This window comes from Calidithermus chliarophilus DSM 9957, from assembly GCF_000430045.1.
GTDB classification, from domain to species: Bacteria; Deinococcota; Deinococci; order Deinococcales; family Thermaceae; genus Calidithermus; species Calidithermus chliarophilus.
The window spans coordinates 207,432-262,998 of sequence record NZ_KE387027.1 but is presented as its reverse complement, the minus strand read 5'-3'; the positions used below and the strand labels follow the sequence as shown (position 1 = coordinate 262,998).

Below are 55,567 nucleotides of genomic sequence, written 5' to 3'. Positions count from 1 at the left end.
GCAGCCCCCGCGGGCGCTCCCGCCGCCGTCCCGGCCCCGGCCCTGCCCGACTTCGGCAAGTTCGGCCCCACCCGCCGCGAGGCCATGTCGGGCATCCGCCGGGCCACGGTGCGCTCGATGGCCCAGGCCTGGAGCCTCGTCCCCATGGTCACGCAGTTCGACAAGGCCGACGTGACCGAGATGGAAGCTTTGCGCAAGAAGTACGGCCCCCGCGCCGAGAAGAAGGGCGGCAAGCTGACCATGACCGCCATCCTGCTCAAGGTGGCCGCCGCCGCGCTCAAGGCCTTCCCCAAGTTCAACGCCTCCATCGACACCGCCTCCAACGAGGTCGTCTTCAAGGACTACATCCACATCGGGGTCGCGGTGGACACCCCCACCGGCCTGCTGGTGCCGGTGATCCGCGACGTGGACAAGAAAGGCGTCATCCAGCTCGGCCTCGAGCTCGGCGAGATCGCGGCCAAGGCCCGCGACCGCAAGCTCACCCCCGAGGAGATGCAGGGCGCGAGCTTCACCATCTCCAACCTCGGCGGCATCGGCGGCACCGGCTTCACCCCCATCGTCAACTGGCCCGAGGTCGCCATCATGGGCGTCTCGCGCAGCTCGATGGAGCCGGTGTGGAACGCCGAGAAGGGCGAGTTCGAGCCGCGCAACATCATGCCCTTCAGCCTCACCTACGACCACCGCCTCATCGACGGCGCCGACGCCGCCCGCTTCTGCCGCTTCGTCGCGGAGATGCTGGAAGACCCCTTCCTGCTGGGCTTCGAAGGCTGAAGCTCGGGCTCGAGGAAGCCCTCCCCGCGGGGAGGGCTTGGCTTTTCCCCCCGCCCATTTCCCCCAGGGGCACGAATCCCCGAGAATGAGCGGGTGACCGACGCGCCACCCCCCTCGAGCAAGCCCGAATGGCGAAAGTGGGCCCGTGAGCGGCGCAGGGGCCTCCCCGTCGCCGAGCTCTCGCCCCGGATGAACGCCCACCTAGCCACGCTGCTGGCCCAGCACGGCGCGCGGCACGTCCTGCTCTACAGCGCCTTCGGCCACGAGCCCGACCCGGCCGGGGTGATGGAGGCTCACCCGGCGCACTACTACCTCCCCCGCACCGAGGGCCGGAGCTTGCGGGTCCACCCCCTCCCCGCGCCCATGGTGCAGCACCGCTACGGCTTCCTCGAGCCCTCCCCCGCCGCGCCCCAGGTCGAGCCCGGCGTGCTCGAGGCGGTGGTGCTGCCGGGGCTGGCCTTCGACCGGCGCGGGTATCGCCTGGGCTACGGCCAGGGCTTCTACGACCGCTTCCTGCTCGAGGCACCCCACGCCCTGCGCGTCGGGTTCGTCCCGCAGGATTTGATCGTCCCGGAGCTGCCTACCGACCCCTGGGACCTGCCGATGCACTACCTGGTCAGCGAGCAGGGCGTGACCCCTTGTTACCCTCCCCTTCCCTAGCGCCGACCGGCCCCGCCGGGTCGTGAAGCTCCGTTCCGGACAACGAAAAGGGTTACACACAACCTATAGGCTTGTCGAGGAGGCCACCCCCAAGCATTGGTAGGAGCGCTTCCTACCAGATAACGCCCTCGCTTGTCAAATCTCACAGCGGAGGGCAATTGTGACCCACTACACTGGCGGGGATGGTGATTCGTGGCGTCCTCTTCGACCGTGATGGGGTTCTTCTCGAGCCCAACGATGAAACCTACGACCACTTCGTGCAGTGGCTCGCCAGCTACGGGCCCACGCCCAGCCAGGTGCTGCGCGAAGTCAGGCGGATGGCGGACGAGCAGCTAGAGAAGATCCGCAAATTGGAAATTCTCTCCCCCGAAGCCGAGAAGCAGCACTGGCTGGCGGCGGCCCAAACCCTGCTGGACAACCTGGGCATCAGCCCCAAAGGGCCCACCCCCCAGGAGATCGCGGTGCTGTGGCCGTACTACCGCTTCCTCAAGCCGGTGCGCGGCGTGGCCCGGGTGCTGCGCGAACTGCGCGGCCAGGGCCTGATCCTGGGCGTGCTCTCCAACACGCTCCCCTCCCTGCGCGACAGCCTGGCCTACCATGGCCTCGACCTGAGCTTCCAGCACTTCTTCGCCTCCAGCCGCATGGGCGTCGCCAAGCCCGACCCCCGGGCCTACGAGATGGCCGTGGCCCAGATGGGCCTGACGCTCAGCGAGGTGATCTACGTGGGCGACAACCCGCACCACGTCGAAGCAGCCCGGCGGCTGGGCATGCCCGCTTACTCCATGCAACTGCAAGGCCTCCCCGAGCCCCGCGACGGCCGCTACCTGCTGTGGCAGCTCGAGGACCTCCTCCCCCTGGTCTCCTGAAGCCGCCACGAGACGGCGGGAGGCCAAAGGCCTCCCGCCGCACTTTTCCCGGCCTTAGGAAGAGGGCTGGTCCGGGGTGAGGTCCACGGGCAGCTTGGCCTCCTCCTCGTCGCTGACCATGTAGATCTGGGTGTAGAGGACGGCGGCGATGGCCGCCCCCGCCAGCGGGCCTACCCAGTAGATCCAGTGGTCGGCCCACCCCCCGCCCACGACGGCGGGCCCCAGGGCCCGCGCCGGGTTCATGGCCGCGCCCGAGATGGCGCCCCCGGCCAGGATGTCCATGGCGATGGTCAGGCCGATGGCGAAGGCGGCCACCGGCAGCTTCTGGTGCAGCGCGGTCGCGAAGATCACCAGCACCAGGAAGAAGGTCAGGACGATCTCGGCCACCAGGCCCTGCGGGGTGCTGAAGCCCAGCCCCACCGCCGGGGTGCCCTTGAGCACCGCCTCGCTGCCGTAAAGCCCGGCCAGCAGCGCCGCCGCGGCCAGGCCGCCCAGCAACTGGCTCACCCAGTAGCCGACGGCCGGGACCAGCTTGATGTTGCCGGTGATGAGCATGGCGAAGGTCACGGCCGGGTTGAAGTGCCCGCCCGAGGCGTGCCCCACCGCCAGGATCATGAGGCTGATCGCCAGGCCGTGGGCCAGGGCCACCGCCACCAGTTCCCCGCCTTCGGTGACGTGGATGGCCCCGATACCCGCGAAAACCAGGGCAAAAACACCGATGAACTCTGCTACGAACGCCCTCATCGTGGTCCTCCTTCATAGGTCGAGCCCGCTGCCGGGCTCATCGGCTTAACGTCCCAGCGGAACTATATCATGAGAGCGTGATCGGGCGATTCCGTCGGCTGCTACGGTCCTTTCTCCCCGCCCTGTGCCGGCCGGACGATGCCTGGGCCCTCGAGCGCCTCTCCCCCGAAGAAGCCCCGCTCTACCGCGCCATGGACGTGCGCGACCGCGAGCACGCCCTCGAGGTCGCCCAAACCCTGCTGTCCCGCCACCCCGACGCCCCGGGCTACGCCGTGCGGGCCGCCCTGCTCCACGACAGCGGCAAAGCCTTGAGGCCTTATTACCCCCTCGAGCGCATCCTGGCCGGCCTCTACAGCCCGAAGGTCCCCGCCGAGCCCCTCAAGGGCGGCCTGTACGGCGCCTGGCAGGTGCGCCGGCACCACCCGGAGTACGCCGCGCGGCACATCAAGGACGAACGGGTGGCCGCGATCGTGCTCGAGCACCACCGCCCCCAGAGCCTGTGGGGCAAGCGCCTGCACGAGGCCGACCAGGAATTTTAGAGGCACTGCCATCTAGCAAGAGGTCGGCGCGGATAAAAATGCCAATTCTTGCGTTTCGAGCTTGCCAATACAGTGAGGTTCGGGTAATTTATTGTCGGAGCTCCAGAATATCCCAATCGTGAGGTTGGCATGTTTGAAGAAGACCGCATACAGCAGGACTCCCCGGCCTGGGTCGCCTTCGTCCAGATCTGCTTCGCCATATCGCTCGGCAGCACCGCTTTGGGCGTGATCTTCCTGCCCGTGAACCTGTGGGTCAAGGGCTACCTGGCCATGGGCCTGCTCTTCACCGTCGGCTCGACCATCATCCTCTCCAAAACCCTGCGCGACCAGCACGAGGCCCGCAAGCTGATCAAGCGCATCCGCGACGCCAAGACCGAGAAGATCCTGACGGAGTTCGAGAAGGTGAGCTAACGGCCGAGGGCTCAGGGTAGCCCGTGGCTTGCGAGAACCCCCTTCCCTAACTCTCCCCGTGTGTAGAAAGGGAGAGGGGCCGGGTCTGAGACCCGGCCCCTCGACGTTTTGCGTTTTGCGTCTTGCGTTTAGCTATCAGCTATCGGCATTGGGCGTATCACGTACGACGTACGACCCGCGTTAGGCGTTCGACGTTCAGCGCACAACACCCCCCGGCCCCATCAGTACCGCTCGGTGACGCTCTTCATCTGCAGGAAGTTGAGCAGGTAGTCGGGGCCGCCGGCCTTGGTGTCGGTGCCGGAGAGGTTGAAGCCGCCGAAGGGCTGCACGCCCACCAGCGCGCCGGTGATCTTGCGGTTGAAGTAGAGGTTGCCCACGTGGAACTCGCGGCGGGCCCGCTCGAGCCGGTCCCGGCTGCGCGAGTAGACGCCGCCGGTGAGGCCGAAGCGGGTGCCGTTGGCGACCTCGAGCGCGGCGTCGAAGTCGGGGACGCGGATCACCGAGAGCACGGGGCCGAAGATCTCCTCCTGGGCGATGCGGGCGTCGGGGGCGACGTGGTCGAAGACGGTGGGCTCGAAGAAGTAGCCGCTGCCCTCCAGGCGGTGGCCGCCCAGCGCCAGCTTGCCCTCGTCCTGGCCGATGTCGAGGTACTTCCTGACGGTGTTCTCCTGCTGGGCGCTGGCGACGGGGCCCATGTCGGGGTTCTCCTCGGCGGGGCCCACGCTGAGCTGGCGGGCCCGCTCGACCACGCGCTCGACCACCAGGTCGGCCACCTTGTCCACCACGATCAGGCGGCTGGCGGCGCTGCACTTTTGCCCCTGGAAGCCGAAGGCGCTCTGCACGGTGCCCAGCGCGGCGGCCTCGAGGTCGGCGGTCTCATCGACGATCAGGCCGTCCTTGCCGCCGAGCTCGAGGAAGACCCGCTTGAGCCAGAGCTGGCCGGGGGCGAGCCTGGCGGCGGTCTCGTTGATGCGCAGGCCCACCTCGAGCGAGCCCGTGAAGTTGACGAAGCGGGTCTTGGGGTGGGCCACCAGGTGCGCCCCCACCTCCGAGCCCTCGCCCGGCAGGAAGTTGACCACGCCCGCCGGAACCCCGGCCTCCTCGAAGATCTCGAAGAGCTTGGCCGCGATCACCACGGTGTCCTCGGCGGGCTTGGCCACCACGGTGTTGCCCACCGCCACCGGGCCCATGATCATGCCGCAGAGGATGGCGAGGGGGAAGTTCCAGGGCGCGATCACCACGCCCGCGCCCAGCGGGATGTAGAAGGCCTCGTTGTCCTCGCCGGGGAAGTGGGTCACGGGCGCACCGGCGGCGTACTTGAGCGACTGGATGGCGTAGTAGCGCAGGAAGTCGATGGCCTCGGCCACCTCGGCGGCGGCCTCGACGTAGTTCTTGCCGATCTCGTAGACCAGCCAGGCCTCGAGCTCGCGCTGGCGGCGCTTCATGACGTGCGCGGCCTTCATCAGCAGGCGGCTGCGGTCCTCCTGGGGCCACTTTTTCCAGCTCGCGAAGGCCTTCCAGGCGGCCTCGAGCGCGGCGTCGGCCTCGGAGGCGGAGGCCATGGCCGTGGTGCCCACCACCTGCGCGGGGTCGGAGGGGTTGGTGGAGACCACCTTGCGGGCGGTGTCCACCTTCTCCCCGCCGATGATGAGGGGGTAGTGGCGGCCCAGTTGGGCCTTCACCTCCACCAGCGCCTTGTGCATGGCGGCCAGGGGCTCGGGGCTCAGGAAGGTCTCTACGGGTTCGGGGCGGTAGGGTTCGGGGGTCATGGTTGGCTCCTTTGAGTCATGTCGAGGGCTGAGGACCGAGGCGTCTTGCGTTTGGCGTTTGGCGTCTTGCGTTTGGTGTTTGGCGTCTTGCGTCTGGCGTCTTGTGTTTTGCGTTCGGCGTACGACGTACGACCGCGTCCAGCGTTCGGCGTTGGGCATTCGGCGTTAGGCACCGCTCACCCCTGCACCAGGCTGCGGGCCACGAAGACCAGGTTCTCCGGGCGCTCGGCGATGCGGCGGGAGAGGTAGGGGTACCAGTCGGTGCCGTAGGGGACGTAGGCCCGCACGGTGTAGCCCTCGGCGGCGAGCTTCTTCTGCTCGTCGCGGCGCACGCCGTAGAGCAACTGGAACTCGAAACCCTCCTTGCCGATGCCCCGCTCGGCGGTCCAGCGCTTCATCTCCTCGATGATGCGGGGGTCGTGGGTGGCGACGGCGGTGTAGAGGCCGTGCTCGAGCGCCTTCTTGGCGAGCAGCAGGTACTGGCTGTCGATGATGCGCTTGTCCTGGAAGGCCACCTCCGCCGGCTCCTTGTAGGCCCCCTTGACGATGCGCACGGCGGGTTTGAGGGGCAGAAGTTCCTCGAGATCGCGCTCAGTGCGCTTGAGGTAGCTCTGGAGCACCACCCCGGTGTTGTCGAAGCCCCCCTCGCGCAGCCGCCGGTAGACCCGCAACGTCGCGTCCACGCGCGGGCTGTCCTCCATGTCGATCCGCACGAAGCAATCGGCCTTCCGGGCCTCGATGAGGATCTCGGTCATCAACGAAAAAGCCAGGTCTTCGGAGAGGTCGAGACCTAGCTGGGTGAGCTTGAGCGCCACGTAGCGCGGGTAAGGTCGGGTGCCGAAGGCCCGCACCAGCCGGACGATCTCGGCCTGGAACTCGCGCGACTGCGCCTCGGAGGTCACCATCTCGCCCAGCAGGTCTAAGATGGCGTGCACGCCGTCTTGCTCGAGCCCTTCCACCGCCGCGAGGGCCTGCTCGAGGGTGTCCCCCGCGACGAAGCGGCGGGCGAAGTTCTTGCCGCGGGTCATGACGAGCTTCTTGAAGGTCTCGTTCTGGGCGATGGCCAGCACGAACGAGCGGTAGCTTTGGTTCAGGTCCACTGCTGTCCTCCCTGCCGCTGGGCGGCCTCGAGTACGACTTCCATGAAGTAGAGCACGTGGGCCTTGGCGGCCCTCGCGGCCCGCTCGGCCTCGCGCGCCTGAAGGGCTTGCAGGATCTGGCGGTGCTGCTCGCGGGTCTTGGGGTGCTGGGAGAGGGTCTGCTGGTGCGCGCGCACCAGCGCCAGCCCGGAGCGCAGGTCCTGGTAGACCCGCGCCAGGGTGCGGTTGTGGCTGGCCTCCATCAGCAGGCTGTGGAACTCGAAGTCCACGCGCATCTGCTCGGGGTACTGCTCGGCGGGGATACGGTCGAGGGCCTCGAGCCGCTGGGCGAGGGCCTCGAGCTCGGCCTCGCTGGCCCGCTGTGCCGCCAGGCGGGCGCCCTCGGCCTCGAGCAAGGCCCGCACCTCGTAGACCTCGCGCACCTCCTGGGGCGTGATCACCCGCACCCGCGCCCCCTTGTTGGGCGAGAGCTCGACCAGGCCCTCCTGGCTCAGCCGCTGCAAGGCCTCGCGCACCGGCGTGCGGCTGATGCCCAGGCTCTCGGCCAGCCCCGGCTCCGAGATGCGCGTCCCCGGCAGCAGAGTCCCGCCCAGGATGGCCTCGCGCAGGTGCAGGTAGGCCGCCTCGCGCACCGAACTGGGGCGTTGGAACTCGGTCACGTGTATACTGTATACAGTTTCCCCGCCGGGCGCAAGCTCGTCCTGTCGAGCACCGCCCGGGGCGTAGAGTTGTGGGCGATGAGCCTCTACCTCTTCTCCATCGGGCTGGTGGTCGCCAGCATCGTTCTCTACCAGATCGCCCAGCGCTCCATGCCCCACGCGCTCAACCCCTTCTACGCCCTGATCTTCGTGTACGCCCTGGGGATCGTGGTGTGTACGGTGGCGCTGTTGTTCTACCCTGCTGACCGCTCGTTGGGCGGCTTCCTCAGGGGGATGAACTGGGCCCCGGCGGCGCTGGCTCTGGCGGTCGTGGGCCTCGAACTCGGCTACTTGCTGGCCTACCGCGCGGGCTGGAACCTGGCCCTGGCCCCCATCGTCGCCAACGTGGCGGCCCTGTTCTTGCTGGTGCCCATCGGCCTGATCTTCTTCCGCGAGCAGCTCACCCCCGTGCGGGCGGTGGGACTGCTGCTGTGCCTCGTCGGCTTCGTGCTGGCGACCCGGCGGTAGCCTGCACTTTCTCATGGCGCTCCCGGGGCCCCTCACACCAAGGGGTGGTATGCCTGGGGCATGGACCCCGAGGTGCGCCGCTGGCTGTGGCTGCTGGTAACGGTCAAGCTGCTGGTGCTGGGGCTGTACCTGTTGGGGGTCTACCTCATCGGCAAGGGCTGAGGCCGGTCGGGGATCAGCGCGACAGCCGGCCCGCGCAGGATGGGCGTCAAAGCCCCTCGAGCCGCAGCCGCACCCGGCCCTTCAGGCTCTCCCCCGGCCCCAGCACCACCACCCCGTGCCCCTCCACGCCCTGCGCCATCAGGTTGAAGCCGTCGGTGGCGTTGGTGACGGGCTCCACCGCCAGCGTGCCGTCGGGCGCGGTGAAGACCACCAGGTGAGAGAACACCGGGTCGGCCTCGAGCCACATCCGCACCCCGCTGCCGGGCCACTCGAGCCTAGCCCGCCCGTCCCAGCCCCCGTAGACCCCGTTGACCTTCTGCTCGCCCAGTGCGCGGGAACGGCTGAAGTCGAGCTCGGCAGGCACCGCCCCCATCGGCCCGTCGGGGATCAGGCTCGCGTCGGTCCGGTAGTAGCCCTTCGCGCTGAACTGAAGCTCCACGTCCCGCGAACCCGGCAAGCGCCACACGAAGTAGGGGTGCAGCCCGAACCCCGCCGGCATCGGCTCATCCGAGGCGTTGGTCAGCTCGAGCACCGTGTCGAAGGTGTTGCCCTCGAGGCGGTAGGTCTTGAGCAGCGTGAAGGCCCAGGGCCAGTTGACGTCTTCGAACCACCCCGACTCGAAGCTACAGACCAGGGTGCCAGGGCCGGGCTTTTCGACCTGCCAGGACCGGTTGCGCACGTCCCCGTGCTGGGCGTTGCCCTCCGGGGTGTTGGGCTGCAGCCGGTACTCCCGCCCCGCGAAGCGAAACCGCGCCCCCCGGATGCGGTTGGAGTAGGGCGCGAGGGTGAAGCTCGAGTAGGGACTGGACCTCTGCGGCAGCGGCCGGGGCGTGGGGCGCATGACAGGCACCCACTCTCCCCCTAACCGGGCTTCGAACGCGGCCACACTGGCCCCGACCTCAGGGTTTACCTCCAGGCGAAGCTGACTGGACTCGAGGGCGAACACAGGGCGATTTTATCCCGGTAAATCCCGGGGGCGAAAAGCGGGCGAAGAGCAGTTCGTGGTTTGTCAAGGGTCTAGGGCGTCTTGCGTTCGGCGTCTTGCGTTCGGCGTTTTGCGTTTGGCGTTTTGCGTCTTGCGTTTGGCGTTTGGCTATCAGCTATGGGCTATCGGCCATCGGCGTTCGACGCTCGGCCATCGGCAGCTACCCCATCTGCGGCCTCCGCCGCCGGAAGAGCCCGCTCACCCACTCGAGCGCCCGTGCCAGCGGCCCCTTATAGGCAGTGCGCTGGGCCGAGACGGTGGCCTCTTCCGGGCCGATGTCGTGGCCCAGGGCCTGCGAGAGGTAGTAACGGTGGTCGGAGACCCACAGGTACAGGTCGGCCTCGGTGCGACCGGGGAAGTCCTTGAGCAGGTCCTGCTCGCGAATCTCCTCCACGGTGGGCCGGTAGAGGTTGTCGTACCAGTCGGCCACCGCCTCTTCCCAGGTCACGTGGCGCTTCTGGTTGAGGCCCATGAAGTACTGGTGGGTGCGGATGTGCTCGACGAGCACGTCGTAGCGCCCGGCCTTGGTGAAGAGGATTTCCTCGTGGTCGGGGCGGAGCTGGCTGAGCTTGGTCTGATCGAGGAAGTGGGCGTACTCGCCCTTGAGGATCACGTCGCGCAGGGTGTCTTCCGGGCTGAGGTCTACCGGGACCTCGAGCTCGATGACGTAGGCGTCGATGTAGTGCTGGCCCTGGACCTTGGCGAGGGCGGTGCGGTGGTTGCCGTCCTTGACGAAGTAGGCGTCGCCTACCTGATAAACCTCGATGGGCGGGAACTCGGTGCCCTCGAGCTGCGCCTCGCGCAGGCGGGTCCAGCGCTCGATGGTGTAGGGCTCCTTGGGCAGGAAGTGCTCGTCGAAGTCGCCGTAGCGGTCGACCGAGCCCACGATCTTGTCGACCTCGATGGTGCGCAGGCCCAGGTAGTGCTCGCCCTTAGGGCGCAGGCGGTTGACCGCGTCGAAGGGCAGCAGGTCGTTGGGCTGCCCCCGCAGGCGGTGCAGGAAATCATGGAAAAAAACCCGGCGTGCCAGGATCTCGGCCTCGGTGGTGGCCTGCTGCTTCGCGAAATTGCTGGGGCTGGCAACGTCCCGCTCCACGCGACCAGTGTAGCCGGAGGCGTGAGAGCAGAATGTAAGGGATAGCCTTCGCGCTTTCTTAGCTACCCTCACACGTTTGTTTGTATGACTATCCTATGACTTCGCCCCCGCCGCAGTGGAAACCTCATCACAAACTGCTATTCCTGCTATTCCTGCTGCTCGCCTCCGGCGGCTTCGCCCAAACCCTCTACGTCCCCCTCGACAACCGGCCGCCCAACTGGACCCCCTGCACCTGGGGCCGCGTGCAGTGCCCCCCGGCCGAGCTGTACCGCGGCCGCGAGGGGGCACGGCCGCTCGACCTCTCCACCTGGCTCATCAACACCCCCGGCGAACGGCTGGTGGCGAGCCTGGACGCGCTGGCCTACGGGGGGCTGGTGCAGAGCCGCGAGGTGGATCTGCCCGCCGCGGAGGCCCTGGCGCGGCTGGCGGTGCTGCGGGTCTGGAAGGGCAAGTTCGGCGGCCGGGTGGTGGCCTTCGGCGTCATCCCCCGCCACCCTGACGCCAAGCACCGCGAGCGCAACCTCGAGGTGCTCCGCGCCCTGGAGGGCTGGGGCCTGGACCACGTCGAAGCCCCCTGGGACGACGCGCTGCCCGGCTCCCCCGCCGTGCAAGAAGCCGCCACCCTTCCCCTGCCCACCCGCCCCGGCGCCGACGAGAGCGGGCAGTTGCTGCTGCTGCGTACGCTGGCGCCCGGCCTGAGGGTGCGGGTGTGGTACGACGACCCCCGCGCGGCGGCCCAGCCCACCCGCTACGAGGGGATCCCCCTCGAGGACAGCGTGCGGCGGCTGCTCGCCAGCGGCGGGATGCAGGCGGTCGAGGAGCGGCCCGACCTGGCGCTTTTGGTCTACACCGGCAAGGACCCCCGCCAGGCGGTGCTCACCCTGCTGCGGGCCGGACGCGAGGCCCCGGTCGCGGTGGCCGACATCGCCGCGGTCAACCGGGGCGACAAGCGTCTGATGGATTACCTGCTGGGGATCGGCCGCTACCCCCACCTCGCCAGCTACGCCTCCTGGGGCACGCCCGCCAACAACCTCGGCAGCGCCCTGGCCCAGGGGGGGCTGTTCCTGCGCGACCTCGAGGGCCGCCTCGACCGCCTGGCCGAGAGCTACCTGCAGTACCTCTACGGCGAGGTGGGGCGGCCGTGGGTGCGGCGCTTCTTCGCCGAGCCGCTGCTGGGGGGCGTGGACGTGCTGGCGCTGGGCCACCTGCGCGAACAACCGCTGCCTGAGTTCTTAGGGGACCGGCTCGAGCTGTTGGACGTCACCTTCCCCTGGCGGCGCAGCTTCGAGGTGGCGGTCCGCTTCCGCCGGGTGCCGTGACGCGGCCCGGGCTCACAGCTTGGGGATGTGCAGGTGCTATAGTGTTTCGGCTTTGTCTCCTGCTACCCTAAGCAGGATTAGTCGACCCAATTTCAGGAGGTGAAAGTTGCTGCGCTTGGTCACATCCGAATCGGTAACCGAAGGGCACCCCGACAAACTGGCCGACCGCATCTCGGACTCCATCCTCGATGCCATGCTGGCCCAGGACCCTAAGTCGCGGGTCGCCTGCGAGACGCTGGTCACCACCGGCTTGGTGATGGTGGCCGGGGAGATCACCACCGAGAGCTACGTCGACATCCCCAGCCTGGTGCGCCAGACCGTCATCGACGTCGGCTATAACCGGGCCAAGTTCGGCTTCGACGGCCAGACCTGCGCGGTGATCACCGCCATCGACGAGCAGTCCCCCGACATCGCGGGGGGCGTCAACGAGTCGTGGGAGTGGCGCGAGCTCGGCTCGCGCGACGAGCTCGACCACACCGGCGCCGGCGACCAGGGCCTGATGTTCGGCTACGCCATCGACGAGACCCCCGAGCTCATGCCCCTGCCCATCTCGCTGGCCCACCGCCTCACCCGCCGCCTGGCCGAGGCCCGCAAGACCGGCGAGATCCCCTACCTCCGCCCGGACGGCAAGGCCCAGGTGACGGTGGTCTACGAGGACAACAAGCCCCTCTACGTCGGCACCGTGCTCATCTCCACCCAGCACGCCGAAGACGTCACCCAGGAGCAGATCCGCCACGACGTCATCGAGAAGGTCATGCGGCAGGCCATCCCCGAGCGCTACCTCACCGAGGAGACCCTCTACCTCGTCAACCCCTCGGGCAAGTTCGTCATCGGGGGCCCCCACGGCGACACCGGCCTCACCGGGCGCAAGATCATCGTCGACACCTACGGCGGCGCCGTGCCCCACGGCGGCGGGGCCTTCAGCGGCAAGGACCCCACCAAGGTCGACCGCTCGGCGGCCTACTACGCCCGCTACATGGCCAAGAACATCGTGGCCGCCGGGCTGGCCCGCCGCGCCCTGGTCGAGCTGGCCTACGCCATCGGCAAGGCCCGCCCGGTGGGCATGCGCGTAGAAACCTTCGGCACCGGCGTCATCCCCGACGAGCAGATCACCAAGATCGCGCAGCAGATCTTCGACGCCCGCCCCAAGGCCATCATCCAGAACCTCGGCCTCCAGCGGCCCATCTACACCGCCACCTCGGCCTACGGCCACTTCGGCCGCGAGGGCTTCCCCTGGGAAGCCACCGACAAGGTGGAAGAACTCCTCAAGGCCGCCGGCCTCCCGGCCTCAGCCTGAGGCTACGAACGGCGCGGGGGGCGCACCCTAGGGTGCGCCCCCCGCGTCTCGCGTTTTGCGTCCTGCGTTTTGCGTTTTGCGTACGACGTACGACGTAGAACGTACGACCGCGTTTAGCGTTCGGCTATCAGCTATCGACTATCAGCTATGGACACCCTCAAGGCCGCATCCGCCGCTCGAGCGCCTTCGACTCGTTGATGGGCAGCGGGGCGCTCTTGAGGTCGCTGGAGACGCGCAGGGCGGCGTGCTGGCTGGCGGGCTCGAGCTCGTAGCCCTCGAACCAGTAGTTGCGGATGCTCACGCCCGCGGCCAGGGCGCTCGCCACCACGATGTCGTAGGCCTGCTTGGCCTGCACGACCGCGGCGCTATAGTCCATGGCCTTGTAGGCCTTGAGCGCGTCGGCCATCTTGGCGTCGGCCTCCTTGAGGGGGGCGGGGACGGCCTTGGGGTCGAGCTTCTTGGCCTCGAGCATGGCCTGCAGGATGGCGCCGCTGGAGTTGAGGTAGGCCGCGACCAAGTAGCGGTTCATGGCGTCGCGGTTGAACTGCCCGAACTCGGCGGTGAGGTCGATGTAGCTCATGGTGCTGTTGGACATATCGCCCAGCCAGGCGTAGTAGAACTCGTTGCCGGGGCCGTAGTCCTTGTTGCTCGCCGAGTCGTAGCCGTCGTGGGGGTGCGAGAGGGCGATGTGGTGCCCGACCTCGTGGGTGACGGTGGTGGTGTAGCCGTAGCGGGCCTTGGCGATGGGGTTGTTGGCCGCGTAGATGAGGGTCTGGGTGCCCGAGCGCCAGTCGTCGTCGGCCAGGCCCAGGTAGGGGATGTCGCCGGCGACGTTGTAGGCGAAGATGGGGATCTCGTAGTCGGCGCCGCCCTGGAAGAAGCCGGACTGCTTCATCTCGAGCAGGTTGTCGATGAAGGCGTTGGCGCCGGCACCCGAGGCCTGTTGGCTGAGCGCGTACTGCGGGTAGCAGACCTCGGCGTCGAAGTAGGACTCGAAGGCGCACTGGGCCTGGGCGTCGTAGGTGAGCTCGCGGACGGTGGCGGCGAAGTCGTTGATCGGCTGCAGCGCCTTCAGCAGCGCCACGGTGAGGTCGGGGTCGAAGAGGTCTTGCCCCTTATCCCCGGCCGCCGCCTCGTTGTAGAAGTTGACGTTGAGCAGGATGTCGTCGGGGATCTGGTGCGGGGTGAGGGTCACGCGGTAGAGCGGCGAGGGGGTGAAGAGCAGGTTGATCGCCACGTAACGGGTGATCTTGCCCAGGTCGCCGGAGAGGTCGTTGAAGGGGCGGTAGGTGAGCTTGGGGTTGCCGTACTCCCACACCGGCGGCATGCGGTAGTCGGTCTTGCCGTCGCCGTCGAGGTCGGCGCGGGTGATGTCCCAGTTGTCGCTCTGGGCCTCAGGGCCGGCCGAGAGGTCGTGGAACCAGACGCGGGCGGTGCTGCCCAGTGAGGCGCCGGGCCCCTGGCGGTCGTCGGGGATGCTGCCGCCCCAGGCGCTCATCTTGCGCGAAGCGAGCATCTCGCCGAAGTTGAACCCGGTGTCGGGGTCGGGCTCGTCGGTCTTGACGTAGACGTGGTGCTTGAAGTCGGGGCGGCCGTACCAGTTGACGAAGAACACGGTGTAGTTCTTGGGGTCTACCCCGGCCTTGCCCGCGTTCTCGACCAGCCACTTCTCGGTCTGGAAGGCGTCGATCCAGTAATTCTCGGTGATCTTCTTGCTGACGTTGGGGGCGTCGCCGGGGCAGGGCTCGCCGGCGGCCAGGTCGGCCTGGCAGTTGTAGGACTCCTGGTACAGCGTCAGCGGCTGCTTCTGGGCCAGTTCGTTCAGCTTGGCGAAGAACTCGTCCTCGAAGGCCTGGGGGGCGAACTTGATGTTGTACTTGTAGGTGAAGCTCGTCCCGGTCAGCTCCTTGGCGGGCTTTTCCAGGTAGAAGGTGGGGTAGCGGTTTACGGCGCTGTACCCCGCAGGCAGCACCTTCTTGAACTCGTCGAGGTTGACCTGCCGGGGGCCGTTGCCCTCCTCATACCCTACAAAGACGACGTTAATGGTCAGTTGCTGGTTGATCTCCAGCGTGCTGCCGGGCCTGAAGGTCTGGAAACCCTTACCATCGCCGCCGCCCGACAGGTTGCACGAGCTGAGCGCCAGCGCCGTGAGGACTAAAGCCGTTGATCGAACCCAAATGCGCATATCACCTCCACAAACGAACTTCTCAATCTTCTCATGCGATGAATGAGAAGCCTTTGGAACACGTTAGAAGGGCTAACACCCCCCTGAACAGCGCTCACCGTCTGCCCGAGCGGCCTGTAAGGCCCCTTTCAGTGCGGGCCTCGAGGGTCCTTATGCTATAGGCGTGAGCCTGCCCTCGCCTACCCTACCCCCCCCAGCCACCCAGGACCCGGCCATCCGGCTGCGCCAGGTCTCGGTGCAGTTCGACGGCCGCGCGGTGCTGCGGGGGGTGGACCTCGAGGTCGCCAAGGGCGAGTTTATCGCCATCATCGGGCCCTCGGGCGGCGGCAAGAGCACGCTGCTGCGGGTGGTGGCCGGGCTGCAAAAGGCCCACGGCGGCGAGGTCAGCGTGAGCGGCCAGCCGGCCGTGGTCTTCCAGGACTACCGCCTGCTGCCCTGGCGCACCGTCGAGCAGAACATCCGGCTGCCCATCGAGCTCACCGGGCGCGGCAGGGTCAGCACCCACCTGGGCATGAAGCCCTACCTGCACCTCTACCCCCACCAGCTCTCGGGGGGCATGAAGGCCCGCGTCGCCATCGCCCGCGCCCTGGCCCAGGACTCCGAGGTGCTGCTGATGGACGAGCCCTTCGCCGCCCTCGACGCGCTGGTGCGCGAGCGCTTCAACCTCGAGCTCAAGGAGCTTCACAAGAAGAGCGGCAAGACCATCCTCTTCGTCACCCACTCCATCCGCGAGGCGGTCTACCTGGCCGACCGGGTGGTGGTGCTGAAGGGCGGCGTGATCGAGACCGTGCTGGACACCCGCGACGAGGGCCGCATCACCGCCTTCACCGACGGCGTGGAGGCCGAGCTGCGCGCCCGGCTGGGCGTGGCCGACTCCACCCACGTCGAGCCCCCCGCCAAGCCGCTGCGCCCGCCCTGGGAATTGCTGGGCGTGCTGGGCCTCACCGGCCTGCTGCTGCTGAGCTGGACGCTGCTCTCCGCCCGCATCCCCCTGTTCTTCCCCTCGCCCCTGGCGGTCTGGCAGGCCGCACTGCAGAACGCCCCCCAACTGGCCCAAAGCGCCCTGGCCACCCTCCAGATCGCCGCGCTGGGGGTGTTGTGGTCGCTGCTCATCGGCACCCCCATCGGCTACCTGATGGGCCGCCTGCGCACCATGGAGCGGCTGCTCTCCCCCTTCATCGTGGCCCTGCAGGCCATCCCCACCGTGATCGTGGCCCCGCTGCTGGTGATCTGGTTCGGCTTCAGCCTCGAGGCCAAGCTCATCACCACCACCCTCATCTCGATCTTCCCGGTGATGGTCTCGACCATGGTCGGCGTGCGCGAGGTGGACCGCACCTACCGCGAGGTCTTCCAGACCATCGGGGCCAATCCCTGGGGCATCCTGACCAAGCTCGAGCTCCCCGGCGCCCTCCCCGTGCTCCTGGGCGGCCTGCGCCTCACCGTCTCGCTCGCCCTCATCGGCGCCGTGGTCGCCGACTTCACCTTCCAGGGCGAGGGCCTGGGGGCTTTCGCCAACACCGAGCGGCTGTCGTTCCGCTACGCCAACGCTTTCGCGGCGGTGGGGGTCAACGTGGTGCTGGGCATCGCGTTGTACGGGCTGGTGACGCTGCTGGAGTACTGGGTGCTGCGTTACCGCAGGCGGTAGGAGCCACCGCGCCAGTACCGCTTCTCGACCGTCCGGACGTTCTCCACACCGCTCAAGTGCTCGAGGTAGGGGATTAGCTCAAGCAATTCCGTGTCGTCGGCCGCGCCGAGGTAGGGCCGGACCGGCACCCAATTCCCGTAGTTGCGCTCCAGCTTCTCCGGGCTGTCGTCGACCACGAGGACGTGCTCGAGGCGGTAGCCCCGCCGCCGCAGTTTCTTCAGGTCCTTGATCCAGTAGTGCTCTCCCGTGGCCGGGTCGTAGCCCTGGGTGCAGCGCTCCCGGCTCCAGACGAAGCTCAGCAGGATACCCGGAGGGACGAGAGCCTCGAGCGCCCGCTCAACATAGAGCTTGCCCGCCGAGCTCCAGACCGCCACCTCGTACCAAGAGGCCACCGAGGCGATGAAGTGCTGGGCGTAAGGCCTCCAGTAGACGAAATAGTCAAACAGGATGAGGTCGGGAGCTCGCTCGAGCGGCCTCCGAGCTGCATGGAACAGGGTCTCGTCCAGGTCCAGGACGAGCAGCTTGCGGGTCAACCCCATTCCTCCCTCGTCCGTTGCAGCAGGTTATAGGCGAACTCTTCCATCAACTCCGGACGCTGTTCAGCCAGTTCCCAGAGGAGTTCCAGCAGGGCTTCGTCGGAGAGTTCTTGCAGGGCTAACTGCTTGGGGTCTGCTGTCTTTTTCTTCCGCCTGCGCTTGGCTTGGAAGATCTCAGGAGCTTCCTGGATGGCGTAGGCCACCGCCACCACGTGCTTGCACACCGGGCCCCAGGTGTAGGGGCACGAGCAGCCCCAGTCCTGCTTTTCCAGGTCGATCCAGGCGCGGTAGGGGTAGGGGGCGCTGCCCTTGATGCGGGCGCTGTAGCGCTTGCCCTGCCGGGTGCCCTCAAGCACCATCCCCCGGCTGAACAACGCATAGCCCCGGTCCTGCACCTCGAGACCGGCCAAAGCCATGACCTCAGACGGATCGAACTCGGCCAAGGTTCTTCCATCATAGCCAGGCTGGCCTGGTCTACTTTTCGCCCGGCCTTCCAGCGGCTAAACTGACAGCGGGCCGAAAGGCCCATTCCTTCAGGGCGGAGTGCAAATCTCCACCGGCGGTACAGCCCGCGAAGCCTGGAAATCTGCGGCACATCCAGGCCCGACCCGGTGAAACTCCGGGGCCGACCGTGACAGTCGGGATGGGAGAAGGAGTGAAGCTCGAGTCACCTGGCTCGAGCGCGAGGCATGTGCAACACCTCATAACCGCAAACCCCACACAACGCTTGGCTTTCCGTGGCGTCGGCCGGTTCGTGCCTGGCCGGGTTCCGCCCTGGGTCGCACGTGTGACGTGAGGTTTGCTCAGATGAAAAAGTGGGTCTTTCTGGTCCTGGTGTTGGTCTTCTCGCTGGCTCAGGCCGAAAAGGTGCGGGTGGGGCTGGGCTACCTGCCCGACGTGCAGTTCGCGCCGTTCTACGCGGGGGTGGTGGAGGGGATCTACGGGAAGAAGGGGCTCGAGGTCGAGTTCCAGCACGGCTTCGCCAGCGAGCTCTACCCCCTGCTCGCGCAGGGCAAGCTCGACTTCGTGGTCGCCGACGCCGAGGACGTGATCGCGCTGCGGGCGCAGGGCATCCCGCTCAAGTACGTCATGGCGCTGTACCAGTCGGTGCCCAACGCCCTCTTCTCGCTGGCCGAGAAGAACATCAAGTCGGTGCGCGACCTCAAGGGCAAGACCATCGGCATGCCGGGGATGTTCGGGGTTTCGCTGACCTCCTTGCAGGCCATCCTGCGGGCGGCAGGCTTGAAGGAAAGCGACGTCAAGATCGTCAACATCGGCTTCACCCAGGCCGAGGCCGTCGTGCAGAAGCGGGTGGACGTGGCGATGGGCTTCGTCAACAACGAGCCGGTCTTCCTGCAGAGCCAGGGGGTCAAGCTCAACGTGATCCCCGCCGGGCCCTACAACCGCTCGCCGGGCAACGGCGTCATCAGCACCGACAAGGTGCTCGAGAACGCCGACCTCGCCCGCCGCTTCCTCAGCGCCTCGCAGGAGGCCATGGCCTTCACCCTCGCCAACCCCCGCAAGGCCTTCGAGGCCGCCAAGAAGTACGTGCAGAACCTCGACGAACTGCGCTACCGGGTGCTCACTGCCTCCGTCCGGCTCTACGAGTCGCCCTACAGCCGCCAGGCGGGGCTGGGCTTCTCCAACCCCCAGGCCTGGGTCAGCAGCCTGAGCCTGCTCAAGGCCACCGGGCGCGTGAACACCAGCCTCCCGGCGACCGAGTTCTACACCAACGCCTTCCTGACGCCTAAACTCCAGGCCAAGTAGCGGCTAACCCTCGAAACGGCGGCGGGCCACAGCCCGCCGCCCGCGCTTTCCACCGGCCTACAGGTGGGTCTTGAACCACTCGAGCGTCATGCGCCAGGCGTCCTCGGCGGCGTCCTTCTTGTAGTTGGCGCCGGTGTCGTTGTGGAAGGCGTGGTTGGCGCCCTCGTAGATCTTGATCTGGTAGCGAACGTTGGCCTTCTTGAGCGCTTCCTCGAGCGCCGGGATCCCCGCGTTGATGCGGGCGTCGTTGCCGCCGTAGATGCCCAGCACCGCGGCCTTGATATTGGGCACCTTGGCGAGGTCGGGGGCGGGGCCGTAGAAGGGCGCGGCGGCCTTGAGCTCGGGGGCTTCGGTCGCCAGTCGCCAGGTCAGGCCGCCGCCGAAGCAGAAGCCCACCGCGCCCAGCCGGTCGGCCTGCACGCCCGGCGTGGCCTTGAGCACCTTGAGGGCCTCGAGCAGGTTGGCGACGTGCTCGTCGCCCGGGGTCTGGGCCAGGAAGCTGGAGATCTGGGCAGTGTCGGTGGTCCGGGCCGTGCCCCCGATCTTGGAGACGAGGTCGGGGGCCAGGGCGATATACCCCGCCTTGGCGAGGCGGCGGGCTACGTCCTGGATGTGCGGCTGCAGCCCCCGGTTCTCGTGGATCACCAGGATGCCCGGCGCGGCCGTGACCCCTTTCGGCTTGGCCAGATAGGCCACGTGGGTGAAGCCGCGGGCCTGGTACTCGATCATCCCGGCCTCGATCGCGGGGTCGTTGGGGTCTACGAGCGGCTGACCCTGCGGCGGGGTGGCCTGCGCCGCCCCCTCCTGCGCCTGCGCCAGTTCGGCCGTGCTCACCCCGGCGATGCCCAGCGAGGCCAGCAGGGCCCGCGCCCCGCCCACCCCGCCGCCCAGCAGCACCATGCGGCGCAGGAACTCCCGGCGCTCGAGCTCGCCCTCACGGTAATCCTCGGCGAATTCCTCGACGACGTAGCGGTACAAATCCTGACGGCCCGATTCCATACCGTACCTCCTTGTCCACAACCAGGGTTATTCAACCCACAACCCCTCCCCCGGCGTTAGGACTCCGCTCGCATTTGCCCTCAGCCCGCCAACAGTTATGCCTAAGCTTGGGGCCCTACGGTTGCGTTATGGATGGTACGCACAAACACCCCAACGAGGATTCAGCCATCATCCCGGACAAGACCCCCGAGGATATGAGCGAGAAAGACCTCGATGAGGCGCTCGAGGACACCTTCCCCGCCAGCGACCCCCTGCCCGCCTCGGGCACCATCTCGCCCAAGTCGGAGCCCGAAGGGGGCAAGCCGGAAAAAGAATAGAAAAAGAATAGGAGGTAGCGATGTCCAACATGGCGGTGTACCTGATCGGTTTCGTGGTCTTGATGGTCGGCCTGATCTACGGCGCCAACCTGCTGGGGGTTCCCCAGACGTGGATCATCGTGGGGGCCATCATTTTGGCGGGCGTCGGCATCATGACGGCCGTGGGGACCCGGCGCAAAGACCCGCCGGTGAGCTAGCGGCCCAAAAGCGAGGGGGCAGGCTCAGGCCTGCCCCCCTGGTCATGCTTGCTCGTGTCAGATGGGGTTGCCGTTATAGGTGACGGTGTAGCTGTTGCAGCCGGTGTACTGGATCACCAGCTTGTTGCCCGCGTTGTCCTGGAAGGTGGCCTTCCCGCTGACGAAGGTGCTGGTGCAGCTCGAGCTGTGCTCCAGGTTCTCGCCCTTCATGTCGAGGACGTAGTTCTCGCCGTCCACCTTGTACACGAAGCGGCCGGTGAAGTTGACGAAGCCTGCGTCGTAGGGGTCGCTGTTGCCGTCCGACTTGGGCGTGTAGGACATGTTCACGCCGAAAGCGAGCTTGTCGTCGTTCTCCTGGATCAAGTAGCCGTACCGGACGTTGTAAGCGCCACCCGCCCCGGGGGTATAGTCGATGCCCAGGGCCAACCGGGCGGTGTCGGTGCCGTCGGTCAGGCTGAGGTCGATGAGGAAGGTAAAGCCGCTCGCCGGGTTGCTGTCGTTCTTATCCTGCATCCCCAGGAGCAGGCCGTTGGCGGTCACGCCGTCTTCCTTGCAGTTGTTGTAGCGGATCTCCGCGTAGACCGGGATGCCGTCCCCGTCGTTATCTACGATATCCCCGTCGTCGGGGAAGGTGACGGTGCCACCTTGCTCGCAATTTGCCGTGCCCTGGATCCGGAGGGACCCGCCCGTGAGCTGAACCCGTCGGAGGTCTTTGGCTACCGTGGGGTATTCCTTCTCCACCAGGGCCGCCGCTGCTTCCGTCGGGCTGGCGGAGCTAGGGCCGAAGTCGCCGGTCAGGCCCACCGCAATCTGGTTTATGGCTCCGACCAGAGCGCTCTTGTTTGCGCTGGCCTGGCTCTGGCTGAAGCTGGTGGGCGAGTCCGAGGGAACGCCCGGCACGTTGTTGCTCAGGTTGGGAGCGCCCGAGCACGCCGCCAGGATGCCGAGGGCGGCCACCAGACCGAACAGCTTTACTTGCAGTTTCATACGCCTCCTCATTACTCCGCACGAGTTCGGGCCAGACCTCATGAGCAGCGGGTAACCGTACAACCTGTCTTCTGGCCCGGTTCTATAGCTTCGTTACCCGAGTTCTACGCTACCGGACGATTGTCTTCCCGCGTTGGCCAAATTCAGGCTGGAACCTTAATGTAACCCTCACGTAGCGCCGGGCCCAGCCCGGCGCTGAGGCTTGCGCTTCTCGAGCCCCCCGCCGTCAAAGCGTGTTATCATGGCCCCATGAAGTTCGCCGGACGGCTACTAGAACTACCGGGAGGCCCCTGCTAAGAAGCCAGGTGTCCGGCCTCCCCCTTCGGCGTGAAGGGGGATTTTTAGTACCCCGAGCCGGACTCGAGCCGCAGGCACTCCTAGCGGTGGCGCGCTCCACAAAGCGGAACGCGGCGACCGTCCGGTTCGGGGACCCCTGCTAAAGAGAGGAACGAAAAGGATGAGCATGGACAGATACAACCCCCACGAGCTCGAGCCCAAGTGGCAGAAGTACTGGCAGCAGACCGGCCTGCTCAAGGCGCAGGAGGGCGGGGCCAACAAGAGCTACGTCCTGGTGATGTTCCCCTACCCCTCGGGCGACCTGCACATGGGCCACCTCAAGAACTACACCATGGGCGACGTGCTGGCCCGATGGCGCACCCAGCAGGGCTACTCGGTCTTGCACCCCTTCGGCTGGGACGCCTTCGGCCTGCCCGCCGAGAACGCGGCCTTGAAGTTCGGCGTGAGTCCCGCCGACTGGACCTTCGGCAACATCAAGCAGTCGAAGGAGTCGCTGGCGCTGATGGGCATCCAGTACGACTGGAGCCGCGAGGTCACCACCTGCACCCCCGAGTACTACAAGTGGAACCAGTGGATCTTCCTCAAGATGTACGAGAAGGGGCTGGCCTACCGCAAGAAGAGCTACGTCAACTGGGACCCGGTCGAGCAGAGCGTGCTGGCCAACGAGCAGGTCATCGACGGGCGCGGCTGGCGCTCGGGGGCTCTGGTCGAGAAGCGCGAGCTCGAGCAGTGGTACCTCAAGATCACCGACTACGCCGAGCGCCTGCTGAACGACCTCGACAAGCTCCCGCGCTGGCCCGAGAAGGTCAAGGCCATGCAGCGGGCCTGGATCGGCAGGAGCACCGGGGCCGAGTTCGACTTCCAGGTGAAGGGCCACGACGCGAAGATCCGGGTCTTCTCCACCCGCCCCGACACCATCTTCGGCGCCACCTTCATGGTGCTGGCCCCCGAGCACGAGCTCGTCGCCCGGATCACCACTCCCGAGCAGAAGGAGGCCGTGGAGGCCTACGTCGCGGCCACCCGCATGAAGAGCGAGGTCGAGCGGCAGCGCGAGGACCGCGAGAAGACCGGGGTCTGGACCGGGGCCTACGCCATCAACCCGGCCAACGGCAAGGAAATTCCGGTCTGGATCGCCGACTACGTGCTCTCGGGCTACGGCACCGGCGCGATCATGGCGGTGCCGGGCCAGGACGAGCGCGACTGGGAGTTCGCCGAGCGGTTCGGGCTCGAGATCGTCCGCACCGTGCAGCCCCCCGCCGACTGGCAGGGCAAGGCCTACACCGAGGACGGCCCGGCCATCAACTCCGGCTTCCTGGACGGCCTCCACGTCGAGGACGCCAAGAAGAAGATCATCGCCTGGATGGAGGAGCAGGGCATCGGCGAGGGCAAGGTCAACTACCGCCTGCGCGACTGGCTCATCAGCCGCCAGCGCTACTGGGGCACGCCCATCCCCATGATCCACTGCGATAGCTGCGGCATCGTGCCGGTGCCCTACGAGCAGTTGCCGGTGGTGCTCCCCACCTTGAAGGACGTGGAGGACATCCGGCCCAAGGGCAAGAGCCCCCTGGCCGCTCACCCCGAGTTCTACGAGGTCGATTGCCCCAAGTGCGGCGGCAAGGCGCGGCGCGACACCGACACCATGGACACCTTCATCGACTCGTCCTGGTACTTCCTGCGCTACGCCGACGCGGGCAACGAGGAGGTGCCCTTCGACCCCGAGAAGGCCAATTTCTGGATGCCCGTAGACCAGTACATCGGCGGCATCGAGCACGCCATTTTGCACCTGCTCTACGCCCGCTTCTTCACCAAGTTCCTGCACGACCTGGGCATGGTGGAAGCCGAAGAGCCCTTCGAGGGCCTCTTCACCCAGGGAATGGTGCAGGGCTGGACCGACGTGGGGCCGGTGGAGGTGAGCGGCGACGAGATCCGCTTCCTGACCTCCGAGCGCCGGGTCAAGCTGGACATCCCCGAAACCCTCACCGTGGAAGAAGCCCGCAAGAGCGGGGCCGAGCTGCGCACTCACGACGACGGCAGCACCCACTTCTGGAAGCCCGCCACCATGTCGAAGAGCCTGGGCAACGGCGTGATGGTGGGGCCCTTCGTGCGCGAGCAGGGCGCCGACATCGCCCGCATCACCATCCTCTTCGCCGCGCCACCCGAGAACGAGATGATCTGGACCGAGGAGGGCGTGCAGGGCGCCTGGCGCTACCTCAACCGGGTCTGGCGCCTGGTGGCCGAGAACCTGCCCGAGCTCGAGGCCCAGGGCGACGTCCACGAGCCCAAGGCCCTCGGCGGCCCCGACAAGGCGCTCTACCAGAAGCTGCACCAGACCATCAAGAAGGTGGGCGAGGACATCGAGGCCCTGCGCTTCAACACCGCCGTGGCCGCGCTGATGGAGCTGCTCAACGCGATGTACGACTACCGCAAGGAGAACCCGGTCACCCCGGTGTTCCGCCTCGCCACGCTCAGCTACGTGCAGATGCTCGCCCCCTTCGCCCCCCACATCGCCGAGGAGCTGTGGCACCAGTTCCACGACTCCTCCGTCTTCGGGGCCCGCTGGCCCGCCGTGGACGAAGACGCCCTGGTCGCCGACGCCTTCGAGCTGGTGGTGCAGGTCTCGGGCAAGGTGCGCGGCAAGGCCACCGTCCCCGTGCAGGCCAGCGAGGACGAGATCAAGCGCATCGCCCGCGAGATCCCCAACGTGCAGGTGCACATCAACGGGAAGCAGGTGGTGAAGGAGATCTACGTGCCGGGGAAGCTGCTCAACATCGTGGTGCAATAGCTCGAGCGCCCTCGCTCTATCCCCCCAACCCCCCTTGTTAAGGGGGGCTTTTCACGGCTTGGTGAAGGCACAATAGGGCAGGAAACCCAAAGTTTTACCGTGCCCAGCAGTCAATTCCCCCCTTAACAAGGGGGGATAGGGGGGATAACCCTTCAAAAGGGAGGTTAATTTTTGGAGGTATTCTCAGGCAGAATAACTCCGCCATGCCTCGCCGCTTCCTGACCTACAACCCCAAGCTTATAGAGCGTGCTAAAGAACTTCGCAAAAACATGACCGCTGCCGAGCGGAAGTTATGGGCCTATTTACGAACCCTCGAGCCCCGCTGGTTGCGCCAGCGCCCGATTGATCAGTACGTCGTGGATTTCTACTGTGCCGAACGCAAGCTGGTGATCGAGGTAGATGGACACTCACATTTCACCGAGGATGGGCAAGCTTACGATGCCGAGCGCACGGCTGTCCTCGAGGGGCTAGGTTTGAAGATTTTGCGCTTCACCAACAGCGAAGTATTGGAGGAGTTCGAGGGAGTCTGCGAACAGGTTTCGAAGCTCGTAGCGACCTCGAGCTGGTCGCAAGGCTAATGCGACACAGCCTCAAACAATCCGCTTCCCCGGCCCTCCCCACTCGAGCCCGAACAACCCTGCCCACGTCGCCGCCAGGTCGGCGAAGGTCTCGCGGGTGCCCAGGTCCCGCCCGGCCAGGCCCGGCCCTACCGCCAGGAGCATGCCGTACTCGCGGGTGTGGTCGGTGCCGCGCCAGGTGGGGTCGTTGCCGTGGTCGGAGACGATGAAGAGGTAGTCGTCGGGCCCCAGCCCGGCCAGGATGCCGGGGAGGGCGGTGTCGAAGTCGCGCAGGGCGGCGGCGTAGCCTTCGGGGTTGCGGCGGTGGCCGAACTTGGCGTCGAAGTCAACGAGGTTGGTGAAGACCAAGCCCGAGAAGTCCTGCTGCATGAGCCCCAGCGTGCGGGCGACCCCGTCGGCGTTGTCCTTCGACTTCACCTCGCGGGTGAAGCCGCGGTGGGCGTAGATGTCGGGGATCTTGCCCACCCCCACCACCTCGAGCCCGGCCCCCTTGAGCACGTCGAGGACGTTGGGAGGGGGCTCGAGGGCGAAGTCCTTGCGCAGGTCCTCGCGGCGGGCGTAGTAGCCGGGATCGCCCTCGAAGGGGCGGGCGATCACGCGGGCGACGGCCAGCGGGCCCACCAGCATCTCGCGGGCCACGCGGCACCACTCGTAGAGGGTCTCGAGCCCCACCTTGCCGACGTGGGCGGCCACCTGGAACACCGAGTCGGCGGAGGTGTAGACGATGGGGAAGCCGGTCTCGAGGTGGGCGTCGCCGTAGTCGCGGATGGCGTCGGTGCCGGAGTAGGGCTGGTTCAGCAGCCAGCCCCCCACGCCGATGCGCTCGGCGTAGCGCCGGAGGAAGTCCTGTGGAAAACCCTGTGGAAAAACCTGGAAGGGGTGCTCGAGCCGGATGCCCACGAACTCCCAGTGCCCCGTCGAGGTGTCCTTGCCCGGGTTGACCTCGGCCATGCGGCCGAAGGCGCCCTGGGGGGCCTCCGCCGGGGGCAGGCTGTGGACCCCGGGCACGCGGCCCAGGCCCAGCGCGGCCAGGTTGGGCAGCTCCACGCCGGTCTTGAGCACCGTGTGGTCGAGGGTGTCGGCCCCCTCGTCGCCGAAGCGGGCGGCGTCGGGGAGGTAGCCCAGGCCCACGGAGTCGAGGACGATGGTGGTGATCTTCATGGCCCCAGGATACCCTTGGGGTGTGCCCGGCGGGTGTCTGGTCCCGGGAGACGGGGGTGTGGGTGAAACGACGGTCGCTGTGGGTGTTCGTCCTCCTTTTCGCCGGGTGCGCCGTGCCTGAGGGCCGGCTGCGGCTCGTCGTCGTCGCTGAGGGGGGCCTCGAGCCCCGGGTCGTGGTCGAGGGCCAGGGGGCGCGGCTCGAGGCCGGCCAGAGCACGACGCTCACCCTCCCTCCCGGCACCTATTCCCTCACGCCCTACCCGGCCCGCAAGCCGGGCGCCCTGGTGGACGAGGCCTACCGGGGCGAAACCCTCACCCCCACCGTCCAGGTCCGGCCCGGGGCGCTCGCCGAGGCAGCGGTGAGCTACGGGCCGCGCCTGCCGGGGAGCGGGTTCTTGTGGTTCCTGCGGCGGGACGCGGCCGAGGTGGCCGCCTATGCCGCCGGACGGCTCGAGGCGAGCAGCACCCTCCCGCCCGACCTCACCCTGCGCGGCACCAGCGAGCGGCCCCTCACCGACCCCTGCGGCCTCGCCGTGGACCCCCAGGGGGCGCTGTGGGTGGGCAATTGCGGGGCGCTCTACAACGCGGCGATCTACAAGTACGCGCCCGAGCAGCTCGAGCCCGGCGGCGAGGCCGTGCCCAGCGTCACGCTCACCTACGACGACCCCGCGGGCCTGCCCTTCGAGCCCGAAGCGCTGGCCTTCCTGAGCGACGGGCGGCTGGTGGTGGCCGAGCGGGCGCGCGCCGCCTTGCTGGTCTACTCGCCCGAGCAGTTGCGGGCCGACGGCGCGCCGGCCCCCGTGGTCGTGCGGAGCTCGAGCCCCGGCGGCCTGGGCGACGTGGCCGACCTGCAGCTCGACCCCGCGGGCGGCGCGTGGGTGGTCAACGCCTCCGGCCTCTCCAAGACCGTGGTGCGCTTCGCGCCGGGGCAGCTCCTGGCCTCCGGGAAGGTCACGCCCGAGGTGCGGCTGGAGCTGGAGCTCGCCAAAGACCCGCCCAACGCCCTCATGGCCATGGCCCTCGAGCCCGGCGGCGACCTGTGGGTAGCCCACACCGGCCTCGACCTGCTGGCGCACTACGCCGCCGGCGACGTGCAGCGCTCCGGCAAACCCGCCCCCGGGGTCCGGGTCGGCGTCCCCGGCTGCGACCCCGTCGATCTGGCCCTCGACAACCAGGGCGGGCTGTGGGTGAGCTGCTACGCGCGCCGCACCTTCGAGCGCTACGCCCCCGCCGACCTGCGGCAGTCGGGCAACCCGGCCCCGGCAACCGTCCTGGGCGACGGCGGCGAGGGCTGGCTCTCGCGGATTTGGGACCTGGCCTTCAGCCCTGCGGCACGGGCGCGCTAGCCCGGGTAGCGCCCGACAGCAGCTCGGCGAGCCTCGAGAGGCAGCGGCCGAACTTCTTGGCGAAGGCCCCGTGGCGGTAGCTCTCGAGGAAGATCTGCTCCAGCGGCACCCCCGAGGCCCGGAGCTGGAGGCCGCGGTCGTAGAGCTTGTCGACGAAGTGCACGAAGCGTAGGGCATCGTTGAGGTCGGGGATGGGGGCTAGGCCCTCGAGGTAGACGACCTCGAGCGACTCGAAGAGGTAGCGGTAGCGGATGGGGTGCAGGCCGCGCAGCAGGTAGAACAGCTCGCCGAAGGAGTCGTAGCTGGCCGCCCGGGTCTCCTCGTGGTAGAGCTCCTCGAGCTCCTCCGCCTCGAGGGGCAAGGGCGGGTGATGGAAGTCGCGGTGGCGGTAGTCCTCGCCGTCGATGGTCTCCACCGCGAAGCGGCGGGCCAGGCTCTGGATCTGGATGCGGAACTGCTCGGCGTTGAAGCGCCCCTGGCCCAGGGCGCTGGGCTGGGTGTTGGAGGTGGCGGCCACCCGCAGGCCCCGCTCCATGGTCTGGCCCAGCAGGTTGGTGACCATCTGGGCGTTGCCGGGGTCGTCGAGCTCGAACTCGTCGATGAAGAGGTAGGCCAGGCCCCCGAAGCGCTCGACCGCCTGGGCCATGCCCATCAGGCCTACCGCGTAGGTGAGCTCCTCGAAGGAGAGGTAGGCCTTGGGGCCGGGGGCCTGCCAGTAGGCCGCCACCAGGAGGTGGGTCTTGCCCACCCCGAAGCCCCCGTCGAGGTAGATGCCGCGGGGGTCGGGCAGCTTCTTGCGGAAGAAGCCTTGCGGCCGGTCGCGCACCCAGCGGCTCAGGCGCTCCTTGGCCGCGGCCTGGGAGGAGAAGCGGGGGTCGGGGTGGTAGGAGTCGAAGGTGGCACGGCTGTAGCGCGGCGGCGGCACGAACTGGGCGAGCAGGGCCTCGAGGTCGATGTGGGGCTGTCGTTCAACCAGGCGCACGGCTTCAAGCCTATCGCCTTTGGCGGGGTTTGGTCAGCGGCCCCGATCACCCCGCCGCGTCTCGCGAAATTTTCCGTTTTCCCATAAAACCGGGGCGAAGAGCACAAAAAGGGTATGATCTCTCTTCGGTAAGCACCACCCGGCGCGCGTTATGAAAGCCCAGCCCCGCCCCAACCCCGTCACCGCCCTCAGCAAAAGCGAACTCGAGCGAAGGCTGCGCGAGGCCACCATGCTCAAGCAGATCGTCGCCACCTCGGGGGCGCCGCTCGAGCCCCTCACGGTGCTCAACGTCATCTGCAGCGAGCTGGTGGAGGTGGTGGGCGTGCAGCACGCGGGCTTCGCGCGCATGTCGGAGGACGGGCAGCACCTCACGGTGGTGGCCGAGTTCGGCGGCGAGCACCGCACCGGCCTCAACGACCGCATCCCCCTCAAGGGCAACGTCATCACCCAGAAGGTCATCAAGACCCGCAAGCCCGTGGCCGTGCTCGACGCGCAGAACGACCCCCGCATGGGCGCGGGCCGCGAGGCCGCCAGGCACTTCGGGGTGGTGTCCATGCTGATCGTGCCCATCCTGGCGGGGGACCGGGTGGTGGGCACGCTGGGCCTCGACAGCTACGAGCCGCGCAAGTTCGGGCGCAGCGAGATCGTGCTGGTGGAGGCGGTCTCGAGGGCCGCCTCCCCGCTGCTGGAGAACGCCCACCTCTTCGACCAGCTCAAGACCGAGCTCGCCGAGCGCCAGCGGGCCGAGGAGGAGTTGCGCAAGTCGCGCACGCTCTACCAGGAGCTCGTCAACAGCCTCGAGGGCGTGGTGTGGGAGGCCGAGCTCCACAAGGACAGCCTGGTCTTCACCTTCGTCAGCCGCCAGATCGAGCGGGTGCTGGGCTACGGCATGAGCGAGTTCCTGGGCCCGCGCGAGAAGAGCGTGTGGCCCAGGGTGCTCTACCCCAGCGACTTCGAGCAGGTGGCCCAGCGCCTGCGCACCCTGGCGATCACCCTCGAGACCGCCGAGGTCGAGTACCGCGCCCTCGACAAGGACGGGCGGCTGCACTGGTTCCAGGACCGCATCTCGGCGCTGCGCGAGGTGGACGGCACCGTGCGGCTGCGCGGCCTGATCGTGGACGTGACCGACCATAAGCGCGCGGTGCGGCTCGAGCGCGACCGCAACCTGGCCCTGGAGCTCATCGCGCGGGGGGCCGAGCTGGAGGACATCCTCGAGGTGCTCATGGAGATGCTCGCCGCCCAGCTCCCCGAGGTGGCCTGCGCCATCCAGGTGCTCAAGAGCGGGCGGGTGCGCTTCGCTGCCAGCGCCAACCTCCCCGAGACCCTGCGCCGCTTCTTCGAGGCGGGCGCGACGGGGCCGCTGGGCTACCGCGTGCAGGAGGGCGAGGCCTCGGCCATGCCCGACTTCGAGCAGGAGCAGCACCTCGACGACCCCGCCCGCCAACTGCTGCTGCGCAGCGGCTACCGCAGCGCCCTCACCCTCCCCGTGACCTCCAAGGAGGTGGTGCTGGGCGCGCTCACCGTCATCAGCCCCAGCCCCCTCGAGCCCGACGTGCGCGCCGCGCACATCGTCGCCGACCTCGCCGCCATCGCCGTCGACCGCCAGGGCCTCATCGAGCAGCTCGAGTACCAGGCCACCCACGACCCCCTCACCAAGCTCCCCAACCGCATGCTCTACCAGCAGCGCCTCACCCAGGCCATGCAGCGCGCCGAGGAGAAGGGCCGCCTGGTGGGGGTGCTCTACATCGACCTCGACAACTTCAAGAAGGTCAACGACACCTTCAGCCACGCCACCGGCGACGAGCTCCTGCGCAGCGTGGCCCGCCAGCTCGCCGCCGCCGTGCGCCCCGGCGACACCGTGGCCCGCCTGGGCGGCGACGAGTTCGGCGTCATCCTGGCCGACCTCCCCTCGGTGCAGATGGCCGAGCGCCTCGCCCGCAAGATGGGCGCCGAGGTGAACACCAGCGTGCGCATCGGCAACCGGGCGCTCGAGGTCACCGCCTCCATCGGCCTGGCCCTCTACCCCCGCGACGGCACCGACGCCGACGCCCTGTACCGCCACGCCGACCGCGAGATGTACGCGGTGAAGGGCAAGCCCGCCGACAAGGCCCCGCCGGCGGCCGAGGGCCGGTAGGCGGCGCCCCGCCCGGACGCTACGGGCGCTAGAATGGGCTTCGGACTGGACCTCGAGGTTCGCGCATGGCAGTAGACACCCCGTTAATTCCCCGCAAGACTTCCCTGCGGCAGCAGGTCATCAACCTGCTGCGCGGCGCGCTCAAGCCGCTGTATTGGTGGTACGAGAAACGGCTGGAGGCCGAGGTGCGCCACGGCCACGTGCCCCGCCACCTGGGCATGATTCTAGACGGCAACCGGCGCTTCGCCCGCGAGCTGGGCCTCGCCGGCCACGAAGGGCACGAGTTCGGCGTGCAGAAGGCCTACGAGGTGCTCGAGTGGTGCTTGGAGCTCAAGATCCCCACCGTCACCATCTGGGTCTTCTCCACCGACAACTTCAACCGCTCACAGGTCGAGGTCGAGACCCTCATGAACCTCTTCGTCAAGGAGGCGCGGCGCATGGCCCAGGACCCGCGCATCCACGCCAACGAGGTGCGGGTCAAGGTCATCGGGCGCCACGACCGCTTCCCCCCGAAGGTGCTGCAGGCGCTGGAGGAGCTCGAGGAGGCCACCAAGCACCACGAGGGCATGCTGCTCAACATCGCCATGGGCTACGGCGGGCGCGAGGAGATCGTGGACGCGGTCAAAAGCCTGCTCCTGGAAGCCGCTCACACCGGCAAGAGCCCTGAAGAGCTCGCCGCCGAGCTCGACATGGAGCACATCTCCGAGCGCCTCTACACCGCCGGCGTCCCCGACCCCGACTTCATCATCCGCACCTCGGGCGAGATCCGGCTCTCGGGCTTTTTGCTGTGGCAGGCCGCCTACAGCGAGTACTACTTCTTCGACGCCTTCTGGCCCGCCTTCCGCCGCGTGGACTTCCTGCGGGCCATTCGGGCCTACCAGGGCCGCGAACGCCGCTTCGGCAAGTAGGCGTTAAAAAAATCATCGGGCCCCCGGGAGTGCTTGGGGGCCCTTTCCATCGCACTTCGGAGCCCAACAATCCATCGGTATGGACACGGTCCATATAACGCCAATTTTCACGCACTCCGGACCAATTCCGGGTTATTCTTAGGCATGGTCTGGAATGCACGGCAAAAGCCCCGGCTCCGCTGGTGGGAGCTGCTCATCCTGGGCGTTCCCGTGATCGAATGGCGGTGAATGGAGGTCGTACGTCAAACGCCGAACGCTAAACGCAAGACGTCCTGACCCTCGGCCCTCGACCGACCGCGGGCCACGGGTCTCCCTGACTGTCCCTCTCCTCTATCCCCTCCCTGCCATACCGCTCTAATTTTTCCGGCCCGTATACTCGCCCCTGTGCCAGCCGCCATCCGCACCGCGCACCTGCGCAAGGTATTCCGGGGGAGGCCAGCCGTCGAGGACGTGAGCCTCGAGGTCGAGCAGGGGGAGGTGTTCGGGTTTCTCGGTCCCAACGGGGCGGGCAAGACCACCACCGTCAAGATGCTGCTGGGCCTGACCTACCCCACGGCGGGGAAGCTCGAGGTGCTGGGGCACTCGCCGCAGGACAAGGAGACCCGGCGCTTCATCGGGTTCTTGCCCGAGATGTTCCGTTTCCACGACTGGCTGACCGGGGAAGAGTTCTTGCGCTTCCACGGCGAGCTGTACGGGATGGAGGCGGCCGAGCTGCGGCGGCGCATCCCGGAGGTGCTCGAGCAGGTCGGGCTTCTGGGGCGCGAGCGCGAGCGCATCCGGGGCTACTCCAAGGGGATGCAGCAGCGCATCGGGCTGGCGCAGGCCATCCTGCACCGGCCCCGGCTGGTCTTCCTCGACGAGCCCACCAGCGCCCTCGACCCGCTGGGGCGGCGCGAGGTGCGCGAGATCATCGGGCAGCTCAAGGCCCAGGGCACCACGGTCTTCCTCAACTCGCACCTGCTCTCCGAGGTCGAGCAGACCTGCGACCGCATCGCCGTCGTGCACCGGGGGCGGGTGGTGCGCAGCGGGCGCATGGGCGAGCTGCTGGCCGAGCGCCTCGAGGTCGAGCTGCGCGTAGACGCCCTCTCCCCCGGCCTGCTCGAGCGCCTGAAGGACCTGGGCACCCTGCGCTCCACCGACGGGCAGGGCGCGGTGCTCGAGGTGGACTCCGAGGCCAAGCTCCCGCGCCTGGCCGAGGCCATCTTTCGGAGCGGAGCCCAGCTTTACGCCCTGACCCCCCGGCGCCTGAGCCTGGAAGAGCTGTTCGTCTCGCTCGTGAGCGACAAGGTCGAGCGGAGGGGGGCCTGATGCTCAAGGTGGCCCGCTTCACCCTGCGCGAGGCGGCGCGCAAGCGGCTGCTCTTCGCCCTGGCGCTGCTCACCGTGCTGTTTTTGGCCTTCTTCTTCTACGGGGTCTACCTCCAGGAGCAGGCTTTCGAGCGGCGGGCGCGGGAAGCGGGCCTCGAGCGCTTCCCCCAGGCCGAGTTCGCCTGGATGTTCGTGGTGCTGATGGGCTTGTACATGGTGAACTTCCTGGGCGGCCTGGTGAGCGTGTTCAGCGGGGTGGGCAGCCTCTCGGGCGAGCTCGAGGCCGGGACCCTCCACACCGTGCTCACCAAGCCCCTGAGCCGCGCCGAGGTGGTGCTGGGCAAGTGGCTGGGCATGAGCCTGCTGGCCTTCGCCTACATGACCCTCACCGGGGGCGGCCTGCTGCTGGGCACCTGGCTGATGGTGGGCTACCTCCCCCCCGAGCCCCTCCCCGCCCTGGGCCTGATGGGCCTCAACGCCGTGCTGCTGCTCACCCTCACCCTGCTGGGCTCCTCCTTCCTGCCCACCCTCACCAACGGCATCGGCCAGGTGGTGCTCTACGGGATGGGCTGGACCGGCGGCATCTTAGGCTTCATCGCCCAGTTCACCAACACGCCGCTGCTCGAGCGCCTTTCCAAAGCCAGCACCTGGCTCATCCCCACCGACGCCCTCTGGCGCTTCGCCTCCTACTACCTACAAAGCCCCGAACTGCTCCAGCTCTCCCGCCAAGGCCCCGAAGGCAACCCCTTCGCCGGGAACCGCCCCGCCGATCCCCTTTTCCTGCTATGGGTGGGCGCGTATATCGTCGCGGCGTTGGCGCTGGCAGTTTGGATCTTCCGCAAGCGGGATCTGTAGAAGCGGTCAGGAGTAAGCCGTCAGCGGTCAGGAGTAAGCCGTCAGCGGTCAGGAGTAAGCCGTCAGCGGTCAGGAGTAAGCCGTCAGCGGTCAGCTTTCAGCCGTCAGCCGGTGGCATGTGGTGACCCCTCCCCCACCCTCCCCGCCGGCGGGGAGGGTTTATCCCCCCCGGCCCCCCTTGCTAAGGGGGGTAAAGAGCGTTTTGCGTCTTGCGTTTTGCGTTCGGCGTCTTGCGTTTTGCGTCTCGCGTACGACGTAGGACGCACGACGTACGACCCACGCCCGGCGTCCGGCCACCGACCTCCACCCACGGTGTATCCTGAAACTCTATGCCCTTGCAGCGGATCGTCGTATTCGGAACCACCGGCAGCGGCAAGAGCACGCTGGCGAGGCGGCTCGGCGAGCGCCTGGGCCTGCCCTACTTCGAGACGGACGCCCTGCACTGGAACCCGGGGTGGGTGCCCACCCCTGAGCCGGAGTTCCGGGCGAGGGTCGAGAAAGCAACTAGGGGGCCCCGCTGGGTCACGGAGGGCAACTACAGCGCCATCCGCGACATCCTGCTCTCCCGGGCCGACACGGCCATCTGGCTCGATTACCCCTTTCCGCTGGTCTATACGCGCCTGCTGCGGCGCACCCTGAGCCGGGTGATCGACCGCAAGCCCGTCTGCAACGGCAACTACGAGACCTGGCGGCAGATGTTCAGCCGCAATTCCATCCTGCTGTGGGCCTTCAAGAGCCACTGGCGCAAGAAGCGGCACTACCCCGGGCTCTGGGCCCAGTACCCCCACCTCACCGTGCTGCGCTTCACGTCGCCGGGCGAGCTCGAGGCCTGGCTGCGGGAATCGGGGGCGCGGGCGGCGGCCTCGAGGTGAGTCATGGTCAAGGTGTACGGACTGACCGGCTGCGGCCCCTGTGAGGTCGCCAAGCTCTTCCTCGAGCAGAAGGGCGTGGAGTTCGAGTTCGTGGACATCGGCGAGGACGCCCAGGGCCTGCGCAAGGTCAGGGAGCTGGTGGGCGGGCTGAGCGCAGGGGTGGTGCTCGAGGTGGACGGCAAGAGCGAGGCCATCCTGGGGGTCTCGATCCCCCGGCTCGAGCGCTGGTACCGTGAGCACGTCGAGCCATAGACTGGCTTCGTGAAAGCTGTTTTCCTCGACCGAGACGGGACCATGAGCCTGGAAGGGGGTTACTGCCACCCCGATGATTTTAAACTGGCTCCTTTTACCGCCGAAGCCGTTCGGCTCCTCAACCAGCGAGGCTGGCGGGTGGTGGTCGTCACCAACCAATCGGGGGTGGCCGATGGTCGGTTTACCCTGGCGCAGTTGCACACCTGCTTCGAAGCCATGACCCAGGAGTTGGCGCGGGCCGGAGCCTGGCTCGAGGCCATCTACTTCTGCCCCCACTCCCCCACGGCCTCCGTCGAGGCCTACCGCCGGGACTGCGAGCACAAGAAGCCCGCACCGGGAATGCTGCTGCGGGCGGCTGAAGATCTCGGGCTGAAGCTCGAGGAATGCTTCATGATCGGGGACATGGGCTACAGCGACATGCAGGCAGGTGCGCGGGCAGGGTGTCGAAACATTCTGGTGCGTACCGGACACGGCGCGACCTCGCTCGGGCGTTACCGCCAGGACTGGGCCGCGGTAGAGCCTGATTACATCGCCGCAAATCTGCTAGAAGCGGCCCGCTGGATCGCCGGGCAAGGCCAGGGTGGCCTTCCGGTGAGCGGTGCGAGAACCCGCATCGTCTCACTGTGAGGGTGGCGCACCCGCCCGGTAGACTTGGAGCCGTGCGCCGTGACCACCTGCTGGGGCTGCTCTACCTCAACATCGCCACGCTGCTGTGGGGCACCACCTTCGTGGTGATCAAGCAGTCGCTGGAGTCGCTCAGCGCCTCCCAGATCACGCTGGCCCGCTTCGCGGTGGCGGCGCTGTGCTTCGTGCCCTTCGTGCTGCGGCTGGAGCGTAAGGTGTGGCTGGCGGGGCTCGAGCTGGGCTTCTACTTGTGGCTGGGCTACGCCACGCAGGCCGTGGGGCTGGAGTACACCACGGCGAGCCGCAGCGCCTTCATCACCACGCTCTACGTGGTGATCCTGCCGATTTTTCTGGGGCTGATCGGGCACAAACTGCGCCTGCCGGTGTGGGCAGCGGCGCTGATGGCGATCGTGGGGGTGGGCCTGTTGTCCTACGACGGCTCGCCGCCCAACGTGGGCGACCTCTGGACGCTGGGCACCGCGCTGGCCTACACCTTCTACATCTGGCGCCTCGAGCACTTCGTGGCGGTGCGCAGCTACCCCACGCTGCCCATCACCGGCGTGCAGATGTTCGGCGTGGCCCTGCTCTCGGGGGTGTGGGTGGCCTGGGAGCGCCCGGCCTGGAACTGGGCCACGCTCCCCTACGCCGAAATGCTCTACCTGGGCCTCATCGCCACCGCCATCTGCGTCTGGCTTCAGGCCCTGGGCCAGCGCACCGTCCCGGCCCCCGAAGCCGCCATCGCCTTCACCCTCGAGCCCGTCTACGCCGCCATCCTGGCCTACTTCCTGCTGGGCGAACGCCTGGGCGTGCAAGGGCTGGCGGGAGGTCTCCTGATCCTGGGCGCCACGCTGGTGAGCCAGCTCCCCCAACTGCTGCGTCCGAGGCGGGAGCTGGATAGGAAGAGAGGGGAGCGGGTTTAGGGCTAGGAGCTTGTGGCCTGTGGTAAGACCCTCCCCCCACGAGGGAACGGAGCGGGTAGGGCCGGGTCTGAGACCCGGCCCTACGGCGTTTAGTGTTTAGCTATCGGCTATCGACCACCGACACCCCCTACTCCACCTCCTCCCCGTTGAGCGTCACCGTGAACTGCCCGCATCCGGTGAACTCGAGCCGCAGCGTGTCCTGCTCGCCGCTGGGGCGGGTGTAGACCCACTCCTTGGCGCCGGCGTCGTAGTTGAGCAGGCGGCTGGGGCTGGCGCAGTCGGCGCGGTTGTAGTGCAGGGTGGGGTCGGTGTACCAGACGAGGTTGCGGGTCTTGCCGCCGCGCACCCAGGTGAGGCTGCCGGGGTTGTCCTGGGCGATGGTGATGGTGCCCTTGGCCCAGGGGGTGTCGGGGAGCTCGGGGGCGTAGGTCTTCTCGACCTCGAACTCGGCGCTGCCGGTGTAGGTGTTGGCGCCCTTGGTGACGCTGACGGCCTGGCTGTAGTCCTTGGCGATGGCGTAGAGGCTGGCGTCGCTCTTGTCGAGGGTGAGGCTGCCGTCGAAGGCGTGGTCGATGACGGTGCCGTCGTCGCGGGTGAGGACGGTGTGGAAGCCGGCGAAGCCGGCGCTGTAGCCGCTCAGGGGCAGGGCGTCGTTGGTGTCGCTGAGGGTCACGCTGCCCTCGGTGGTGTAGTCGGTCCCGCCCGCGCGGGTCCCAGCGCAGTCGAAGGTGACGGTGACGTTGGCGGGCACGCCGTCGTCGTCGGCGTCGGTGTAGTCGGTGGGGCTCACCGTCACGCTGCACTCGCCCGAGCCAGCGGGGGGCAGGTAAGCACCGACGGCGTTGAGCAGGTGGATGAGGCGGCGGGGCAGGCGATAGCCGATGGCGTTGCGCGCCCCCTCGGTGAGGGCCGCCGCCTGCAGGCTCGAGCCCCCGCGGGCGTCGGCCAGCAGGCCGACGTCGAGGGCAAGGTCGCCCGCCGCGGCCTCGGAGAGGGCCTGGGCGTCCTGTTCGCTGAGGCCGGGGCTCGAGCCCGGGTTCTGGGTCGTGCAAGCCGCCAGCAGCAGGGTGAGGGCCAAACCGGCCAGATATTTGGGTTTCATCGCTCTTACCTCCGGCTCTAAGCATGCTCACGAAGCCTTAAGCCGGTACCGGGTCCAAGCTGAAGTCAACCTGAAATCCCAATTGCCCTCACCCCGAATGCGGTAGCTTGGTAGGGTCTATGGGAAAGAGCGCACGGAAACAGGCCTTGAAGTATTCGTCCAAGCCCAAGCCCAGCCCCTGGCCCTGGGTCATCGGCGGCGTTCTCGTGCTGGCGGTGGCGGTCTGGGGCTTCCTGCGCTGGCAGGGCCAGCAGGGGGTGCCCAGCCTCGAGAGCCTCATCGAGGAGGGCAAGCCGGCCCTCACGCAGGTGCAGAACCACCCGGACTACGGGCGCAGCCACGCCAACATCGGCGCCTCGCTGAGCTACGCCACCGACCCGCCCACCTCGGGGACGCACTGGTACAACTGGAGTGAGCCGGGCTTCTACACCCGCGGCGAGCCCCGGGAAAAGCTGGTGCACGCGCTCGAGCACGGCAACGTCGTGATCTACTACGACCAGCCCGGGGAGGAAGTGCTCAAGACCCTGCGGGTCTGGGCCGGCCGCTACCGGGGCCAGTGGGACGGGCTGGTGGTGGTGCCCAAGGCGGGTCTGGGCCAGACCGTCGAGCTCACCGCCTGGACCAAGCTGCTGCGGCTGGAGCGCTGGGACGCCGCCGCGGCTGCCGCCTTCATCGACGCTTACCGGGGCCGGGGGCCGGAGAACCCGGTGCGCTAGACGCTGAATGTTCGACGCTGATAGCTGATAGCTGATAGCTGAGCGCGGGTCGTACGTCGTACGCAATACGCAAGCCGCAAGACGCTACTTCTCCACCCCCCTTAGCAAGGGGGGCTAGGGGGGATACTCCCACACGTCACTAGCTCTTGGTCACCGGCCGCACGGCATGCGTAAGCTGGGGGTGAGTATGGCTCGAGTGCTGCTGGTCGATGACGACCCTTCCATCCACGAGGTGCTGGGGGCCTACCTGCGCCAGGAGGGGCACGAGGTGGTGGAGGCGCGCGACGGGGCCGAGGCGCTGGCCCGGCTGGGCGCGGCCGACCTGCTGATCCTGGACCTGATGCTGCCGAAGGTGGGCGGGCTCGAGGTGGCCCGGGAGGCGCGGCGGGACTACCCCGACCTCCCCGTCCTGATGCTCACCGCCAAGGGCGAGGAGGAGGAGCGCATCGAGGGCCTCGATCTCGGCGCCGACGACTACGTGACCAAGCCTTTCAGCCCGCGCGAGGTAGTGGCACGGGTGCGGGCGCTGTTGCGACGCCGGGGGCTGCGCGACGAACTCGCCTTCGGGGCCCTCACCCTCAAGCCCGCCGAGCGCGTAGCCCTGCTGAACGGGGCTCCCCTACCGCTGTCGCGGCTGGAGTTCGACCTGCTGCTCACCCTGGCCCAGCACCCCGGGCTGGTGTGGAGCCGGGCGCGGCTGCTCGAGCGGGTGTGGGGCGGGGACTTCCCCGGCGTAGATCGCGTGGTGGACGTGCACATCGCGGGCCTGCGCCGGAAGCTGGGCGAGGACAGCGACAACCCCCGCTACATCGAGACGGTGCGCGGGGTGGGCTACCGCTTCCGGGAGGAATAATGTTCACGCGGCTGTTCCTGACCCACCTGCTGGCGGCGCTGGTGGCGCTGGTGGCCTTGCTGGGCTTCGCGGAGTGGCTGGCCCCGCGCTTTTACCAGAGCCACATCGAGCAGATGGTGGCGGCCATCGGGCCGCAGGGCCACGAGCTGCACGCCGACCTCGAACGCGGCCTGCGCTCGACCCTCACCGCCGCCTGGCTGGCCTCGCTGCCGCTGGCCGGGCTGCTGGCGGCGGGCACGGCCTGGGTGGTCTCGAGGCGGGTCAGCCAGGGGGTGCGGCTGCTGGCCCATGGCAGCCGTAGCATCGCGCAGGGGCACTACCACGACCGCCTGCCGGTGCACGGCCGCGACGAGCTGGCCTCTCTCGCCCAGGACTTCAACCGCATGGCCGAGGCGCTGGAGAGGGTCGAGCAGAGCCGCGTCGAGCTCATCGGCTCCGTCGCCCACGAGCTGCGCACGCCCCTGGCCGGGCTGCAGGGCTACGCCGAGGCCCTGGCCGACGGGGTGCTACCGCCCGAGCAGGCCGCCGGGCGCATCAGCCACGAGGTGCGGGCCATGCGTCGCCTGGTCGAGGATTTGTCGCTGGTCTCGAGGGTCGAGGCGAGAGCGGTGGAGATTCGCCCGCAGGCGCTCGACCCTGCCGCGGCCCTGAGGCGGGCGGCCGAACGCTTCGAGCTGGTGTTCGCGGAACAGGGGGTGGCCCTGCGGCTCGAGCCCTGTGGGCCGCTGCCGGCGGTGTGGGGCGATCCCGAGCGCCTGCAGCAGGTGCTCTCCAACCTGCTCGCCAACGCCCTGCGCCACACCCCGCCCGGCGGGGAGGTGGGGCTGAAGGCCGAGCCGGCGCGGGGCGGGGTGCGCTTCAGCGTGCGCGACACCGGCCCTGGCATACCCCCCGAGCACCAGGCGCGGGTCTTCGAGCGCTTCTACCGCGTGGACTCGGCCCGCAGCCGCCAGGACGGCGGGAGCGGGGTGGGCCTCACGGTCGCGCAGGGCCTGGTCGAGGCCATGGGGGGCAACATGGGCCTCGAGAGCGAGGTCGGGCGCGGCAGCACCTTCTGGTTCACGCTGCCGCCAGCCCGGTCCTGAGCCCTGTCGCGCTCTTCCTCGCGCTGCGCCTGATCCGGTGGGAAGGGGCGCCCTAAAGCGTCACGAAGGGCTCGAGCCGCCCTTTGACGAGGGCCAGCACCCGGTAAGGCTGGGTCTTGGGGCCGGGCATCCCCGGCGTGCCCGAGGGCATGCCCGGCAGGGCGATCCCGTCGATCCTGGGCCGCTCGCGCAGCAGCTTCTGGAGGGCGGCCAGCGGGACGTGCCCCTCCACCGTGTAGCCCGCGAGGCGCATGGTGTGGCAGCTCTGGGCCTCGGGCGGGATCCCGTAGCGGCGCTTGAGGGGGCTGAGGTCGTCCTGCAGCACCACCTTCACCAGGGCGCCCTGCGCCTGGAGGAACTTCACGTACTCCCCGCAGCAGCCGCAGGTGGGCGACTTGTAGAGGGTGGCCTCGAGGCCCTTCAGGGCACTCCCCTGCTGCGCCAGGGCTCCGCCGGCCAGGCCCAGGGCGAGGCCGCCGAGCATCTTCAGCGCTCGTCTTCGGTCGGGTTGATGGGTCATAAGCTTCCTCTCCGACAGAGGCTAATGCCTTGGTGTTAAGCCTTTGTAAACCCGGTAGTTTCAGCCGGCACTCAAGGCAACTTCAGGCGGGGGGGCTAAAGTTGAACCTCCTTCGACCCGCCGGCTCGAGCTTTAACTCTGCCTCTCGTCGTCCGGAATTGCCAGCAGGATCAGGGCCGAAAGGCCGAATTTCAGGAGGTCCAGCCATGCAGCACAGCAGCCAGCACCACACCCACGGCACCACCGGCATGAGCCCCGCCATGCAGGCTTGCATCGAGGCCTGCGGGCAGTGCCACGACGTATGCCTCACCACCGTTCAACACTGCCTGCAGCACGGCGGCCAGCACGTCGAGCCCGCCCACATGACCATTATGATGGACTGTGTACAGATTTGCGAGACAGCCAAGGACTTCATGCTGCGGGGCTCGCGGCTCCACGCCCAGGTCTGCCGGGCCTGTGCCGAGGTCTGCGAGGCGTGCGCCCAGAGCTGCGAGGCCATCGATGACCCCGACGGCACGATGAGGGCCTGTGCCGACGCCTGCCGCCGCTGCGCCCAGGAGTGCCGCCGCATGGCCCAGGCCGCCTGATGCCCGCCCCCTCGAGCCCCCGGCCACGGCCGGGGGTTGCCCTTTGCACAGGCTTAACACTCCACGCGCAGGCTAAAGCAGGAGGCGTTATGAACCGACGCGAACTGTTGAAGTACGGAGCCCTGGGCCTGGCGAGCAGCTACGGGCTCTCGAGGCTCCCCGCCTTTGCTCAAAGCCCCTTTCCCCAGCCCCGCACGCTCGAGGTGCTCCGGGCCGATGGCGTGGTGGAGGCCCAGATCACCGCCCGGCAGAGCAACCTGACCCTGAGCGGCAAGCCCGCCCGGCTGATGACCTACGGCGGCTTCCCCGGCCCTACCCTGCGGGTGCGCGAGGGCGAGACGGTGCGGCTGAACTTCACCAACAACCTTCCCGAGGCCACCAACCTGCACCTGCACGGCTTGCACGTGCCCGCCAGCGTGGACGACCCGCTGGCCCTGGTCCAGCCCGGCGAGAGCCGCCTTTATGAGTTCACGATCCCCAAGGGCTCGGCGGGGACTTACTGGTACCACCCCCACGTCCACGGCCGGGTGGCCCCACAGCTCTACGCGGGGCTGGCGGGCCTGCTGGTGGTGGAGGGGCCGCTCGACGCCCTGCCCGAGTTGAAGGGGGCCGAGGAACACTTCTTGGTGCTCAAGGACTGGGCTTTCTCCGGCGACCGGATCCCGGCCTGGACACAAATGGACTGGATGAACGGCCGGGAGGGCAACCTGCTCACCGTCAACGCCGCCGTGCGCCCGACCCTGCGTGCTCAGAAAGCCACCCTGCGCCTGCGGCTCCTGAACGCCAGCAACGCCCGCTACTACCGGCTGGCGTTGGAAAACCATCCCCTCTACCTCATCGCCACCGACGGCGGCTTCCTCGAGAAGCCCGTCGAGCTCACCGAGCTCCTGCTGGCCCCCGGCGAGCGGGCCGAGGTGCTCGTGCGCCTGAGCCGGCCCGGCAACTACCGGCTGCAGGCCCTCCCCTACGACCGCGGCGCGATGATGATGCACGGCGGCATGAACGGCATGATGGGCGACCAGGGCATGGGCCAGGGGATGGGCCAAGGGATGGGGATGATGGACCACGGCGGCATGGGCCAAGGGATGGGGATGATGGACCACGGCGGCATGGGGGGCATGGGCGACACGGGGATGATGGGCTCCATGATGGGCATGGGAGCCACCCGCCTCGAGACCCTGCTCACCGTCGTGGCCCCGGCCAGCCCCAAGCCCCTGCCCCTGCCCGCCTCGCTGGCCCCCGTCGAACGGCTCGAGCCCGCCAGGGCCGCCGCCACCCGCCGCCTGGTACTGGGCGAGCGCATGATGCAGGCCGAGTTCTTCATCAACGACCGGATGTTTGACCCCGGCCGGGTGGACGTCCGGGCCAAGCTGGGGACGCTCGAGGTCTGGGAGCTCGTCAACAAGACCGACATGGACCACCCCTTCCACCTGCACACCTACCCCTTCCAGGTGCTCTCGCGGGGCGGCAAGCCGGCGCCCTACCGGGCCTGGAAGGACACCGTGAACCTGCGCAAGAACGAGACCGTACGGATCGCGGTGCCCCTGCGCGACTTCAGCGGGGTCACCGTCTACCACTGCCACCTCGTCGAGCACGAGGACCGGGGGATGATGGGGGTGCTCGAGGTCCGGCCTTAGCCCCCCTTCCCCGGCAGCGGAGGTGAGCCATGGAATCCTCGAAAAAAGCCCAGCACGTCCAGCGGCGCGCCGTGCTCCGCGCGGCGGTCGGGGTCGGCGCCGGGGTGGCCCTCGCCTCGGCGCTGTACGCGGGGAGGGGGCTCATCCCCGTGAAGACCCTGACCCCCCAGACCCAACCCCTCGAGGCGGGGGACCGCTTCGTCCGGGCCACCGGGAGCGGCAAGGGGGCCGTGATCACCCCTTCAGACCTCCCCCTCGGCGGCCCGCCCGTCCTGGCCTACCCGCTCGACCCCGCCACCGGGGTGGTCAAGGACGGCGAGGCCAAGAACGCGGTCCTCCTCCTGCGCTTCCGGCCCGAGGAACTCGACGAGGCCAGCCGGAGCCACGCGGCCGAGGGGGCCGTCGCCTATTCGGCCGTCTGCACCCACCTGGGCTGCGTCGTGAGCCAGTGGGTCGCGGCGCGGCAGGTGCTGCTGTGCCCCTGCCACGGCGGGCAGTACGACCCCCGGCAGCAGGCCAGAGTGGTCGCGCTCCCCCCGCCCCGGCCCCTGCCCCAGCTACCCCTGCGGTCGGAGGGGGGGCTGCTGGTCGCCGCGGGCGACTTCCTCGGGACGGTCGGGCCGGAGGTGTAGGCCGGCCCTCCGCCTGCAGGGTTGCAAAGGTGCCCCATGAACGCCTCGCTGCTTGTCCGGGTGCTGCTCGAGCGCTGGCGGCTGCGGCAACACGACCGTTGGAGCCGCGAGCGCCTCCTGGCCCACCAGGCGCAGGGCCTCGAGGCCCTGCGCCGCCACGCCTACGCGCGTTCGCCCTTCTACCAGTGGTTCCACCGGGGCCTCGAGGCCCGCCCGCTGCCCGAGCTCCCCGTACTCACCAAGGCGCTGCTGATGGAGCGCTTCGACGAGCTCGTGACCGACCCGGCCGTGCGCCTGGAGGAGGTGGAGGCCCACCTGAAGACCCTCCGGGGCGACGAGCGTTTCCTGGGGCGCTACCGGGTCTGTGCCACTTCGGGGAGCACCGGCCGGCGGGGGATTTTCCTCTTCGGCGAGGAGGAGTGGGCCACGGTGCTGGCTTCCTATGCCCGCGTCTACGCCTGGGGCGGGGTCAGGGTGGGGCTCGGCAAGCGCAGCAAGATCGCGGTGGTGAGCACCACCACCCCTTTCCACCAGTCCGCGCGGGTGGGCTCGAGCGTGCAAAGCCCCTTCGTACCCGCTCTGCGGCTCGACGCCACCGATCCCCTGCCCCAGAACGTCGAGCGGCTCAACCGCTTCCAGCCCGAGGCCCTCGTCGCCTACGCCTCGATGGGGCGGGCCCTGGCGGTGGAGCAGCTCGAGGGCCGCCTCCGCATCGCCCCCAAAGCCGTGTTCTGCGCCTCGGAGGTGCTCACCGACGAAGCCCGCAGGCTGATCGCCCGGGCCTGGGGCCGCCAGCCTTTCGACGTCTACGGGGCCACCGAGGCCGCCACCATCGCCGCCGAGTGCGAGCACCACGACGGGCTGCACCTGTTCGAGGACCTGGTGATCACCGAGGTGGTGGACGAGCGCTACCGGCCTGTCCCCCCCGGCGAGTACGGCGACAAGGTGCTGGTGACGGTGCTCTTCAGCCGCACCCAGCCGCTGATCCGCTACGAGATGAGCGACCGCGTTCGCCTCGGCGAGCGGCCGTGCCCCTCGGGCTGGCCCTACCGGCTGGTGGACGGCATCCAGGGGCGGCTCGAGGACGTCCTGCGCCTGCCGGGCCGGGAGGGGGGCACCGTCGCCGTTCACCCCAACGTCTTCCACGACGTGATCGACCTGGCGCCCGCCGCAGGCTGGCAGGTGGTGTACGCGCCGGGCCGGTTGCAGGTGCTGCTGGCAGGCCGGCCCGACCCGGCGCTCGAGCAGGCCCTGCCGGGAGCACTGGCCCAAGCGCTCCTCGCACAGGGGGCAGCGCCCGTACCCGTCGAGGTGCGCTGGGTGGAGGCGCTCCCCAAGAACGCGCTGGGCAAGACCCCGCTCATCCGGCAGGAAGGGTGAGGCCTTCCCCGGCCCGCACCGCGCCCGCCACGGGCAGGCTGTCGAGGGAGGCGCGGGGAGGGGCGCTCGAGGGGCGTGTGGGCTCGTCGGCCAGGGCGAGGCCGCTGAAGGCCATCCCGAAAGGGCTCGCTGTCAAGCTCCCGGCCCGCGCGGGGCTGTAGTGTAGGCGTATGGAAGCGGCCAACCCGTCCCTGGGCCAGTACGTCGCCAGCCTCAAGACCAGCAAGGACAAGGTGCGCGACCGCGCGGCCTTCCTCGAGCGCTGCGCGCGCAAGTACCAGACCCCCAGCCTCGCCGGCTTCCCGATGGTGGGGCTGGGCGGCAGTTGCGGCAAGCCCGCCTTCCTCCTGCCCTTCGTCACCCGCTTCGACCTGGACAAGGTGCGGGCGCTCGAGGCGTGGTTTCGCCGGACGAAGTGAGGGGTGGCTGTGGCCGAGCGCTTCGGCATGTACGTGGAGTACGGGGCCTATCCCCACCTCAAACTGCCCGACGACACCGAGATCGCCGCCGTGCAGGACTGGACCAACGCCACGCTGGTCTTTTTGCGGCCCTCCTACGAGAACAAGGAAGCGCTGATCGAGGCCATCGCGCAGGCCCTGAAGCCCTAGCCCATAGCTGCGCGGCCCGGGTTGTAGGGGCTTAGGGTCCTACAGCCCGGGTTACGGCCTCGAGCGGGCTCCCCCGGCCGGCCACCGGTTGACTTTTGGCGTGGGCGGGTCTAAGGTTAGGCATATCCCACCCCAGGTGGGGTGGGATAGGAGGAAGGGTCATGAACGTTCGGACGGGGTCGTTGGCCGCGAAATTCGGGGTCGCCGGGGGTGGGCTAGCCCTCCTCCTGACTGTAGCCCACCTGTTTAATGACGCCCTCTCGAGCATGCTATCGGCGCTTTTGCCCACCCTGCAGGAGCGCTTCGGCCTCACCGAGAGCTGGCTGGCCTTCCTGGTCGCCACCTTCGCCTTCAGCTCATCCGTCACCCAGCCCCTGTTCGGGGCGCTGTCCGACCGCTTCGGCCGCCGGGCGCTGGCCGCCTTCGGCCTGGTGCTCTCGGTGAGCCTGCTGAGCCTGATGGCCGTGGCCCCGAGCGTCTGGACGCTGCTGGGCCTGCTGCTGGTGGGCGGGCTGGGGTCGGCGGCGTTCCACCCCTCGGGCACCAGCATCGCCCGCTCGAGCAGTGTGAACAAGGAGCTGGCGGTGAGCCTCTTCAGCGCCGGGGGTATGCTGGGGCTGGCGATGGGGCCGGTGCTCGTGCTGATCGTGGCCTCCGGCCTGGGCCTGGGCTACACCCCCTGGCTGATGGTCCCGGGGATCGTGCTGGGGATCCTGATCAACCTGATCGCCCCGGCGCGGGCCCACGCGCCTGAACCCGCCCGCCGCCCGCTCGAAGGCGGCCGGCTGTTGCGCGGGCCGGTGGGGCGCCTGGTGCTGGTGGGCACCCTGCTGGAGGTGGCCTTCACGACCTTCACCAGCGCTTTCCCGCTGTGGCTGGTCGCCGAGCGCGGCCTGGCCCGCGACAGCACCCTCCTCGGCTGGACGCTGACGGTGTTCTTCCTGGCGGCGGCCCTGGGCGGGGTCACGGGGAGCCTCCTGAGCCAGCGCTGGGGGCGCTCGAGGGTCGTCACCCTCAGCCTGCTCGCCGCGCCCCTGCCCCTCTTCGCCACCTTCGCGGCGGCGCCCGGCTCGGCGGCCTTCTTCGGCTGGGTGCTCCTGGCCGGGCTCCTGACCAACATGGCTTTCCCGCTGCTCATCGTCAGCGCCCAGGACCTGGCGCCCCGCTCGGAGGCCACCGCCTCCGGAATGCTGATGGGCCTCACGGTGGGCCTGGCGGGCCTGCTCTACGTAGGCGTGGGGCGCCTGCAAGAGGTCGTCGGGATGGCCCCGGCGATGGCCCTGAGCTACCTCGCCCTTCTGCCCGCCGCCCTGCTGGCCCGCGCGGCGGTGGACGGCCACCCGGCCCCGTCGGGCGGAGCAAAGACCCTATAGGAGGTACAGGCTATGTCGAAGGCGGCAACCCACCACGGCGCTCACCCACACGGATCGGTCCTCGAGGTCGCCCTCAGGAATTGCCACGACGGCTCGGAGTACGCCGACCTCGAGCGGCAGTTCGCCCGGCTGGAAGGCGTTCAGCAGGTCCACCTCGACCGCACCCGGGGCGTCGCCCACCTCGCCTACGACCCCGCGGTGACGAGCGCCCAGCGGCTCGAGGCCGAGATCGAGCAAAGGGGCTACGCCTGCGACTGCGCCGACTGCGCCCCCTCCGAGGCCCAGCCCGGGCACCCCAGCGTGGGCTCGGAGGGCCACGACCACGCCCACCACGGCCACGCCGCCCGTCCGGCCCCGGCCCCAGCCCACGACCACGCCGCCGTGCGGCACCAGGAGCACGCGGGCCACGAGGGGCACGACGAGCACGCCGGGCACGGGGCCGCGATGGTGAACGACATGCTGCGGCGCTTCGTGGTGTCGCTGCTGCTGACCCTGCCCGTCGTGATCTTCTCGCCCATCGGCGGGGCGCTGGGCTTCCCCGACATGCCGCCCTTCGGCCTTTCGATGGGGCTGTGGGGCTTCCTGCTGGCGACCCCGGTGGTGTGGTGGGGGGGCTGGCCCTTCATCAGTGCGGCCTGGCGGGCTTTGCTGCGGGGCGAGGCCAACATGATGACCCTCATCGCCACGGGCATCTTGGTGTCCTACACCTACTCGCTGGGGGCTACCTTCCTCTTCGAGGGCGAGGTGTTCTTCGAAGCGGCGGCCATGCTCACCACCTTCAGCCTGGCGGGGCACTGGCTCGAGATGCGCTCGCGCTTCGCCACCGGGCGGGCGGTGGAGGCCCTGCTCAAGCTGGCCCCCGCGACGGCCCGGGTCCGGCGGAACGGGCAGGAGGTGGAGGTGGCGCTCGAGCAGGTGGTGGTGGGCGACGAGGTCGTGGTCAGGCCCGGCGACCGGGTGCCGGTGGACGGGGTGGTGATCTCGGGGCAGAGCTACGTGGATGAGAGCATGATCACCGGCGAGCCGATCCCCGCCGCCAAGACCCCCGGCGCGAAGGTGGTCGGGGGGACGGTGAACCAGACCGGGGCCTTCACCTTCAAGGCCACGGCGGTGGGCGCCGACACCGCGCTCTCGCGCATCGTGCAGATGGTGCGCAACGCCCAGGCCTCCAAGGCCCCGGCGCAGCGCCTGGCCGACCTGGCCGGGAAGTACCTGGTGTTCATCGCGCTGGGCTCGGGCGTGCTCACCTTCCTCTTCTGGTACCTCCTGGGGGCGCAGGGGCTGGTCTTCGCCCTCACCGTGGCGGTCTCGGCGGTGGTGATCGCCTGCCCCGACGCGCTGGCCCTGGCGACGCCGACCGCGATCACCGTGGGGGTGGGGGTGGCGGCCCGGGAGGGCGTGCTGTTCAAGAACGCGACCGCGCTCGAGGCCACCGCCGCCCTCGACACCGTGGTCTTCGACAAGACCGGCACCCTCACCGAGGGCAAGCCCGCGGTGACCGACCTCGAGCCCATCGCCCCCTTCACCCCCGAAGAGTTGCTCGCCCTCGCCGCCTCCGCCGACCAGCCCTCGCAGCACCCCCTGGCCGAGGCCATCGTGCGGGCGGCCGAGGAGCGTGGCGTGGGCGTGCAACCCCCCGACGCCTTCGATTCTGTCCCCGGGCACGGTGTGGTGGCCCAGGTTAAGGGGCGCACGGTGCTCATCGGCAACCGGAGGCTCATGGACCGGGAAGGCGTCGAGGTGGGCCAACTGGAAGAACGGGTGTCCCGGCTGGCCGCCGAGGGCAAGACCGCCATGTACGTGGCGGTGGACGGCCAGCCCGCAGGGGTGGTCGCGGTGGCCGACGTGGTCCGTGAGTCCGCCCGGAAAGCGGTCGGGACCCTGCACGCGCTCGGTATCCAGACCGCGATGCTCACCGGCGACAACCGCCGCACCGCCGAGGCCGTAGCCCGCCAGCTCGGCATGGACACGGTGATCGCCGAGGTCCTGCCCGAGGACAAGGCGGCTAAGGTGAGGGAACTCCAGGCCCAGGGGCGTAAGGTGGCGATGGTCGGGGACGGCGTGAACGACGCGCCCGCCCTGGCCGAGGCCGAGGTGGGCGTCGCCATCGGGGCCGGCACCGACGTGGCCGTGGAGACCGCCGACGTGGTGCTGGTGAAGAACAACCCCGCCGACGTGGCCCGCAGCATCACCCTGGCCCGCAAGGTGCGCGGCAAGATCAAGCAGAACCTCTTCTGGGCGGCCATCTACAACGTGCTCGCCATCCCCGTCGCGGCGGGGGCGCTCTACAACGGCTACGGCATCCTGCTGCGGCCCGAGTGGGCGGCGCTGCTGATGAGCGCCTCGACCGTGATCGTGACGGTGAACGCGCTGCTGCTGGGGGTGGGGTCGCGGCGGCGCTTTACACGGGCTTAACACAAGTCCCCCACTATCTTGCACGGAGGTAGGAGAGATGATTCGAACGATCGTGGCACTTACACTCGCGCTCGGCTTAGCCCTGGCCCAGACCGACCATTCGCAGCACGGCGGGATGCCGATGAAGAGCATGGGGGCGCTCGAGCGCCTCTTTGGCAAGGACTTCGACGTCGCCTACATGTCCATGATGATCGACCACCACAAGGGCGCGGTGGAGATGGCCCAGGCGGCGCTCAAGGTCGCGAAGGACGCCCGCGTCCGCAAGGCGGCCCAGGACATCATCGCCGTGCAGAACAAGGAGATCGGCCAGCTCACCGCCTGGCTCAAGGGCTGGTACGGGGTGGCGCCCTCCCGGATGTACATGGACATGATGCGCGGCGACATGAAGACCATGATGGACGCCGCCATGACCGGCATGAAGGGCAAAAGCCCCGACCGGGCCTTCCTCGAGAACATGATCCCCCACCACCAGGACGCCATCAACATGTCCGAGCTCGCCCTGAAGAAGGCCAACAAGCCCGAGCTCAAGAAGTTCGCCCAGGAGGTCATCACCGTCCAGAGCCGCGAGATCAAGCAGTACCGGGAGTGGCTCGCGACGCTCTGACCCGCAATCCCCTCAGCTTACCCCACCCCTCCCCGGGTGGGGTTGACTTTATCGCCCGCCAGGTCTAAGCTGGTCCCGTACCCCTCCCCTAAAGGGGTGGGCGGAGGCAAACGATGATCACGGAACTCAAGGTTGAAGGCATGAGCTGCGGCCACTGCAAGATGAGCGTCGAGAAGGCCCTCAAGAGCGTGCGGGGCGTGGAGAAGGTGGAGGTCTTCCTGCGGGAGGGCAAGGCGGTCGTCGAGGGCAGCGCCCCCGCAGACCAACTCATCGCCGCGGTGCAGGAAGAAGGCTACAGCGCGTCGGTCCGGCAGTAACCTGGGCCGATGATCGAACACTATGTGCCTCGAGGGCATCCTCGACGTCGATAGTCGATAGCTGATAGCTGATAGCCGATAGCCCATAGCCGAACGCTAAACGCCGGGCGCGGGTCGTACGTCCTACGTCGTACGCGAGACGCTAAACGCTAAACGCCTTTTCTTCACCCCCCTTAGCAAGGGGGGCCGGGGGGATACCCCCTCCCCGCGTGCGGGGAGGGCCGGGGAGGGGTAGCCACAAGCCACGGGCCACGAGCCTCCCGCTTTTTGCTGACAGCTTAAAGCCCCGCACTCACCGCTCCCCATGGGATATATTGCCCCTGTGAAGCTGGCAGGCCGTTACAAGCTCGAGGCCCCCCTGGGGGAGGGGGGGATGGCCGAGGTGTGGCGGGCTACCGACGAGCGGGTAGGGCGGCAGGTGGCGGTGAAGATGCTGCACGCCTACGTGCACCCTGCCGAGCGGCAGCGCTTCTTCCAGGAGGCCAAGGCGCTTTCCAAGCTGGCCCACCCGGGCGTGGTGCAGGTCTACGACCTGGGGCAGGAGGAGGGCCGCACCTTCTTCGTGATGGAGCTGGTGCAGGGGGGCACCTTCGACCAGTTGGGGCCCTTCGAGGACGGGCTCGAGGGGCTGCGGCTGCTCGAGAGCGCCGAGCGGGTGCTCGAGGCCCTCGCCCACCTGCACGAGCGGGGGGTGATCCACCGCGACCTCACCCCGCGCAACATCCTGCTCACCGCCGAGGGCCACCCCAAGGTGATGGACTTCGGCCTCGCCTACCTCATCCAGGAGAGCCGCCACCTCACCCGCACCGGCTACACCCTGGGCACCCCGCAGTACATGGCCCCCGAGCAGGCCAAGGGGCTGCCGCTGAGCCCCAAGGCCGACCTCTACAGCTTCGGCGCGGTGCTCTACCGCACCCTCAGCGGCAAGCCGCCCTTCGAGGGCGAGAACGACCAGTCAGTGCTGTACCAGCACGTCTACGAGAACCCCAAGCCGCTGCTCGAGGTCAACCCGGCCGTGCCCCCGGCCGTCTCGGGGCTCACCCAGAGCCTGCTGCACAAGGAGGCGGGCTCCCGCCCCTCGGCGGCGGCGGCGGCGCACACGCTGGGCGAGCTGCTGCGCGACTACCGCGAGCACCTCAGCGCCACGCCCCGGGGCGGCAACAGCCGCAGCGGCTGCTACCCGGGCGGCCCGGCGGAGCCGGCGCGGCTCGAGATCGCCGGGACCTGCGACCTGGGCGGGGAGGTGGCCTGGCCGGGCGAACTGGTGGCCTGGGAGGGCCGGCTGTGGGTGGGCTCCGGGCGCGGGGTCGCCCGCTTCGAGCTGGCCGACCAGCGGGTGCAGCGCTTCCCCCTGGGCGACGAGGTGAGCGCCCCCCCGGCCTTCGGCAACGGGCGGGTCTACGCCGGGGCCTGGGACGGCAAGCTGAGCGCCCTCGAGCTCTCCGGCCGCGTGGCCTGGACCTTCCCCACCCGCGCCGAGATCACCGCCGCCCCCCTGATCCTGGGCGAGCGCATCTACCTGGCCGGGCGCGACGGCTTCTTGCACTGCATCGACGAGAAAGGCAGCCTGGTGTGGGCCTTCCAGGCCGGGGGGCACCTCTCGGCCTCCCCCACCCTCTACCGCGGGCTGCTCTTCGCCGCCGCCGAGGACGGCTGGCTCTACGCCCTCGACCCCCTCAGCGGCCACCTGCGCTACAAGGTCGAGACCGGCCCGGTCCACGCCAGCCTGGCCGCCGGTCACGGGGTGCTGCTGATCCCCACCTGGGCCGGCGAGGTCCACGCCTTCGACCCCTTAGCCCGCGAGGTGCTGTGGAGCTTCGAGCTCGAGGGCGAGGTCTGGGGCCCGCCCGCCCTCGACGCCCAGCGGGCCTACCTCAGCAGTTGGGGCGGCAGGCTCATCGCCGTGGACCTCAAGAGCGGCGACGAGCGCTGGAGCTACCCCGCCGGCAAGATCACCGGCGGCCTCTCGCTGGCCGGTCGCCACGTCTTCGCCGCCACCGAGGAGGGCCGGGTGCTCGCCCTCGAGGCCACCACCGGCCGCCTGATCTTCGAAGTCAGCGGCCTGGGCCCCGTACAGGCCCCTCCCCTCCCCTACCGGCGCTCACTGTTCGTGGCGAACCTGGCGGGGAAGCTGTACCGGTTTACGGAGAACTGGTGAGGAGGGGTAAGCAGTAAGCTGTCAGCTTTCAGCCGTCAGCTCGTGGTTACCCCGCCCCGTCCCTCCCCGCACGCGGGGAGGGGGTATCCCCCGACATCGCGGGGGGCGTCAACGAGTCGTCCCTCACCCGCGGGCGGGGAGGGTTTATCCCCCCCGACCCCCCTTGTTAAGGGGGGTAAACAAAGGGCGTTTTGCGTTTTGCGTACGGCGTACGCCGTACGACCCGCAGTACGACCCGCGCCCGGCATTTAGCGTCTGGCTATGGGCTATCAGCTATTGGCTATCGACCATCGACCACCGACAATCAAACCATGAACCTCTTCCTGGTACGCCACGCCATCGCCGCCGACGCGCTGCCCGGCCAGGACGACGACGCCCGGCCCCTCACGCCTGAGGGTATCGAGCGCTTCGGGCGCATGGTCAGGGCCCTGGAAAAGCTGGGCGTCGGCTTCGACCGCATCTACTTCAGCCCCAAGCTGCGGGCGGTGCAGACCGCCGACCTGCTGATGCCGCTGCTCGAGGGCGAGGCCGAGGTGACGCCCTACCTGGCCGAGCCGCCCTCGAGCGCCCTGCTCGAGCAGCTCCGGGGCGAGTCGGTGGCGCTGGTGGGGCACGAGCCCTGGATGGGCGAGCTGTGCGCGTGGCTGGTGACGGGCGAGCGGTGGGGGGAGCACTTCCCCTTCAAGAAGGGCGGCGTGGCCCACCTCGAGGGCCGCCCCGAGCCCGGTGGGATGCGCCTGCTGGCCTTTTTGCCCCCGGCCATCGGGAGAAAGCTGTGATCGACCCCCGGCCCTGGCTCGAGCACCTGCGCCGCCACCTGCCCATCGCCCGCGAGGGCTCCGACCCCGAGGGCGTGCACCAGGCGCGGGTGGCGGCCCGCCGCCTGCGGGTGTGGCTCGAGCTGGCCGGGATGCGGGCGCTCGATCACGACCTCGCCTGGCTGGTGCGGGGCGCGGGCCGGGTGCGCGACCTCGAGGTGTTGCTGAGCAGCCCGCAGCCCAAAGCCTTCGCAGCCTGGCTCGAGCGGGAGCTGCAAGAGGCCCGGGCCGCCCTGCTGCCCATGCTCGGCTCCCCGCGCACGGCCGCCCTCCTGCGGGCCCTGTCGGCCCTGCCCCCTGTCCCTATCCCCGAGGCCGAAGCCCGCCTCCCCCGCCTCGAGCGGCGGCTCCGGCGCAAGGCTGCCCTCTGGGCCCGGGAGGACACCCTCGAGGCCCTCCACGCCGTACGCAAGGCCCTGCGCCGCCTGCGCTACGCCCGGGAGTGGCTCGAGCACGACACCGGCGACCTCAAACAGCTTCAGGACGCCCTCGGCCGCGTCGGGGACCTGGGCTTCACACTGGCCTACCTCGAGCGCTTCGCACAGCAAGGCGGGAAGGTAAGCCCGGCGCATAGGAGGCGGCTCGAGGGAGACTTGCAGCGGGCGCTCGAGGGGGCCAGGGAGGGGTGGGGGGAGGCCGGTGGTTGGTAGCCGAACGCCCAATGCTCAACGCCGATAGCCGGGCGCGGGTCGTACGTCCCACGTCCTACGCCGTACGCAAGACGCAAAACGCAAGACGCGAAACGCGAAACGCCTTGTCACCCCCCTTAGCAAGGGGGGCCGGGGGGATACCCCCTCCCCGCGGGCGGGGAGGGAAGGGGTGGGGTTTCCACGAGCCTTCTGCTGACGGCTGACGGCTGATCGCTGACGGCTTCGAATCTACTGCGCCACCGGCTGCGGCATCAGGTCGCGGATCGCGGCGAGGAATTGGTCGAACTGGGCGAAGTCGAGTTGTTGTTCGTTGTCGGAGAGGGCGACCTTGGGGTTGGGGTGGACTTCGACGTGGACCCCGTCGAGCCCGGCGGCCAGGGCGGCGCGGGCCAGCGGGGCCAGCAGGTCGCGGCGGCCGGCGGCGTGGGTCACGTCCACGATCACCGGCAGGTGGGTTTCCTGCTTGGCGAGGACGGCGGCGGAGAGGTCGAGGGTGTTGCGGGTCCACTTCTCGTAGGTGCGGATGCCGCGCTCGCACAGGATCACCTGGCCGTTGCCCTGCGAGAGGATGTACTCGGCGGCGTAGAACCACTCCTCGATGGTCTGGGCGAAGCCGCGCTTGAGCAGCACCGGCTTGTTGGCCTTGCCCACCTCCTTGAGCAAGGAGAAGTTGTGGGCGTTGCGGGTGCCCACCTGGAGGATGTCGGCGTAGCGGGCCACGAGCTCCACGTCACGGGTGTCCATCACCTCGGTCACGAAGACCATGCCGCCCGCGTCGGCGGCTTTGCGGCCGAGCTCGAGCCCCGGCTCGCCCAGGCCCTGGAAACCGTAGGGCGAGGTGCGGGGCTTGAAGGCCCCTCCGCGCAGCACCCTGACGCCGCGCTCGGCCAGGAAGCGGGCCGTGGACATCATCTGCTCCTCCGTCTCGATGGAGCAAGGCCCGGCGATGATCTGCTTGCCCTGCCCGAACACCACGTCGCCCACCCGCACGGTGGTGTCGTCGGGCTTGACCTTGCGCGAGTAGAGGAACTTCTGCTTGTCCTGGCGCTCCTCGAGGTCGAGTGAGGCCTTGAAGATCTCCTTGAACAGCCGGCGGATGGTGTCGGAGGGGAAGGGGCCGGGGTTCTCGGCGCTGAGGTAGGCCAGCATCTCCTCCTCGCGCTTGGGGTCGTAGTGGTCGATGCCCAGCTCCGTCTGCACGCGCCCGATCTCGCTGACGATGCGGCCGCGTTCGGAGAGCAGGGCCAGCAATTGCCGGTTGATGCGGTCCACTTCCTTGCGGAGGTCCTGAATGCGCTGGTCCATAGCCCAGATGGTATACCAAGGCGGGGGTGGGGGTCGATAGTGGAGGGTCGGTAGCCGATGGCTAATAGCCGATAGCTAAAAGCGGAACGCCCCTTCTTATACCAGATTCGGTCAGTTCGTCCCCGAATGGGGACGAACTGACCCGACCGAAGGGATACGCTTTCTTCGCCGACCGTCAGGGAGGGGTGTGCTCTAGGATTCAAAAAGATAGCCTCTGAAGGTCTTTGGTTTGCATGATTATCTTTTTGAATCCGGTATTACCCCCCTTAGC

At 68.7% G+C, this 55,567-nt stretch carries 55 protein-coding genes and 1 riboswitch; of the genes, 39 read left to right on the top strand and 16 right to left on the bottom strand.

The features are described 5' to 3' along the window. The 3 genes from MEICH_RS25980 to MEICH_RS25975 all read left to right on the top strand — a co-directional run. Window positions 1-771 (top strand): 2-oxo acid dehydrogenase subunit E2 (locus MEICH_RS25980; RefSeq protein WP_036219691.1); only part of this gene is annotated, 771 nt, incomplete at its 5' end. A gap of 93 nt (window positions 772-864) precedes the next feature. After that, window positions 865-1,431 (top strand): 5-formyltetrahydrofolate cyclo-ligase, encoded by a 567-nt coding sequence (locus tag MEICH_RS0118295; protein ID WP_027893789.1) that lies wholly within the window; start codon window positions 865-867, stop codon window positions 1,429-1,431. Window positions 1,432-1,613: 182 nt separating this feature from the next. Beyond that, window positions 1,614-2,297, top strand: a complete 684-nt coding sequence (locus MEICH_RS25975) for an HAD family hydrolase (RefSeq protein ID WP_051304336.1) — start codon at window positions 1,614-1,616, stop codon at window positions 2,295-2,297. Between the two features lie 54 nt (window positions 2,298-2,351). Here the strand turns inward: MEICH_RS25975 and MEICH_RS25970 are convergent, their stop codons facing one another. Next, a complete protein-coding gene (locus tag MEICH_RS25970; protein WP_036219690.1) occupies window positions 2,352-3,041 on the bottom strand; it encodes an MIP/aquaporin family protein in 690 nt (229 codons plus the stop codon). Between the two features lie 80 nt (window positions 3,042-3,121). On the opposite strand from MEICH_RS25970, the gene MEICH_RS0118280 reads away from it, so the two are divergent. Together MEICH_RS0118280 and MEICH_RS0118275 are read left to right on the top strand one after the other, a co-directional pair. Further along, complete coding sequence (locus tag MEICH_RS0118280) at window positions 3,122-3,580, top strand: HD domain-containing protein (protein ID WP_027893788.1); 459 nt, start codon at window positions 3,122-3,124, stop codon at window positions 3,578-3,580. A gap of 129 nt (window positions 3,581-3,709) precedes the next feature. After that, window positions 3,710-3,991, top strand: coding sequence for a YiaA/YiaB family inner membrane protein (locus MEICH_RS0118275; RefSeq protein WP_027893787.1), 282 nt, complete (start codon window positions 3,710-3,712; stop codon window positions 3,989-3,991). Window positions 3,992-4,212: 221 nt separating this feature from the next. Here MEICH_RS0118275 and pruA read toward each other — a convergent pair whose 3' ends face one another. The 3 genes from pruA to MEICH_RS0118255 all read right to left on the bottom strand — a co-directional run bounded on the left by pruA (window position 4,213) and on the right by MEICH_RS0118255 (window position 7,519). Continuing rightward, window positions 4,213-5,760, bottom strand: coding sequence for an L-glutamate gamma-semialdehyde dehydrogenase (pruA, locus tag MEICH_RS0118270; RefSeq protein WP_027893786.1), 1,548 nt, complete (start codon window positions 5,758-5,760; stop codon window positions 4,213-4,215). A gap of 176 nt (window positions 5,761-5,936) precedes the next feature. Continuing rightward, on the bottom strand, window positions 5,937-6,860 hold the full coding sequence (locus tag MEICH_RS0118260; RefSeq protein ID WP_027893785.1) for a proline dehydrogenase: 924 nt from the start codon (window positions 6,858-6,860) through the stop codon (window positions 5,937-5,939). Next, window positions 6,851-7,519 (bottom strand): GntR family transcriptional regulator, encoded by a 669-nt coding sequence (locus MEICH_RS0118255; protein ID WP_027893784.1) that lies wholly within the window; start codon window positions 7,517-7,519, stop codon window positions 6,851-6,853. Before MEICH_RS0118255 ends, MEICH_RS0118260 begins: the two co-directional genes overlap by 10 nt. Between MEICH_RS0118255 and MEICH_RS0118250 the strand changes: the two genes are divergently transcribed. Next, window positions 7,520-8,026 (top strand): hypothetical protein, encoded by a 507-nt coding sequence (locus MEICH_RS0118250; RefSeq protein WP_157202898.1) that lies wholly within the window; start codon window positions 7,520-7,522, stop codon window positions 8,024-8,026. 208 nt (window positions 8,027-8,234) lie between these two features. Here MEICH_RS0118250 and MEICH_RS0118240 read toward each other — a convergent pair whose 3' ends face one another. Further along, window positions 8,235-9,134, bottom strand: coding sequence for an aldose 1-epimerase (locus MEICH_RS0118240; protein WP_027893782.1), 900 nt, complete (start codon window positions 9,132-9,134; stop codon window positions 8,235-8,237). Between the two features lie 199 nt (window positions 9,135-9,333). Further along, window positions 9,334-10,269: a DUF4032 domain-containing protein gene (locus tag MEICH_RS0118235; RefSeq protein WP_027893781.1), complete on the bottom strand. Its 936-nt coding sequence runs from the start codon at window positions 10,267-10,269 to the stop codon at window positions 9,334-9,336. Window positions 10,270-10,364: 95 nt separating this feature from the next. On the opposite strand from MEICH_RS0118235, the gene MEICH_RS0118230 reads away from it, so the two are divergent. Together MEICH_RS0118230 and metK are read left to right on the top strand one after the other, a co-directional pair. Continuing rightward, entirely contained in the window at window positions 10,365-11,588 is a 1,224-nt protein-coding gene (locus MEICH_RS0118230; RefSeq protein ID WP_051304335.1) for a DUF4127 family protein, read from the top strand. Window positions 11,589-11,697: 109 nt separating this feature from the next. Next, complete coding sequence (gene metK / locus MEICH_RS0118225; RefSeq protein ID WP_027893779.1) at window positions 11,698-12,885, top strand: methionine adenosyltransferase; 1,188 nt, start codon at window positions 11,698-11,700, stop codon at window positions 12,883-12,885. A 157-nt stretch (window positions 12,886-13,042) separates the two neighbouring features. On the opposite strand, the gene MEICH_RS25965 is transcribed toward metK, so the two are convergent. Then, on the bottom strand, window positions 13,043-15,070 hold the full coding sequence (locus MEICH_RS25965) for a zinc metalloprotease (protein ID WP_051304334.1): 2,028 nt from the start codon (window positions 15,068-15,070) through the stop codon (window positions 13,043-13,045). Between the two features lie 163 nt (window positions 15,071-15,233). Here MEICH_RS25965 and MEICH_RS0118215 point away from each other — a divergent pair, with 163 nt between their 5' ends. Further along, window positions 15,234-16,715 (top strand): ABC transporter permease subunit, encoded by a 1,482-nt coding sequence (locus MEICH_RS0118215; RefSeq protein ID WP_027893778.1) that lies wholly within the window; start codon window positions 15,234-15,236, stop codon window positions 16,713-16,715. Here the strand turns inward: MEICH_RS0118215 and MEICH_RS0118210 are convergent. Continuing rightward, a complete protein-coding gene (locus MEICH_RS0118210) occupies window positions 16,700-17,254 on the bottom strand; it encodes an HAD family hydrolase (RefSeq protein WP_027893777.1) in 555 nt (184 codons plus the stop codon). The genes MEICH_RS0118215 and MEICH_RS0118210 overlap by 16 nt on opposite strands. Continuing rightward, window positions 17,245-17,667 carry an SWIM zinc finger family protein gene (locus tag MEICH_RS0118205; RefSeq protein ID WP_036219868.1) on the bottom strand — a complete coding sequence of 141 codons (423 nt, stop codon included), beginning with the start codon at window positions 17,665-17,667 and terminating at the stop codon, window positions 17,245-17,247. The genes MEICH_RS0118210 and MEICH_RS0118205 overlap by 10 nt, the downstream gene beginning before the upstream one ends. Window positions 17,668-17,776: 109 nt before the next feature. After that, window positions 17,777-17,910, top strand: a riboswitch (FMN riboswitch). Between the two features lie 148 nt (window positions 17,911-18,058). Between MEICH_RS0118205 and MEICH_RS0118200 the strand changes: the two genes are divergently transcribed. Next, window positions 18,059-19,018 carry an ABC transporter substrate-binding protein gene (locus tag MEICH_RS0118200; protein WP_027893775.1) on the top strand — a complete coding sequence of 320 codons (960 nt, stop codon included), beginning with the start codon at window positions 18,059-18,061 and terminating at the stop codon, window positions 19,016-19,018. A 57-nt stretch (window positions 19,019-19,075) separates the two neighbouring features. On the opposite strand, the gene MEICH_RS0118195 is transcribed toward MEICH_RS0118200, so the two are convergent. Next, window positions 19,076-20,017 carry a dienelactone hydrolase family protein gene (locus tag MEICH_RS0118195; RefSeq protein WP_027893774.1) on the bottom strand — a complete coding sequence of 314 codons (942 nt, stop codon included), beginning with the start codon at window positions 20,015-20,017 and terminating at the stop codon, window positions 19,076-19,078. Window positions 20,018-20,145: 128 nt separating this feature from the next. On the opposite strand from MEICH_RS0118195, the gene MEICH_RS25960 reads away from it, so the two are divergent. Beyond that, complete coding sequence (locus MEICH_RS25960) at window positions 20,146-20,334, top strand: hypothetical protein (RefSeq protein WP_036219688.1); 189 nt, start codon at window positions 20,146-20,148, stop codon at window positions 20,332-20,334. A 20-nt stretch (window positions 20,335-20,354) separates the two neighbouring features. Further along, window positions 20,355-20,531 carry a hypothetical protein gene (locus MEICH_RS29540; RefSeq protein ID WP_027893773.1) on the top strand — a complete coding sequence of 59 codons (177 nt, stop codon included), beginning with the start codon at window positions 20,355-20,357 and terminating at the stop codon, window positions 20,529-20,531. Between the two features lie 57 nt (window positions 20,532-20,588). Here the strand turns inward: MEICH_RS29540 and MEICH_RS0118180 are convergent, their stop codons facing one another. After that, entirely contained in the window at window positions 20,589-21,518 is a 930-nt protein-coding gene (locus MEICH_RS0118180) for a hypothetical protein (RefSeq protein WP_027893772.1), read from the bottom strand. 463 nt (window positions 21,519-21,981) lie between these two features. On the opposite strand from MEICH_RS0118180, the gene leuS reads away from it, so the two are divergent. Then, window positions 21,982-24,597, top strand: a complete 2,616-nt coding sequence (leuS, locus tag MEICH_RS0118175; protein ID WP_027893771.1) for a leucine--tRNA ligase — start codon at window positions 21,982-21,984, stop codon at window positions 24,595-24,597. 203 nt (window positions 24,598-24,800) lie between these two features. After that, window positions 24,801-25,175, top strand: a complete 375-nt coding sequence (locus MEICH_RS0118170; RefSeq protein ID WP_027893770.1) for an endonuclease domain-containing protein — start codon at window positions 24,801-24,803, stop codon at window positions 25,173-25,175. A gap of 12 nt (window positions 25,176-25,187) precedes the next feature. Here the strand turns inward: MEICH_RS0118170 and MEICH_RS0118165 are convergent, their stop codons facing one another. After that, complete coding sequence (locus MEICH_RS0118165) at window positions 25,188-26,336, bottom strand: phosphopentomutase (protein ID WP_027893769.1); 1,149 nt, start codon at window positions 26,334-26,336, stop codon at window positions 25,188-25,190. Window positions 26,337-26,398: 62 nt separating this feature from the next. Between MEICH_RS0118165 and MEICH_RS0118160 the strand changes: the two genes are divergently transcribed. After that, window positions 26,399-27,682 (top strand): NHL repeat-containing protein, encoded by a 1,284-nt coding sequence (locus tag MEICH_RS0118160; protein ID WP_157202896.1) that lies wholly within the window; start codon window positions 26,399-26,401, stop codon window positions 27,680-27,682. On the opposite strand, the gene zapE is transcribed toward MEICH_RS0118160, so the two are convergent. Further along, complete coding sequence (zapE, locus tag MEICH_RS25955) at window positions 27,657-28,664, bottom strand: cell division protein ZapE (RefSeq protein WP_036219687.1); 1,008 nt, start codon at window positions 28,662-28,664, stop codon at window positions 27,657-27,659. The genes MEICH_RS0118160 and zapE overlap by 26 nt on opposite strands. Before the next feature lie 151 nt (window positions 28,665-28,815). On the opposite strand from zapE, the gene MEICH_RS0118150 reads away from it, so the two are divergent. The 8 genes from MEICH_RS0118150 (at window position 28,816) to MEICH_RS0118115 (ending at window position 36,536) form a co-directional block, all read left to right on the top strand. Continuing rightward, on the top strand, window positions 28,816-30,798 hold the full coding sequence (locus MEICH_RS0118150; RefSeq protein ID WP_027893767.1) for a diguanylate cyclase domain-containing protein: 1,983 nt from the start codon (window positions 28,816-28,818) through the stop codon (window positions 30,796-30,798). Between the two features lie 65 nt (window positions 30,799-30,863). After that, a complete protein-coding gene (locus MEICH_RS0118145; protein WP_157202895.1) occupies window positions 30,864-31,706 on the top strand; it encodes an isoprenyl transferase in 843 nt (280 codons plus the stop codon). Between the two features lie 384 nt (window positions 31,707-32,090). Continuing rightward, window positions 32,091-33,014, top strand: a complete 924-nt coding sequence (locus MEICH_RS0118140) for an ABC transporter ATP-binding protein (RefSeq protein WP_051304333.1) — start codon at window positions 32,091-32,093, stop codon at window positions 33,012-33,014. Next, on the top strand, window positions 33,014-33,868 hold the full coding sequence (locus MEICH_RS0118135) for an ABC transporter permease (protein WP_027893764.1): 855 nt from the start codon (window positions 33,014-33,016) through the stop codon (window positions 33,866-33,868). Before MEICH_RS0118140 ends, MEICH_RS0118135 begins: the two co-directional genes overlap by 1 nt. Window positions 33,869-34,197: 329 nt before the next feature. Continuing rightward, complete coding sequence (locus MEICH_RS0118130) at window positions 34,198-34,740, top strand: EutP/PduV family microcompartment system protein (RefSeq protein ID WP_051304332.1); 543 nt, start codon at window positions 34,198-34,200, stop codon at window positions 34,738-34,740. 3 nt (window positions 34,741-34,743) lie between these two features. Beyond that, on the top strand, window positions 34,744-34,992 hold the full coding sequence (locus tag MEICH_RS0118125) for a glutaredoxin family protein (protein WP_027893762.1): 249 nt from the start codon (window positions 34,744-34,746) through the stop codon (window positions 34,990-34,992). 9 nt (window positions 34,993-35,001) lie between these two features. Next, entirely contained in the window at window positions 35,002-35,619 is a 618-nt protein-coding gene (locus tag MEICH_RS25950; RefSeq protein WP_051304331.1) for a D-glycero-alpha-D-manno-heptose-1,7-bisphosphate 7-phosphatase, read from the top strand. A gap of 32 nt (window positions 35,620-35,651) precedes the next feature. Next, complete coding sequence (locus MEICH_RS0118115; protein ID WP_027893761.1) at window positions 35,652-36,536, top strand: DMT family transporter; 885 nt, start codon at window positions 35,652-35,654, stop codon at window positions 36,534-36,536. 127 nt (window positions 36,537-36,663) lie between these two features. On the opposite strand, the gene MEICH_RS0118110 is transcribed toward MEICH_RS0118115, so the two are convergent. Then, the gene (locus tag MEICH_RS0118110) at window positions 36,664-37,638 is read right to left on the bottom strand and encodes a hypothetical protein (protein ID WP_027893760.1); all 975 of its coding nucleotides are present in this window, start codon (window positions 37,636-37,638) and stop codon (window positions 36,664-36,666) included. Window positions 37,639-37,757: 119 nt separating this feature from the next. Here MEICH_RS0118110 and MEICH_RS0118105 point away from each other — a divergent pair, with 119 nt between their 5' ends. The 3 genes from MEICH_RS0118105 (at window position 37,758) to MEICH_RS0118095 (ending at window position 40,292) form a co-directional block, all read left to right on the top strand. Beyond that, window positions 37,758-38,354, top strand: a complete 597-nt coding sequence (locus MEICH_RS0118105) for a DUF3105 domain-containing protein (protein WP_027887982.1) — start codon at window positions 37,758-37,760, stop codon at window positions 38,352-38,354. Window positions 38,355-38,541: 187 nt separating this feature from the next. Then, window positions 38,542-39,207: a response regulator transcription factor gene (locus tag MEICH_RS0118100; protein WP_027887981.1), complete on the top strand. Its 666-nt coding sequence runs from the start codon at window positions 38,542-38,544 to the stop codon at window positions 39,205-39,207. Continuing rightward, entirely contained in the window at window positions 39,207-40,292 is a 1,086-nt protein-coding gene (locus MEICH_RS0118095) for a sensor histidine kinase (protein ID WP_027893759.1), read from the top strand. Before MEICH_RS0118100 ends, MEICH_RS0118095 begins: the two co-directional genes overlap by 1 nt. Before the next feature lie 52 nt (window positions 40,293-40,344). On the opposite strand, the gene MEICH_RS0118090 is transcribed toward MEICH_RS0118095, so the two are convergent. Then, entirely contained in the window at window positions 40,345-40,812 is a 468-nt protein-coding gene (locus tag MEICH_RS0118090) for a DUF411 domain-containing protein (RefSeq protein WP_027883192.1), read from the bottom strand. Window positions 40,813-41,018: 206 nt separating this feature from the next. Here MEICH_RS0118090 and MEICH_RS0118085 point away from each other — a divergent pair, with 206 nt between their 5' ends. From MEICH_RS0118085 to MEICH_RS0118025, 13 genes are all read left to right on the top strand, one after another. Further along, window positions 41,019-41,399, top strand: coding sequence for a four-helix bundle copper-binding protein (locus tag MEICH_RS0118085; protein ID WP_218916434.1), 381 nt, complete (start codon window positions 41,019-41,021; stop codon window positions 41,397-41,399). Window positions 41,400-41,488: 89 nt separating this feature from the next. Then, window positions 41,489-43,036 carry a multicopper oxidase family protein gene (locus tag MEICH_RS0118080; RefSeq protein ID WP_027893757.1) on the top strand — a complete coding sequence of 516 codons (1,548 nt, stop codon included), beginning with the start codon at window positions 41,489-41,491 and terminating at the stop codon, window positions 43,034-43,036. 29 nt (window positions 43,037-43,065) lie between these two features. Beyond that, window positions 43,066-43,668, top strand: coding sequence for a QcrA and Rieske domain-containing protein (locus MEICH_RS0118075; protein ID WP_027893756.1), 603 nt, complete (start codon window positions 43,066-43,068; stop codon window positions 43,666-43,668). Between the two features lie 36 nt (window positions 43,669-43,704). Further along, complete coding sequence (locus MEICH_RS0118070; RefSeq protein WP_027893755.1) at window positions 43,705-45,048, top strand: phenylacetate--CoA ligase family protein; 1,344 nt, start codon at window positions 43,705-43,707, stop codon at window positions 45,046-45,048. Between the two features lie 170 nt (window positions 45,049-45,218). After that, on the top strand, window positions 45,219-45,467 hold the full coding sequence (locus MEICH_RS0118065; protein ID WP_027893754.1) for a hypothetical protein: 249 nt from the start codon (window positions 45,219-45,221) through the stop codon (window positions 45,465-45,467). A gap of 9 nt (window positions 45,468-45,476) precedes the next feature. Then, complete coding sequence (locus MEICH_RS0118060; RefSeq protein WP_027893753.1) at window positions 45,477-45,656, top strand: hypothetical protein; 180 nt, start codon at window positions 45,477-45,479, stop codon at window positions 45,654-45,656. Between the two features lie 161 nt (window positions 45,657-45,817). Beyond that, window positions 45,818-47,029 carry an MFS transporter gene (locus MEICH_RS0118055; RefSeq protein ID WP_084542416.1) on the top strand — a complete coding sequence of 404 codons (1,212 nt, stop codon included), beginning with the start codon at window positions 45,818-45,820 and terminating at the stop codon, window positions 47,027-47,029. A 12-nt stretch (window positions 47,030-47,041) separates the two neighbouring features. After that, complete coding sequence (locus MEICH_RS0118050; protein WP_027893751.1) at window positions 47,042-49,444, top strand: copper-translocating P-type ATPase; 2,403 nt, start codon at window positions 47,042-47,044, stop codon at window positions 49,442-49,444. A gap of 37 nt (window positions 49,445-49,481) precedes the next feature. Continuing rightward, entirely contained in the window at window positions 49,482-50,048 is a 567-nt protein-coding gene (locus tag MEICH_RS0118045; RefSeq protein ID WP_027893750.1) for a DUF305 domain-containing protein, read from the top strand. Between the two features lie 113 nt (window positions 50,049-50,161). Continuing rightward, the gene (locus MEICH_RS0118040; protein WP_027893749.1) at window positions 50,162-50,365 is read left to right on the top strand and encodes a CopZ family metallochaperone; all 204 of its coding nucleotides are present in this window, start codon (window positions 50,162-50,164) and stop codon (window positions 50,363-50,365) included. A gap of 304 nt (window positions 50,366-50,669) precedes the next feature. Then, a complete protein-coding gene (locus MEICH_RS0118035) occupies window positions 50,670-52,523 on the top strand; it encodes a protein kinase domain-containing protein (protein ID WP_036219686.1) in 1,854 nt (617 codons plus the stop codon). 311 nt (window positions 52,524-52,834) lie between these two features. Then, entirely contained in the window at window positions 52,835-53,302 is a 468-nt protein-coding gene (gene sixA / locus MEICH_RS0118030; RefSeq protein WP_027893747.1) for a phosphohistidine phosphatase SixA, read from the top strand. After that, the gene (locus tag MEICH_RS0118025; protein WP_027893746.1) at window positions 53,299-53,991 is read left to right on the top strand and encodes a CHAD domain-containing protein; all 693 of its coding nucleotides are present in this window, start codon (window positions 53,299-53,301) and stop codon (window positions 53,989-53,991) included. Before sixA ends, MEICH_RS0118025 begins: the two co-directional genes overlap by 4 nt. A gap of 228 nt (window positions 53,992-54,219) precedes the next feature. Here the strand turns inward: MEICH_RS0118025 and MEICH_RS0118020 are convergent, their stop codons facing one another. Next, window positions 54,220-55,296 (bottom strand): bifunctional 3-deoxy-7-phosphoheptulonate synthase/chorismate mutase, encoded by a 1,077-nt coding sequence (locus MEICH_RS0118020; protein WP_027893745.1) that lies wholly within the window; start codon window positions 55,294-55,296, stop codon window positions 54,220-54,222. Between the last annotated feature and the right edge of the window lie 271 nt (window positions 55,297-55,567).

Excerpts from the sequence above, each read along its gene's own strand:
- MEICH_RS0118040 (WP_027893749.1), top strand. The coding sequence starts at position 50,162 with ATGATCACGGAACTCAAGGTTGAAGGCATGAGCTGCGGCCACTGCAAG.
- MEICH_RS0118180 (WP_027893772.1), bottom strand. The coding sequence starts at position 21,518 with ATGAAACTGCAAGTAAAGCTGTTCGGTCTGGTGGCCGCCCTCGGCATC.
- MEICH_RS0118070 (WP_027893755.1), top strand. The coding sequence starts at position 43,705 with ATGAACGCCTCGCTGCTTGTCCGGGTGCTGCTCGAGCGCTGGCGGCTG.
- MEICH_RS0118205 (WP_036219868.1), bottom strand. The coding sequence starts at position 17,667 with ATGGCTTTGGCCGGTCTCGAGGTGCAGGACCGGGGCTATGCGTTGTTC.
- leuS (WP_027893771.1), top strand. The coding sequence starts at position 21,982 with ATGGACAGATACAACCCCCACGAGCTCGAGCCCAAGTGGCAGAAGTAC.
- MEICH_RS0118130 (WP_051304332.1), top strand. The coding sequence starts at position 34,198 with ATGCCCTTGCAGCGGATCGTCGTATTCGGAACCACCGGCAGCGGCAAG.
- MEICH_RS0118105 (WP_027887982.1), top strand. The coding sequence starts at position 37,758 with ATGGGAAAGAGCGCACGGAAACAGGCCTTGAAGTATTCGTCCAAGCCC.
- MEICH_RS0118145 (WP_157202895.1), top strand. The coding sequence starts at position 30,864 with ATGGCAGTAGACACCCCGTTAATTCCCCGCAAGACTTCCCTGCGGCAG.
- MEICH_RS29540 (WP_027893773.1), top strand. The coding sequence starts at position 20,355 with ATGTCCAACATGGCGGTGTACCTGATCGGTTTCGTGGTCTTGATGGTC.
- MEICH_RS0118050 (WP_027893751.1), top strand. The coding sequence starts at position 47,042 with ATGTCGAAGGCGGCAACCCACCACGGCGCTCACCCACACGGATCGGTC.
- MEICH_RS0118110 (WP_027893760.1), bottom strand. The coding sequence starts at position 37,638 with ATGAAACCCAAATATCTGGCCGGTTTGGCCCTCACCCTGCTGCTGGCG.
- MEICH_RS0118170 (WP_027893770.1), top strand. The coding sequence starts at position 24,801 with ATGCCTCGCCGCTTCCTGACCTACAACCCCAAGCTTATAGAGCGTGCT.
- MEICH_RS0118020 (WP_027893745.1), bottom strand. The coding sequence starts at position 55,296 with ATGGACCAGCGCATTCAGGACCTCCGCAAGGAAGTGGACCGCATCAAC.
- MEICH_RS0118075 (WP_027893756.1), top strand. The coding sequence starts at position 43,066 with ATGGAATCCTCGAAAAAAGCCCAGCACGTCCAGCGGCGCGCCGTGCTC.
- MEICH_RS0118080 (WP_027893757.1), top strand. The coding sequence starts at position 41,489 with ATGAACCGACGCGAACTGTTGAAGTACGGAGCCCTGGGCCTGGCGAGC.
- MEICH_RS25960 (WP_036219688.1), top strand. The coding sequence starts at position 20,146 with ATGGATGGTACGCACAAACACCCCAACGAGGATTCAGCCATCATCCCG.
- MEICH_RS0118085 (WP_218916434.1), top strand. The coding sequence starts at position 41,019 with ATGCAGCACAGCAGCCAGCACCACACCCACGGCACCACCGGCATGAGC.
- MEICH_RS25965 (WP_051304334.1), bottom strand. The coding sequence starts at position 15,070 with ATGCGCATTTGGGTTCGATCAACGGCTTTAGTCCTCACGGCGCTGGCG.
- MEICH_RS0118045 (WP_027893750.1), top strand. The coding sequence starts at position 49,482 with ATGATTCGAACGATCGTGGCACTTACACTCGCGCTCGGCTTAGCCCTG.
- MEICH_RS0118210 (WP_027893777.1), bottom strand. The coding sequence starts at position 17,254 with ATGGGGTTGACCCGCAAGCTGCTCGTCCTGGACCTGGACGAGACCCTG.
- MEICH_RS25975 (WP_051304336.1), top strand. The coding sequence starts at position 1,614 with ATGGTGATTCGTGGCGTCCTCTTCGACCGTGATGGGGTTCTTCTCGAG.
- MEICH_RS0118095 (WP_027893759.1), top strand. The coding sequence starts at position 39,207 with ATGTTCACGCGGCTGTTCCTGACCCACCTGCTGGCGGCGCTGGTGGCG.
- MEICH_RS0118150 (WP_027893767.1), top strand. The coding sequence starts at position 28,816 with ATGAAAGCCCAGCCCCGCCCCAACCCCGTCACCGCCCTCAGCAAAAGC.
- MEICH_RS0118165 (WP_027893769.1), bottom strand. The coding sequence starts at position 26,336 with ATGAAGATCACCACCATCGTCCTCGACTCCGTGGGCCTGGGCTACCTC.
- MEICH_RS25970 (WP_036219690.1), bottom strand. The coding sequence starts at position 3,041 with ATGAGGGCGTTCGTAGCAGAGTTCATCGGTGTTTTTGCCCTGGTTTTC.
- MEICH_RS0118125 (WP_027893762.1), top strand. The coding sequence starts at position 34,744 with ATGGTCAAGGTGTACGGACTGACCGGCTGCGGCCCCTGTGAGGTCGCC.
- pruA (WP_027893786.1), bottom strand. The coding sequence starts at position 5,760 with ATGACCCCCGAACCCTACCGCCCCGAACCCGTAGAGACCTTCCTGAGC.
- MEICH_RS0118065 (WP_027893754.1), top strand. The coding sequence starts at position 45,219 with ATGGAAGCGGCCAACCCGTCCCTGGGCCAGTACGTCGCCAGCCTCAAG.
- MEICH_RS0118055 (WP_084542416.1), top strand. The coding sequence starts at position 45,818 with ATGAACGTTCGGACGGGGTCGTTGGCCGCGAAATTCGGGGTCGCCGGG.
- sixA (WP_027893747.1), top strand. The coding sequence starts at position 52,835 with ATGAACCTCTTCCTGGTACGCCACGCCATCGCCGCCGACGCGCTGCCC.
- MEICH_RS0118135 (WP_027893764.1), top strand. The coding sequence starts at position 33,014 with ATGCTCAAGGTGGCCCGCTTCACCCTGCGCGAGGCGGCGCGCAAGCGG.
- MEICH_RS0118035 (WP_036219686.1), top strand. The coding sequence starts at position 50,670 with ATGGGATATATTGCCCCTGTGAAGCTGGCAGGCCGTTACAAGCTCGAG.
- MEICH_RS0118230 (WP_051304335.1), top strand. The coding sequence starts at position 10,365 with ATGACTTCGCCCCCGCCGCAGTGGAAACCTCATCACAAACTGCTATTC.
- MEICH_RS0118200 (WP_027893775.1), top strand. The coding sequence starts at position 18,059 with ATGAAAAAGTGGGTCTTTCTGGTCCTGGTGTTGGTCTTCTCGCTGGCT.
- MEICH_RS0118275 (WP_027893787.1), top strand. The coding sequence starts at position 3,710 with ATGTTTGAAGAAGACCGCATACAGCAGGACTCCCCGGCCTGGGTCGCC.
- MEICH_RS0118195 (WP_027893774.1), bottom strand. The coding sequence starts at position 20,017 with ATGGAATCGGGCCGTCAGGATTTGTACCGCTACGTCGTCGAGGAATTC.
- MEICH_RS0118090 (WP_027883192.1), bottom strand. The coding sequence starts at position 40,812 with ATGACCCATCAACCCGACCGAAGACGAGCGCTGAAGATGCTCGGCGGC.
- MEICH_RS0118100 (WP_027887981.1), top strand. The coding sequence starts at position 38,542 with ATGGCTCGAGTGCTGCTGGTCGATGACGACCCTTCCATCCACGAGGTG.